Origin of the sequence: Pseudooctadecabacter sp. (assembly GCF_020627745.1) — a bacterium.
Taxonomy (GTDB): Bacteria; Pseudomonadota; Alphaproteobacteria; order Rhodobacterales; family Rhodobacteraceae; genus Octadecabacter.
Genome location: NZ_JAHDGE010000018.1, coordinates 1 through 51,324, shown reverse-complemented (window position 1 = coordinate 51,324; position 51,324 = coordinate 1). Strand labels below are relative to the sequence as shown.

At 60.6% G+C, this 51,324-nt stretch carries 49 protein-coding genes; 21 read left to right on the top strand and 28 right to left on the bottom strand.

The features are described 5' to 3' along the window. The coding region (gene proS, locus QZ653_RS09015; RefSeq protein ID WP_296419696.1) for a proline--tRNA ligase at window positions 1-1,241 on the bottom strand (1,241 nt) is incomplete at its 3' end. 199 nt (window positions 1,242-1,440) lie between these two features. On the opposite strand from proS, the gene QZ653_RS09010 reads away from it, so the two are divergent. The 5 genes from QZ653_RS09010 to QZ653_RS08990 all read left to right on the top strand — a co-directional run bounded on the left by QZ653_RS09010 (window position 1,441) and on the right by QZ653_RS08990 (window position 7,760). Continuing rightward, complete coding sequence (locus QZ653_RS09010; RefSeq protein WP_296419694.1) at window positions 1,441-1,953, top strand: fasciclin domain-containing protein; 513 nt, start codon at window positions 1,441-1,443, stop codon at window positions 1,951-1,953. 154 nt (window positions 1,954-2,107) lie between these two features. After that, window positions 2,108-3,232 carry an AI-2E family transporter gene (locus QZ653_RS09005; protein ID WP_296419691.1) on the top strand — a complete coding sequence of 375 codons (1,125 nt, stop codon included), beginning with the start codon at window positions 2,108-2,110 and terminating at the stop codon, window positions 3,230-3,232. Window position 3,233: 1 nt separating this feature from the next. Continuing rightward, window positions 3,234-3,902 carry an HdaA/DnaA family protein gene (locus QZ653_RS09000; protein WP_296419689.1) on the top strand — a complete coding sequence of 223 codons (669 nt, stop codon included), beginning with the start codon at window positions 3,234-3,236 and terminating at the stop codon, window positions 3,900-3,902. Between the two features lie 42 nt (window positions 3,903-3,944). Next, on the top strand, window positions 3,945-6,113 hold the full coding sequence (locus QZ653_RS08995) for an RNA degradosome polyphosphate kinase (protein ID WP_296419687.1): 2,169 nt from the start codon (window positions 3,945-3,947) through the stop codon (window positions 6,111-6,113). Window positions 6,114-6,191: 78 nt separating this feature from the next. Beyond that, entirely contained in the window at window positions 6,192-7,760 is a 1,569-nt protein-coding gene (locus tag QZ653_RS08990) for a Ppx/GppA family phosphatase (RefSeq protein WP_296419684.1), read from the top strand. Here the strand turns inward: QZ653_RS08990 and QZ653_RS08985 are convergent. The 7 genes from QZ653_RS08985 to QZ653_RS08955 are packed head-to-tail and all read right to left on the bottom strand — an operon-like array spanning window position 7,757 to window position 14,014. Next, a complete protein-coding gene (locus QZ653_RS08985; RefSeq protein ID WP_296419681.1) occupies window positions 7,757-8,119 on the bottom strand; it encodes a hypothetical protein in 363 nt (120 codons plus the stop codon). The two genes, QZ653_RS08990 and QZ653_RS08985, sit on opposite strands and share 4 nt — an antisense overlap. A gap of 36 nt (window positions 8,120-8,155) precedes the next feature. Then, window positions 8,156-9,157: an endonuclease/exonuclease/phosphatase family protein gene (locus QZ653_RS08980; RefSeq protein WP_296419680.1), complete on the bottom strand. Its 1,002-nt coding sequence runs from the start codon at window positions 9,155-9,157 to the stop codon at window positions 8,156-8,158. Next, entirely contained in the window at window positions 9,154-9,837 is a 684-nt protein-coding gene (locus tag QZ653_RS08975) for a molecular chaperone DjiA (protein WP_296419678.1), read from the bottom strand. The genes QZ653_RS08980 and QZ653_RS08975 overlap by 4 nt, the downstream gene beginning before the upstream one ends. 31 nt (window positions 9,838-9,868) lie before the next feature. Next, a complete protein-coding gene (locus QZ653_RS08970; protein WP_296419676.1) occupies window positions 9,869-10,342 on the bottom strand; it encodes a GNAT family N-acetyltransferase in 474 nt (157 codons plus the stop codon). Further along, window positions 10,342-10,938 (bottom strand): VOC family protein, encoded by a 597-nt coding sequence (locus QZ653_RS08965; RefSeq protein WP_296419674.1) that lies wholly within the window; start codon window positions 10,936-10,938, stop codon window positions 10,342-10,344. The genes QZ653_RS08970 and QZ653_RS08965 overlap by 1 nt, the downstream gene beginning before the upstream one ends. 3 nt (window positions 10,939-10,941) lie before the next feature. Then, window positions 10,942-13,068 (bottom strand): methylmalonyl-CoA mutase, encoded by a 2,127-nt coding sequence (scpA, locus tag QZ653_RS08960; protein WP_296419672.1) that lies wholly within the window; start codon window positions 13,066-13,068, stop codon window positions 10,942-10,944. Then, entirely contained in the window at window positions 13,028-14,014 is a 987-nt protein-coding gene (locus tag QZ653_RS08955; RefSeq protein ID WP_296419670.1) for a hypothetical protein, read from the bottom strand. Before QZ653_RS08955 ends, scpA begins: the two co-directional genes overlap by 41 nt. A gap of 178 nt (window positions 14,015-14,192) precedes the next feature. On the opposite strand from QZ653_RS08955, the gene QZ653_RS08950 reads away from it, so the two are divergent. Then, window positions 14,193-14,663 (top strand): DUF4174 domain-containing protein, encoded by a 471-nt coding sequence (locus QZ653_RS08950; RefSeq protein ID WP_296419668.1) that lies wholly within the window; start codon window positions 14,193-14,195, stop codon window positions 14,661-14,663. A 4-nt stretch (window positions 14,664-14,667) separates the two neighbouring features. On the opposite strand, the gene QZ653_RS08945 is transcribed toward QZ653_RS08950, so the two are convergent. The 8 genes from QZ653_RS08945 to QZ653_RS08910 all read right to left on the bottom strand — a co-directional run bounded on the left by QZ653_RS08945 (window position 14,668) and on the right by QZ653_RS08910 (window position 21,198). Then, on the bottom strand, window positions 14,668-15,480 hold the full coding sequence (locus QZ653_RS08945; protein ID WP_296419666.1) for a hypothetical protein: 813 nt from the start codon (window positions 15,478-15,480) through the stop codon (window positions 14,668-14,670). 6 nt (window positions 15,481-15,486) lie between these two features. Next, the gene (locus tag QZ653_RS08940; protein WP_296419664.1) at window positions 15,487-17,529 is read right to left on the bottom strand and encodes an acetyl/propionyl/methylcrotonyl-CoA carboxylase subunit alpha; all 2,043 of its coding nucleotides are present in this window, start codon (window positions 17,527-17,529) and stop codon (window positions 15,487-15,489) included. An 88-nt stretch (window positions 17,530-17,617) separates the two neighbouring features. Next, window positions 17,618-17,818, bottom strand: coding sequence for a hypothetical protein (locus QZ653_RS08935; RefSeq protein ID WP_296419662.1), 201 nt, complete (start codon window positions 17,816-17,818; stop codon window positions 17,618-17,620). Between the two features lie 105 nt (window positions 17,819-17,923). After that, window positions 17,924-18,127, bottom strand: a complete 204-nt coding sequence (locus QZ653_RS08930; RefSeq protein WP_296419660.1) for a hypothetical protein — start codon at window positions 18,125-18,127, stop codon at window positions 17,924-17,926. A gap of 333 nt (window positions 18,128-18,460) precedes the next feature. Beyond that, entirely contained in the window at window positions 18,461-18,835 is a 375-nt protein-coding gene (locus QZ653_RS08925) for a hypothetical protein (RefSeq protein WP_412766004.1), read from the bottom strand. A 78-nt stretch (window positions 18,836-18,913) separates the two neighbouring features. Further along, window positions 18,914-19,063 (bottom strand): hypothetical protein, encoded by a 150-nt coding sequence (locus tag QZ653_RS08920; protein WP_296419658.1) that lies wholly within the window; start codon window positions 19,061-19,063, stop codon window positions 18,914-18,916. Window positions 19,064-19,280: 217 nt separating this feature from the next. Next, entirely contained in the window at window positions 19,281-19,685 is a 405-nt protein-coding gene (locus tag QZ653_RS08915; protein WP_296419657.1) for a DUF6497 family protein, read from the bottom strand. Beyond that, window positions 19,666-21,198, bottom strand: a complete 1,533-nt coding sequence (locus QZ653_RS08910; protein WP_296419655.1) for an acyl-CoA carboxylase subunit beta — start codon at window positions 21,196-21,198, stop codon at window positions 19,666-19,668. Before QZ653_RS08910 ends, QZ653_RS08915 begins: the two co-directional genes overlap by 20 nt. 191 nt (window positions 21,199-21,389) lie before the next feature. Here QZ653_RS08910 and QZ653_RS08905 point away from each other — a divergent pair, with 191 nt between their 5' ends. From QZ653_RS08905 to QZ653_RS08895, 3 genes are read left to right on the top strand one after another with little or no spacing between them, the layout of a single operon-like run. Next, entirely contained in the window at window positions 21,390-22,616 is a 1,227-nt protein-coding gene (locus QZ653_RS08905) for a multidrug effflux MFS transporter (protein WP_296419653.1), read from the top strand. A gap of 48 nt (window positions 22,617-22,664) precedes the next feature. Next, window positions 22,665-24,059, top strand: a complete 1,395-nt coding sequence (locus QZ653_RS08900) for a helix-turn-helix domain-containing protein (protein ID WP_296419652.1) — start codon at window positions 22,665-22,667, stop codon at window positions 24,057-24,059. A gap of 15 nt (window positions 24,060-24,074) precedes the next feature. Beyond that, on the top strand, window positions 24,075-24,524 hold the full coding sequence (locus QZ653_RS08895; protein ID WP_296419650.1) for a CoxG family protein: 450 nt from the start codon (window positions 24,075-24,077) through the stop codon (window positions 24,522-24,524). On the opposite strand, the gene QZ653_RS08890 is transcribed toward QZ653_RS08895, so the two are convergent. Genes QZ653_RS08890 through betI form a run of 5 tightly spaced genes read right to left on the bottom strand, consistent with a single transcriptional unit; the run spans window position 24,521 to window position 30,396 of the window. Next, window positions 24,521-25,159, bottom strand: a complete 639-nt coding sequence (locus QZ653_RS08890; protein ID WP_296419648.1) for a thermonuclease family protein — start codon at window positions 25,157-25,159, stop codon at window positions 24,521-24,523. The genes QZ653_RS08895 and QZ653_RS08890 overlap by 4 nt on opposite strands. 54 nt (window positions 25,160-25,213) lie before the next feature. Continuing rightward, window positions 25,214-26,857 (bottom strand): choline dehydrogenase, encoded by a 1,644-nt coding sequence (betA, locus tag QZ653_RS08885; protein WP_296419646.1) that lies wholly within the window; start codon window positions 26,855-26,857, stop codon window positions 25,214-25,216. Then, a complete protein-coding gene (betB, locus tag QZ653_RS08880) occupies window positions 26,857-28,314 on the bottom strand; it encodes a betaine-aldehyde dehydrogenase (protein WP_296419643.1) in 1,458 nt (485 codons plus the stop codon). The genes betA and betB overlap by 1 nt, the downstream gene beginning before the upstream one ends. Before the next feature lies 1 nt (window position 28,315). Continuing rightward, window positions 28,316-29,824, bottom strand: a complete 1,509-nt coding sequence (gene betC / locus QZ653_RS08875; protein WP_296419640.1) for a choline-sulfatase — start codon at window positions 29,822-29,824, stop codon at window positions 28,316-28,318. Beyond that, window positions 29,821-30,396 carry a choline-responsive transcriptional repressor BetI gene (gene betI / locus QZ653_RS08870; protein WP_296419639.1) on the bottom strand — a complete coding sequence of 192 codons (576 nt, stop codon included), beginning with the start codon at window positions 30,394-30,396 and terminating at the stop codon, window positions 29,821-29,823. The genes betC and betI overlap by 4 nt, the downstream gene beginning before the upstream one ends. Before the next feature lie 86 nt (window positions 30,397-30,482). On the opposite strand from betI, the gene choX reads away from it, so the two are divergent. The 4 genes from choX to choV are packed head-to-tail and all read left to right on the top strand — an operon-like array spanning window position 30,483 to window position 33,822. Further along, window positions 30,483-31,418 carry a choline ABC transporter substrate-binding protein gene (choX, locus tag QZ653_RS08865; protein WP_296419637.1) on the top strand — a complete coding sequence of 312 codons (936 nt, stop codon included), beginning with the start codon at window positions 30,483-30,485 and terminating at the stop codon, window positions 31,416-31,418. 45 nt (window positions 31,419-31,463) lie between these two features. After that, window positions 31,464-31,925 carry a bleomycin resistance protein gene (locus tag QZ653_RS08860; RefSeq protein ID WP_296419635.1) on the top strand — a complete coding sequence of 154 codons (462 nt, stop codon included), beginning with the start codon at window positions 31,464-31,466 and terminating at the stop codon, window positions 31,923-31,925. Further along, window positions 31,925-32,761 carry a choline ABC transporter permease subunit gene (choW, locus tag QZ653_RS08855; RefSeq protein ID WP_296419633.1) on the top strand — a complete coding sequence of 279 codons (837 nt, stop codon included), beginning with the start codon at window positions 31,925-31,927 and terminating at the stop codon, window positions 32,759-32,761. The genes QZ653_RS08860 and choW overlap by 1 nt, the downstream gene beginning before the upstream one ends. Further along, complete coding sequence (gene choV, locus QZ653_RS08850; protein ID WP_296419631.1) at window positions 32,758-33,822, top strand: choline ABC transporter ATP-binding protein; 1,065 nt, start codon at window positions 32,758-32,760, stop codon at window positions 33,820-33,822. Before choW ends, choV begins: the two co-directional genes overlap by 4 nt. On the opposite strand, the gene QZ653_RS08845 is transcribed toward choV, so the two are convergent. From QZ653_RS08845 to QZ653_RS08825, 5 genes are all read right to left on the bottom strand, one after another. Next, on the bottom strand, window positions 33,819-34,376 hold the full coding sequence (locus QZ653_RS08845) for a sarcosine oxidase subunit gamma (protein WP_296419630.1): 558 nt from the start codon (window positions 34,374-34,376) through the stop codon (window positions 33,819-33,821). The genes choV and QZ653_RS08845 overlap by 4 nt on opposite strands. Next, on the bottom strand, window positions 34,369-37,281 hold the full coding sequence (locus QZ653_RS08840) for a sarcosine oxidase subunit alpha family protein (protein ID WP_296419628.1): 2,913 nt from the start codon (window positions 37,279-37,281) through the stop codon (window positions 34,369-34,371). The genes QZ653_RS08845 and QZ653_RS08840 overlap by 8 nt, the downstream gene beginning before the upstream one ends. Beyond that, complete coding sequence (locus tag QZ653_RS08835) at window positions 37,278-37,538, bottom strand: sarcosine oxidase subunit delta (RefSeq protein ID WP_296419626.1); 261 nt, start codon at window positions 37,536-37,538, stop codon at window positions 37,278-37,280. Before QZ653_RS08835 ends, QZ653_RS08840 begins: the two co-directional genes overlap by 4 nt. Window positions 37,539-37,546: 8 nt before the next feature. Next, complete coding sequence (locus tag QZ653_RS08830; RefSeq protein WP_296419624.1) at window positions 37,547-38,800, bottom strand: sarcosine oxidase subunit beta family protein; 1,254 nt, start codon at window positions 38,798-38,800, stop codon at window positions 37,547-37,549. A 137-nt stretch (window positions 38,801-38,937) separates the two neighbouring features. Continuing rightward, complete coding sequence (locus QZ653_RS08825; protein WP_296419622.1) at window positions 38,938-40,380, bottom strand: Glu/Leu/Phe/Val family dehydrogenase; 1,443 nt, start codon at window positions 40,378-40,380, stop codon at window positions 38,938-38,940. A gap of 346 nt (window positions 40,381-40,726) precedes the next feature. Between QZ653_RS08825 and QZ653_RS08820 the strand changes: the two genes are divergently transcribed. The 3 genes from QZ653_RS08820 to QZ653_RS08810 are packed head-to-tail and all read left to right on the top strand — an operon-like array spanning window position 40,727 to window position 43,743. After that, window positions 40,727-42,568 (top strand): TadE/TadG family type IV pilus assembly protein, encoded by a 1,842-nt coding sequence (locus QZ653_RS08820; protein WP_296419620.1) that lies wholly within the window; start codon window positions 40,727-40,729, stop codon window positions 42,566-42,568. 9 nt (window positions 42,569-42,577) lie between these two features. Further along, entirely contained in the window at window positions 42,578-43,144 is a 567-nt protein-coding gene (locus QZ653_RS08815) for a TadE/TadG family type IV pilus assembly protein (RefSeq protein WP_296419618.1), read from the top strand. After that, the gene (locus tag QZ653_RS08810) at window positions 43,141-43,743 is read left to right on the top strand and encodes a TadE/TadG family type IV pilus assembly protein (RefSeq protein WP_296419616.1); all 603 of its coding nucleotides are present in this window, start codon (window positions 43,141-43,143) and stop codon (window positions 43,741-43,743) included. The genes QZ653_RS08815 and QZ653_RS08810 overlap by 4 nt, the downstream gene beginning before the upstream one ends. Here QZ653_RS08810 and QZ653_RS08805 read toward each other — a convergent pair. Both QZ653_RS08805 and QZ653_RS08800 read right to left on the bottom strand, forming a co-directional pair. Further along, window positions 43,740-44,219 (bottom strand): hypothetical protein, encoded by a 480-nt coding sequence (locus QZ653_RS08805; protein WP_296419614.1) that lies wholly within the window; start codon window positions 44,217-44,219, stop codon window positions 43,740-43,742. The genes QZ653_RS08810 and QZ653_RS08805 overlap by 4 nt on opposite strands. 71 nt (window positions 44,220-44,290) lie before the next feature. Continuing rightward, on the bottom strand, window positions 44,291-45,235 hold the full coding sequence (locus QZ653_RS08800; RefSeq protein ID WP_296419613.1) for an NAD(P)-dependent oxidoreductase: 945 nt from the start codon (window positions 45,233-45,235) through the stop codon (window positions 44,291-44,293). 150 nt (window positions 45,236-45,385) lie between these two features. Between QZ653_RS08800 and QZ653_RS08795 the strand changes: the two genes are divergently transcribed. From QZ653_RS08795 to recJ, 5 genes are all read left to right on the top strand, one after another. Continuing rightward, complete coding sequence (locus tag QZ653_RS08795; RefSeq protein WP_296419610.1) at window positions 45,386-45,676, top strand: hypothetical protein; 291 nt, start codon at window positions 45,386-45,388, stop codon at window positions 45,674-45,676. A gap of 58 nt (window positions 45,677-45,734) precedes the next feature. Further along, a complete protein-coding gene (locus tag QZ653_RS08790) occupies window positions 45,735-47,021 on the top strand; it encodes a homoserine dehydrogenase (RefSeq protein WP_296419608.1) in 1,287 nt (428 codons plus the stop codon). A 63-nt stretch (window positions 47,022-47,084) separates the two neighbouring features. Next, window positions 47,085-48,314 carry an MFS transporter gene (locus tag QZ653_RS08785; RefSeq protein WP_296419606.1) on the top strand — a complete coding sequence of 410 codons (1,230 nt, stop codon included), beginning with the start codon at window positions 47,085-47,087 and terminating at the stop codon, window positions 48,312-48,314. Between the two features lie 68 nt (window positions 48,315-48,382). After that, window positions 48,383-49,342: a class II fructose-bisphosphatase gene (gene glpX, locus QZ653_RS08780; protein ID WP_296419604.1), complete on the top strand. Its 960-nt coding sequence runs from the start codon at window positions 48,383-48,385 to the stop codon at window positions 49,340-49,342. A gap of 88 nt (window positions 49,343-49,430) precedes the next feature. Further along, entirely contained in the window at window positions 49,431-51,197 is a 1,767-nt protein-coding gene (gene recJ, locus QZ653_RS08775) for a single-stranded-DNA-specific exonuclease RecJ (protein WP_296419600.1), read from the top strand. Window positions 51,198-51,324 lie beyond the last annotated feature (127 nt).

The following is a 51,324-nucleotide window of genomic DNA, read 5'->3' as shown; positions in this document are numbered from 1 at the left end:
CCATTTTTCAGCCCACGCGGCCCCACGGTGATCCGCCATGGCAGGCCGATCAGGTCCATCGTCGCGAATTTGGCCCCGGCCCGTTCGTCGCGGTCATCATAAAGTGGTTCAAGCCCTGCCGCGGTCAGAGCGTCATAAAGCGACTGACAGGCAGCATCCGCCTCATCATCGCCCTGTTTGAGGTTGACGATACCTGCGTGGAACGGCGTGACACCTTCGGGCCAGATGATGCCCTTGTCGTCATGGCTGGCCTCGATGATCGCGCCCAACAGACGGGACACGCCGATCCCGTGGGAGCCCATGTGCACCGGTGTGGGTTTGCCATCAGGCCCTTGCACGGTGGCCCCCATCGCGTCGGAATACTTGGTGCCGAAGTAGAAAATCTGCCCAACTTCGATCCCGCGCGCCACGCGGCGGCGGTCCTCGGGGACGTCGTTGAACAGCGCCTCATCGTGTGTCTCATCTGTGCGGGCGTACAGCTCGGTGAATTCCTGCATCACGCCTGCGCATTGTTCGACGTTGTCATAATCAATTTCACGGTCGCCAAAGGTCAGATCGGTGACGGCGCTGTCGTAAAACACCTCCGATTCACCGGTGTCGGCCAGCACCAGAAATTCATGCGTGTCGTCCCCGCCAATGGGGCCTGAATCAGCGCGCATGGGGATCGCCTGAAGGCCCATGCGTTCATAGGTGCGCAGGTAGCTGACCAGATGACGGTTGTAGGCATGCAGCGCGTCTTCCTTGGTCAGATCAAAGTTATAGCCGTCCTTCATATAGAATTCACGGCCCCGCATGACCCCGAACCGAGGACGCCGTTCATCGCGGAATTTCCACTGGATTTGATAGAGCGTCAGCGGCAACGACTTATAGCTGGCCACATGGGATCGGAAGATATCGGTCACCAGTTCTTCGGCCGTGGGTGTGAACAGCATCTCATGGTCGTGACGGTCGGTGATGCGCAGCAACTCATCCCCGTAGGCGTCATAACGCCCGCTTTCGCGCCACAGGTCCGCCGATTGGATCGTGGGCATCTGGATGGCGATGTGTCCGGCCTTGGCCTGTTCCTCATGCACGATCTGTTCGATCCGGCGCAGCACTTTGAACCCCAGCGGCAGCCACGAATAGATACCGGCGCTGGCCTGTTTGATCATCCCCGCCTGCAACATATAGCGGTGGCTGACGATCTGGGCGTCACGGGGGCTTTCTTTGAGGACGGGCAGGAAATAACGGCTGAGGCGCATGGCAGGTCTCTTTCAGATCAGATTACAGGTGGTGTAGCAGACCGCAAAGAATGGGCAAGCGGGCAGCGCAATCACACGCGATCAGGCGCGAATTGGATCAAACATTTCCCACGGTAACATGGACGTTATCGAAGTGACCCAAGGTTAATTTCGCCGCGTATCCCTGATCACAACCTGAAACAAACTTGGGATACTGACTATGAAAATGCTTTCCACCTTCGCGGCTGCGGCCACTTTTGCTATTGCCGGCTCTGCCGCCTCTGCGGCCTCCATCACCGAAATCGCTGCCGGTGATGAACGGTTCAGCACGCTGGTCGCTGCGGTCACCGCCGCCGGTCTGGCCGATACGCTGGCAGGCCCCGGTAACTTCACCGTCTATGCGCCCGTGAACGACGCCTTCGCTGCCCTGCCAGAGGGCACAGTCGACACGCTGCTGATGGAAGAAAACCGCGACCAGCTGACCGACGTGCTGCTGTATCACGTGGATGACCGTGTGCTGATGGCGGGCGATTTCCCCGCCGGGTCCAACTACTTCAAGCCGATCAACGAGGCAGAGCGTCTGTGCATCACCGCCTCTGCCGATGGCGTCTCCATCGCGGATGGCACAGGTGAGATGGCCAATGTCATCGTCGCCAACATCGAGGCGGACAACGGCGTCATCCACGTGATCGACAAGGTCCTTCTGCCCGGCACCCGCCCGGCCTGCCACTAAACGGTCCTTCGGCCGCCACTCAACCCCAGACTTCGACGGCCGAACCGGCCCTGCGCCCTCCTCGTGGCGCAGGGCCTTTTCATGTGCCTCGCTTGCAATGGCACGCGGCCTGCGCCAATTAGGGTCGTAACCGGACCCACAGGATACCCGCGCCATGGCCATCTCCCCCCAAAAGCAGCTTCAATATTGGGGCATTGCGGCCCTTGTGTTCGTCGTCCTTCTTTACTGGCTGGGCGACGTGCTGGTTCCCTATATTCTGGGCGGGGCTCTGGCCTATGTTCTTGATCCCGTGGCCGACAAGCTTGAGGCATGGGGTTTAAGCCGGATCATGGCCACCGTGGTCATCACCTTGTCGGGTATCCTCCTTTTTATCCTGCTGTTTTTGCTGGTTGTGCCGACGCTGATCGGCCAGCTTGGCGATTTGATCGCCCAGATCGGCCGGATTGTCGAAAACCTACCCGCTACGTGGGAAGGCATCAAAGCCTGGTTGAGTGAACGTATCCCCGGCGTCGACCTGCAAGGCGATTTCCTGCAAGAGCAAATCCAGACGCTGGGTGCCGCGATCCAGTCGCGGTCGGGCGAGGTGGTCAATGCGCTGCTGTCGTCCGCCCAGGGGATCATCAACGCGATCGTGCTGGTCGTTATTGTGCCGGTCGTCACCTTTTATCTGCTGATGGATTGGGACCGGATGGTCGCCCAGATCGACGACCTGCTGCCGCGCGAACATCAAGGCACCATTCGCGATCTCGCCCGTCAGATCGACCGGACGCTGGCGTCGTTCATTCGCGGGCAAGGGACGGTCTGCCTGATCTTGGGAACGTATTACGGCATCGCGCTGATGCTGGCGGGCCTGAATTTCGGCCTGATCGTCGGGCTGATCGCGGGCCTGATTTCGTTCATTCCATACGTGGGCGCGCTGGTCGGGGGGGCATTGGCCTTTGGTCTGGCCCTGTTCCAGTGGTGGGGCGGGTCCGAGGTGGTGGACGGTGAAACCGTGCAAACCGGCATCAACTGGCTGCGCATCGGCATTGTGGGTGGCATTTTCGCCTTTGGCCAATTTGTTGAAGGCAACTTTCTCACACCCAATCTGGTTGGGTCCTCCGTGGGGCTGCACCCCGTTTGGCTGATCCTTGCGCTGTCGGTTTTCGGGTCGATCTTTGGCTTTGTCGGCATGCTGATTGCGGTGCCCGTGGCGGCGATTATCGGCGTTCTGGCGCGCTTTGCGATACAGGAATACAAGAACGGACGCCTTTACAAAGGCACCGCCGGGGACGATTGACATGGCCCAGCAGCTGGCCTTTGACCTGCCTGCAAATGTGCGGCTGGGGCCTGAGGATTTCTTTGTCTCTCAGGCCAATGAACAGGCCTTCGCGCTGATCCGTGCGCCGAAGGTCTGGCCTGATGGCAAACTGGCGTTGGTGGGGCCAGCGGGCAGTGGCAAAACCCATCTGGCGCGGCTGTTCAAGGTGCAGACCGGTGCCGTTGCTTTCGATGCAGCACAAATTGACCCGAACGCCCCCCTGCCCGATGCGCCTTGTGTGATTGAGGACGGTGAGGCGCTTCCACCGGCGGCGCAGGAATGGCTGTTTCACACCCACAACCACTTGCGCGCCGCTGGCCTGCCCCTGCTGTTGACCGGTCGCACGGCCCCGGCCCGTTGGGACATCACCCTGCCCGATCTGCGCAGCCGCCTGTCTGCGGCCACCACTGCAACCATCGGATCGCCTGATGATCCGCTGTTGATGGCGGTGTTGCTGAAACACTTTCAGGACCGCCAACTGGCCCCCGCACCCGACGCGCTGAACTACCTGCAACGTCGCCTGCCCCGATCATTCGAGGCCGTGCGCCAGATCGTCGAAACCCTCGACCGTGAGGCGCTGGCCCAAGGCAAGGCGCTGACACGGCCCTTCGTGCGCGATGTGCTGGACTCTTTGCCCCCCCTTGGGTGATAGTGACACCTCTCCGTCACAATTTCATGCAACAAGGTGCTGATGACACAGGCAGATTTCCTCAAGGCCGATTTTCCAGACCCCGTGGACGCAGGCGGCGACCTGACGGGGCCCGCGCGCTATTTCAACCGCGAACTCAGCTGGCTGGGGTTCAACTGGCGCGTTCTGGAGGAGGCGGAAAACCCCCGTGTGCCCTTGCTGGAACGGCTGCGGTTCCTGTCCATTTCAGCCACCAATCTGGATGAATTTTACACCGTCCGCGTGGCGGGCCTGCGCGAATTGGCCCGTGAGGGGAACACGACACCGTCGATTGATGGCCTCACCCCTACAGAACAGCTCAAACTGATTGATCAGGACGCGCGCAGCCTGCTGGCGCGCCAGCAAAAGGTGTTCAGCGACCTGCGACAGGAGATGGAGCGCGAGAACATCCAGATCCTGACCCGCGATGACCTGACCGGGGATGACCGCGATTTTCTGCGTGATGTGTTCTTCAAACAGGTGTTTCCCGTCCTGTCGCCTTTGGCGATTGACCCCGCGCACCCCTTCCCGTTTTTGCCAAACGAAGGCTTTGCGCTGGCGCTGGAACTGGAACGCAAACAGGACAAACGCCCCCTGCGCGCCCTGTTGCCCGTTCCCCAACAGATCGACCGCTACATCGCTGTGCCCACGATAGGTGGTCACCGGTTCCTGCCCCTTGAAGACCTGTTGATGGATCAGCTGGACGGGCTGTTTCCAGGCTACAGCATCAAAGGGTCCTGCGCCTTTCGCGTGCTGCGCGACAGCGACCTTGAGGTCGAGGACGAGGCCGAAGACCTTGTGCGCGAATTCGAAGTCGCCCTGAAACGCCGCCGCCGGGGGGAGGTCGTGTCCATGCGCGTGTCCGCCGGTGCCCCCGCCGGTCTGCGCAAACTGATCATGGAAGAACTGCACGTCACCGAGGATGAAGTCGTCGATATGAACGGCATTATCGGTATGGCCGATCTGAAGGAACTGGTGCTGGACGACCGGCCCGATCTTCTTTGGCCCGCCTTCGCCCCTCGTGTGCCGGAACGGGTGTCCGACCACGACGGAGACATGTTCGCAGCGATCCGCAAAAAGGACATGCTGCTGCACCATCCCTATGAGACCTTCGATATGGTCGTGCGCTTTTTGCGACAGGCCGCCAACGACCCCAAGGTCGTGGCGATCAAGCAGACGCTTTACCGGACCTCCAAGAAATCCCCCATCGTCGAGGCCCTGTGCGAAGCCGCTGAGGATGGCAAATCCGTCACGGCGCTTGTCGAACTCAAAGCGCGTTTTGACGAGGCTGCGAACATTCGCCAGTCGCGCCGTCTGGAACGGGCGGGTGCCCATGTGGTCTACGGGTTTCTTGACCTCAAGACCCACGCCAAGATCAGCACCGTGGTGCGCCGTGAAGGTAAGGAACTGGTGACCTACACCCACTACGGCACCGGCAACTACCACCCGATCACGGCCAAGATTTACACGGATCTGTCGTTCTTTACCTGCGATGCGGCCCTTGGCCGCGATGCGACCAAGGTGTTCAACTACCTCAGCGGATACGTGCAGCCCGAAAACCTTGAAAACCTGTCGATTTCCCCCCTCACCCTGAAATCCGAATTGATCAAGATGATCGGGGCCGAGGCGACGCATGCCCAAAACGGCAAGCCTGCCGAAATCTGGGCCAAGATGAACAGCCTTGTGGAAGAAGACGTGATCGACGCGCTTTATGCGGCCAGCCAGGCGGGGGTGAAGATCAGCCTGATCGTGCGCGGCATCTGCGGGTTGCGTCCGGGCATCAAGGGCCTGTCTGAAAACATCCGCGTGAAATCCATCGTTGGGCGTTTTCTTGAGCATTCGCGCATTGTGTGTTTCGGCAACGGTAAAGGCCTGCCTAGCAAAAAAGCGCGGGTGTTTTTTTCGTCGGCTGACTGGATGGGCCGGAACCTCAACCGCCGTGTGGAAACCATGGTTGAAGCGACGAACAACACCGTCAAGGCGCAGATCGTCAGCCAGATCATGGCCGCGAACCTTGCTGATGTGGCGCAAAGCTGGACCATGGGGCCCGATGGCGCCTTTACCCGCGCGCAGGTCGAAGACGGCACCTTTGCCTTCAACTGCCACCGGTTCTTCATGGAAAATCCGTCCCTGTCCGGGCGCGGATCGGCAGGCGCGTCCGATGTGCCGCAGCTCACCCACACCGAGGACTGAACCGACACCCGCCGCCGCGCGTTGACAGCGCACAGGCGGCTGGGCATGGTCGCAGACAAGACGCCGGGGGGACCACACATGGACGGCACCAGCACCGAAGACACACCCGACTGGGGCCCCTTTGGCCGCCCGTTGTTCAACGACCCCAAGGCGCGCGCGCTCAGCCGCGTGGGCGTCATCGACGTGGGGTCCAACTCCGTCCGTTTGGTGATTTTCGACGGGGCCGCACGGTCCCCCGCCTATTTTTACAACGAAAAGATCATGGCGGGACTTGGCGCGGGCATGGCCGAAACGGGCCGTCTGAACCCCGAAGGCCGCCTGCGCGCCCTGTCCGCTATTCGCCGTTTTGTGGCCATTGCCGAAGGTCTGGGCATCGGCCCGCTGACCGCCGTGGCCACCGCCGCCGTGCGTGAGGCCGAGGACGGGCCGGATTTCCGCGCCGATGTGCTGCGCGAAACCGGCCTGAAAATCTGGGTGATCGACGGCCAGGAGGAGGCACGTCTGTCCGCCCAAGGCGTGCTGTTGGGCTGGCCCGGCAGCTACGGGTTGGTCTGTGACATCGGCGGATCCTCACTGGAACTGGCCGATCTGGCCGAAGGCCGCGTGGGCCGCCGTGTGACTTCTGCTTTGGGTCCTCTCAAACTGCGGGAGATCAAATCGAAGAAAGCCCGCCACGGCTATATCAAGGAAACGGTCAAAGACCTGTTTCGCCAGATGAACGAAGTCACCGGCCAGCGTCTGTTTCTGGTGGGCGGGTCATGGCGGGCCATCGCGCGGGTCGATATGGAACGGCGCGGCTATCCGATGACCGTGCTGCATGAATACCGCATGACGCCTGCGCGCATCATCAAGACGATGAAATACATCGAAGCATCCGACCTGCAGGAACTGCGCGCACGGTGTGGCATTTCCGACAGTCGCATGTCGCTGGTCCCCTACGCGGTGCGGGTCCTGCGTGAGGTCATTGGCCGGTTCAAACCCAAGGACATCACCATCTCAAGCTACGGCATCCGCGAAGGAATGCTGTACGAACAAATGCCGCAAGAGCTGCGCGAACGCGACCCCCTGATCGAAGCCTGCCGCTTTGCCGAGGCCAAGGACGCCCGCCTGCCGGGCTTTGGCCGCACGCTCTATCATTTCGTTATGCCCTTGTTTGGACGGGCAAATTTTCAACGCAAACGTCTGATCCGCGCGGCGTGCCTCCTCCATGACGTCAGCTGGCGCGCCCATCCCGATTACCGCCACGAGGTCGTTTTTGACAACGCTACACGTGCCAACCTTGGCGGGTTGAAACACTCCGAACGGGTGTTCCTCGGCATTGCACTGCTGCACCGCTATTCCAACAAACGCGAAGGATCGCGGTTTGAAGAACTCTTTAGCCTCATTGATGAGGCCGACCAACAACGCGCCGAAATTCTGGGGCGCGCCATGCGGCTGGGTGCGATGTTGTGGATGAAGGCCGACGAACAGGCGGCCACGTTGAAATATTCCGCCAAAGCAGGCACGCTCGAATTGGTCCTGCAAGAGGCCGCAGCCCCCCTGTTTGGTGAAGTCGCCCAATCGCGGTTTGACGCACTGGCCAGCGCCATCGGCGCGACAGGGTCCGTGCGCGTCAAAGGCAAGCGCCGCCCCAAGACCGAAGACTAAAGGTCGATCGGCGCGTTGTCCGGAGGAATGAATTCGGGCGCATCAGGGCTGCGGCGGATGATGATGTCGCCGTTGGGCAAGATTTCCGGCACCTCATAATAGCGCACGCTGTCCAACTGGCGCATCAATTCCATCAAGGCCGGTCCCATTTCGGTGGCCAACAGCTCCAACGCCGGTTCCAACTCCTGCGCCATTCCGGCGAAGTCGTCAATCGCGGGCTCCATCTCGGACATGAGACCCCGAAACAACAGCTTCGCACCCTCCTCCATCAGGGAAAACCCCTCATCAATATCGCCCTCCTCCTGCGCTGTGACAGGCAATGGAATGGCAAGGCAAAGGCTCAGAACAATGTGTTTCATGAGGCTAATATAGGGGCCCAAGGCCAAAATCCCAAATCAAGGGTCAATCGTCATGACGACCGGAAAATGATCAGAGGCCGTCAACAGCGCCTCCATCAGCGGTTTGTCGGCAAAACACGCGGGATGGTCAAAGGGATGCAGGATCGTCCACTCTGCCCCCATCCGCCGCACATTTTCCGACACCATGATATAATCCAACAGCGCCGACAAATACCGACCATGGGGCGGCAGTTTGAACCGTGCGGTCGCAGGCGCAGCCCCCAGCCTGCGGGACAGGGCCATCTGCGCATGGGGATCAAACAGCTGCGCGCCGGCACCTTCGCCTAAGACAATCTCAACCCCCGACCGGCCAAAAAGCTTTTCAAACTCGTCCAAGCCCGGCCCATCGTTGAAATCACCCATGACGATCATCCGGTCCCCGGCGTCCAGATGCGCCTCAATGCGGCGGCGCAGCCAGATGCATTGGGCCAGTTGTTTGCGCCGGTTGGCGATGGAAATGCGCAAGGCATCGGCATCGCTTTTGGCGCCATGGGGGGCTTTCGATTTGGCGTGAACCCCGATGAGGCGGAATGCAGCACCGTCTTTGTGGGTGACGGCCAGTTCAAGCGGCGGCTTGGACCAACGGATCACCTCCGCCTCCGCATCGGTGTCCAAATCCATCTCAAGCGTGCCATCGAATTGCGGCGCACCAAGGGTCTGCGGATCATGGGTCGCAGTTAGAACGTCCGGATCATAGAGGAACAAAATCTCCTGCTGGGTCTGGTTCACAAAGCCGATCACCGCCTTGCGCGCGCGCAGGCCAAACCGCGCGGCGAACCCTTCCAATGCGGCGGCCCCGTCACGGCGCGCATGGGCGTCGGGGCCTTCGATCACCATGATCCCGTCGGCATCCATCGCGGCAAACACATGGCCAAGGGCGGCGGTCTGCTGGGCGCGTGTCACATCGCGGCGGCCCGACCACCGGTCATCGTCGTACAACCGCCCGTCGTCATCAAAGAGGTTGGAAAACCATTCGACATTGTAGGTCGCGAGTTTCACGCGGCGCGCTCACTGATGTCTTCCCAAGCGCGGTTGATCGCGATCATGCGCTTTTGTGCCAGCTTCACGGCCTCTTCCGGCACACCGCGGGCAATCATCTGGTCAGGATGGGTTTCGCGCACCAACTGCCGCCACGCCTTGCGGATTTCCTCGCGGGACGCATCGGGAGAGACCCCTAAGACGTCATAAGGATCACGGGACGCGTCGGGGACAAATTGCGCCCGCAGACGTTTGAACCGCGCGTCCCCCAACCCCAGAATATCGGCCACCCGTTCCAGAAAAGCATCCTCATTGGGGTGATAGACCCCGTCTGCCAAGGCGATGTGAAACAGCCCTTCCATCAGATCGCACAGCGGAGCCTTGTCATCATCGCTGTACATCGCCTTGATTTTGCGGGCGTAGTCTTCAAACCCCGCCACGTCCTGACGGGCCAGATTGAACAACCGCCCCGCGTTCTTTTCCTCGCCCTCGGGGATCACGAACACTTCACGAAACGCCGCGACTTCGTCCTTGGTGACCTGCCCGTCGGCCTTGGCCATTTTTGCACCCAAAGCGATCACCGCGATGGCAAAGGCAACCGACCGTTCAGGCGGCGTGCGCAGCTTGGCAAAGACATCCGACAGGCTGTCGCCAGCGGCAAGGGACGACAAAGCGTCGGTGATGCGGGTCCAGATCGACATAGGCCAACCTTAGCCAATCCCGCACCGGATGTCAGAGCCGTTTTTGCAGCAAAACCAGATCAAGCCACCGCCCGTCCCTGCGCCCGACTTCGGGCATCCGCGCGACGGGGTCGAACCCCAGCCGTTGGTGAAACGCAATCGCGCGCGGGTTCTCGCCGCTGACGCCCGCCACAAGCACATGGATTTCCGCTGCGCGGGCATGATCCATCGCAGCATTCATCAACGCCTGACCCGCGCCTTGGCCCTGCATCGCAGGGCCCACAAGGACGGTATGTTCCGCCGTATGCACATATCCCGGCCCGCTACGGAACGGCCCATAGGTGACAAAACCCACGACCTGCCCCGCCTGTTCGGCCACCAAGAAACAGCTGCGCGCGGCAATCATGTCTGCGATCTCGTCCACGGTTTTCGGGACAGGGTTGAACGTCATCGGTGTATTCAGGACAGCCGGCGTCCAAAGCGCCTCAATCGCCGATGCGTCGGCAACGGCGGCGGGCCGGATCATCACAGCGTCACCGCCCCTAAGGGCGTTTGCATCATCGCGGACAGGGACACGGTTGCAGCGGGTTCAAACGCCACGCGTGGGTCGGACAATGCAGGCGCCAGTTCAGCCGCAAGGCCCTCTGCCTGCGGATGACGGATCGTCAGACGTTGTAAGGCACAGCCCGACGCGGGCAGGCTTTGGCCCGGCGGCGTGTCTGTGTGCCAACGCAAAACGGTGGGAAACCCTCCGCCCATGGGCAGGCTGCCGTCCTCCGGCGCGCCCATATCCCAACGCAAATCGCCCCGTGCCATAGGCACCGCGCGCATCCCGTGACGCAGCCACGCGTCGAAATCCGCAGGCTCGCAAATCCAGTTCGCCAGCCGGGGCGGGCCAGTGAAACTGTCCAGCCCGAACCAGCGTGGACCGTCGGATGTGGCATCCGGATCAACGGCGATCACTTCAAGATACAACCCGTCCTTGAGACCCAAGAGCCGATTGTGGGTGCCAAACCGCGCATGTTTGCCACCGGGCAAAAAGGTCACGCCCAACTTGTCCTCAGCCCAGGCCACCCCCTCTTCAAGGGTTTCTGCCGCAATCGCCAAGTGATCCAACCGCATGGATTACGTCCGCGTCTCGCGGATCAAACGCAGGATATCACGCGCAGCTTCGGGGATGTTTGTGCCCGGCCCAAAGATGGCCTTCACGCCGGATTTCTTTAGGAAATCATAGTCTTGCTGGGGGATGACCCCGCCGCAGATCACCAGAATATCCTCCGCATCCGCAGCCTTCAACGCCTCGATCAGCTTGGGCGCCAAGGTCTTGTGCCCCGCCGCTTGGGACGAAATGCCGATGACGTGCACGTCGTTGTCCACCGCATCTTGTGCGGCCTCCTCGGGCGTTTGAAAAAGCGGGCCCACGTCCACGTCAAAGCCGATGTCGGCAAAGGCTGTGGCGATGACTTTGGCGCCACGGTCGTGACCGTCCTGCCCCATTTTGACGACCAACATACGCGGACGGCGGCCTTCTTCTTCGGCGAACGCCTCCACATCTTTCTGGATGGCGGCGAAGCCCTCGTCGCCCTCATAGGCGGCACCGTAAACGCCTGCCAATGTCTTCACTTCGGCGCGGTGACGGCCGAAAACCTTTTCCATGGCCATGCTTATTTCTCCCACGGTTGCACGGGTACGGGCGGCCTCGACGGCGGCCTCTAACAGGTTGCCGCCCTCATGTGCGCGGCGTTCCACCTCGGCCAGGGCGGCGTCGCAGGCGGCTTGGTCGCGGCTGGCGCGGATACGTTCAAGCCGCGCCACCTGGGCATCGCGGACAGCCACGTTGTCCACATCCAGAATGTCGATGGGGTCTTCCTTGTCCAACCGGTACTTGTTGACGCCCACGATCACCTCATCACCGCGGTCGATCATCGCCTGCCGTTTCGCCGCCGATTCCTCGATCCGCAGTTTCGGCATGCCGGAGGCCACGGCCTTGGTCATGCCGCCCATCTCCTCGACCTCTTCGATGAGTGTCCACGCGGCCTCCGCCAGATCAGCGGTAAGTTTTTCGACATAGTATGACCCTGCCAGCGGATCGACCACATTGGTCACGCCGGTTTCTTCCTGCAAAATCAACTGGGTGTTGCGGGCAATTCGGGCTGCAAATTCCGTGGGCAGGGCAATCGCCTCATCCAGTGCGTTGGTGTGCAGCGATTGGGTGCCGCCCAAAACAGCGGCCAGTGCTTCGTAGGCGGTGCGCACGACGTTGTTGTAGGGGTCCTGTTCCTGCAAGGACACGCCGGAGGTCTGGCAATGGGTGCGCAACATGCTGGATTTTTCGGATTTTGGTTCGAATTCCGACATGATCCGCGACCACAGCAGACGGGCCGCGCGCAGTTTGGCGGCCTCCATGAAGAAATTCATGCCGATGGCGAAAAAGAACGACAAACGTGGCGCGAAACGGTCCACGTCCATGCCGCGCGCAATGGCCGTGCGCACGTATTCGCGCCCATCGGCCAAGGTAAAGGCCAGTTCCTGCACAAGGTTCGCACCCGCCTCCTGCATGTGGTAGCCCGAGATGGAGATCGAGTTGAATTTCGGCATCTCACCCGCGGTATATTCAATGATGTCAGCCACCAGTCGCATCGACGGCTCCGGCGGATAGACATAGGTGTTGCGCACCATGAATTCCTTGAGGATGTCGTTCTGGATCGTGCCGGACAACACGCTGCGGTCATGGCCCTGTTCTTCACCCGCCACGATAAAGCTGGCAAGGATCGGGATGACCGCGCCGTTCATGGTCATCGACACGCTCACCTTATCCAGCGGAATGCCATCAAAGAGGATTTTCATATCCTCGACGCTGTCGATGGCAACACCGGCCTTGCCCACATCGCCCACCACCCGTTCATGGTCGCTGTCATAGCCCCGGTGCGTTGCCAGATCAAAAGCCACGGACACCCCCTGTTGACCAGCGGCCAACGCCTTGCGGTAAAAGGCGTTTGAGGCTTCAGCGGTGGAGAATCCTGCGTACTGCCGGATGGTCCAGGGACGCCCCGCATACATGGTGGATTTCACGCCACGGGTGAAAGGGGCCTCACCCGGCATGGTCCCCAGATGATCCAGGCCAGCGATGTCATCGGCCCCGTAGACCGGCTGAACATCAATGCCTTCGATTGTGTTCCATGTCAGATCATCCAGAGGACGCCCGCGCAATTCAGCCTGTGCGCGGTCTTTCCAGTCGTTTTTCGATCCCATCCGTCTGTCCTTTCATAAGCGTCAGGGTCGGTGTCCCCACGCGTGTTTCTTCCTGTGCCCTGTCAGGCAGCGTCGCAGGCGTTTTTCGCCCTTCGACATAACGGGCAAGGCCTTCGGCCCCCGCTTTGAGCCACGCCAGATCGCGGCGATACTCTGCCCGCAAAACCGCGCGCTGATCCTCGTCAAACGGCATCCAGCGCCGGTGATCCGACCGCGCCCCCCCGTCGAGCCTGCGTTCTCCGCGCAGATCCAGCAAAGTGTTCAATTCACCCAGATTGGGGCTTTTGTTGTGATGGGTAAAACCTGCCGGCAACGGATCGGCAGCACCGTCGCAGAATGTGTCAAGAATTGCGTCCGGTTGATCGGCAAACCGTTCGAACGGAAAGACAAAAACATCGGCTTGCGGAAAAACTGCCCCGATATCGCGAATGACATCGCGCCAGCGGCGCGGCTGTGTGGTGAGGAAATCCAACTGGTCAACCGTGGGGCGCGCGCCGCCCGTTTGCAAAATATACGCCAGTGCAGACGCCCAGTAATCCTCATAACTGCGCACACCGATCCCGATCCGCAGGCGGTGGCCTTCGAACGCAGGGACAAACCGCAGCAGCCGTTCGGACACCAGCGGATAAAGCGACGTCATTCTGACATTCCGGCGGCTTGACCCGATGAGGTTTTCTTCACTGATCAGAAGCCTGTCCTGCCCCGCACGGCCCAAGCGGGAGATTTCCAACCGGATGCGCCCGACAGATCGCGCGGCGCGGTGTTCATCCTGCAAAGTGATACTTTCCGGGTGGCGGATCATCCCTGCCATCAGGCCATCGCGGGTCCGTTTCGGGGTCCAGCATGTCAGGCCACCCCGGGCCAGCGCCACGCGGTTGCGCCACAAATATCCCTGAAATGTCGATGAAGCGCAGCGATGCGCGCCCAAGTGCAAATTGATATCCATACGCAGGACCCTCCACCAATACCGGGAGATCACATCACACGATTGCCGCGATTCCCTTTTTGGTAAATGCCCGTATAAGCTGACCATAAGGTTAAACGTAAAATTGTACCGGTCGATGGCCTGACGGGCCTTCGCCTTGGGCCCATTCGTTCCTATATCGTGATCAAAGGGGAACAGAATGATCCGAATATGTCTTGCAGCTGCGTGTTTCGCATGCGCCGGTGCTGTAACCGCACAGACAGAAGATACACCCACAGGGCTGGCCGATGTCTGGAACGCCGACAGGTCCGTGCCCATTGCCGCGACCGATGTCGCCCTGTCCGATCTGGAATGGCTGGCGCGGCCCGTTGTCGTTTTTGCCGACAGCCCGAACGACCCTCGGTTTCGCCAGCAACTGGCCCTTCTTGCGGACCGGCCGGATGATCTGGCCGAACGTGATGTCATCATCCTTACCGACACCGATCCCGACGCGGCCAGCGATCTGCGCACGCAATTGCGCCCGCGCGGGTTCATGCTGGTCATCATGGGAAAGGACGGACAAGTCGAACTGCGCAAACCTGCCCCGTGGGACGTGCGCGAAATAACCCGCACTATCGACAAGATGCCCTTGCGGCAGCAGGAGATTGAAGACAACAGAGACAACGGCTGATCCGTCATTGCGCGACCTGATGGCTTGGTGCGGCCATTGTCGCATGAAGCGATGACAGATGCCGGTGATACCGCTGTGTCAGCAACGCGCGTTCATCGGGTGTGAACAGGGGGCTGCGATCCGTGGATGATTTCAGACGGTTCACCCGCTGGCTTGGCACCATGACCTTATCGTGCGGCAAATCAAGAAGACCGGCGCAGATCATCGCTGCGTGATCTTCCAAATCCTCCTGCTGCCAAACATACACTTCCGTATCGGGCCAGACGTCGTAAATGCTTTCGATCACGTCCGGCCAGCCTCGATCATGATCTAGCAGGGCCGTTCGGGCGGCCTGCCGCGATGGGGCTTCGTTTCCCGACTGCGGGATGTAATGGAACGCAGATGACCAGACAGCGCCATAGTCGCGCACGCCAAGGGCCACGCGCGCAGGCACCATCGGCAGGACAGAGGCGTAGGCCCGCAGGCGTGAGGCCACGTCCGGGTAAAAGGCGGACTGCGTCATATTGGTGCGCATGGTCCCCACAAGGTTCTCCTCGGAAATCACCAGATGGCGCACGCCCTGCGCATCCAGCGCGGCGGCATCTTCGGCAAGACGGTCCGAAAGGGTCGCAAGAACTCGTCCGGCGGCGCGCGATGCGGGCGCGCCGGTCGCTGTCACCGAACGGGGCACCGCCTGCCAGCCGCCAATGGACCGCAGGTAACGGGGGTGCCAAACGGCAACTCCGCAGGCGGGATCAGCCTCGACGCTGGCCGTAATCGCCTGCGCCACAAGGGTCGATCCGGTCCGGTGTGCCCCGATATGAACGGTCAGATCCATGGACGCCTATTCAAACTCCATGATGACATCATCCACAGACAGGCTGTCGCCCGCGCCTGCGTTGATCTTGGTGACCGTGGCCTTCTTTTCGGCCCGCAGGATGTTTTCCATCTTCATGGCCTCAACCGTGCACAGCGCTTGACCTTCCTGCACCTCGTCGCCCACTTCGACATCGACCTTCACGATCAGACCGGGCATGGGACACAGCAAAAGCTTGGATGTATCGGGGGGCAGTTTTTCCGGCATCAGCCGGGCCAGTTCCGCCTGACGCGGCGTGCGCACGTGGACCTTCACGTCCGCCCCGCGATAGCGGATGCGGAATCCGCCGGACACTTTGCCGACCTTCATGACCATCGGCGCGCCGTCCACCGTAATCCGCGCCAAGGGCTGGCCGGGCGTCCAATCGCTTTCAACCCGCAGAACAGCATCTCCCACGGCCACATTCGCCCCGTCGCGGTCGGCCTCAATCACCACCGGATGGCTCTCGCCCTGAAGGCTGACAACCCAATCCTTGCCCACATGCCGTTCGTGGTTGCCCATGCGGCCCGTGACCCGCGTACGACGGATTTCAGCGACGCGGTGCATGGCGGCACAAGCAGCCGAAATGCGCGGGATGTCCGCGTCTGCCAGAGACACGCCGTCGAAGCCGTCGGGGAATTCTTCTTCGATAAAGGCGGTGGTCATATTGCCGGACGTGAATTTCTCGTGGTCGTATACAGCCGACAGGAAGGGAATGTTGTGGCCAATCCCCTCCACCTCAAAACTGTCCAAGGCCACGCGCATTTCCTCAATCGCGTCGGCACGGGTTGGCGCCCATGTGCACAGCTTGGCGATCATCGGGTCATAATACATGGAGATTTCGCCCCCGTCATAAACGCCCGTGTCATTGCGCACCGCGTGGGTGCCCGCAGGTGCATCGCCCTGCCACTTGCCTGTGTCCAGCAAGGGCCCCGCTGCGACCTCCGCCGGCGGACGGTAGGTTGTCAAACGACCAATGGACGGCAGAAACCCGCGATAAGGATCCTCGGCATACAGACGACTTTCCATGGCCCAGCCGGTCAAGGTGACATCGTCTTGGGTCATCGCCAGTTTTTCGCCGTAGGCCACGCGGATCATCTGTTCGACCAGATCAACGCCGGTGATCAGTTCGGTCACGGGGTGTTCCACCTGCAAACGTGTGTTCATCTCAAGGAAATAGAAGTTCCGGTCGCCATCGACGATAAATTCCACCGTACCGGCGCTGGAATATCCCACGGCCTTGGCCAAAGCGACCGATTGGTCGCCCATGGCCTTGCGCGTCGCGTCATCCAGAAACGGGCTGGGCGCCTCTTCGATGACTTTCTGGTTGCGGCGCTGGATCGAACATTCCCGTTCGCCCAGATAAATGCCGTTGCCGTGGCTGTCACACAGCACCTGAATTTCGATGTGACGCGGCTGGGTCACGAATTTCTCGATGAACATGCGATCATCGCCAAAGCTGCTGGCCGCCTCGTTCTTGGACGCCTGAAACCCTTCGGCCACCTCATCCTCATTCCACGCGATGCGCATGCCCTTACCGCCGCCCCCGGCGGAGGCTTTGAGCATCACCGGATAGCCGATCTCACCGGAAATCTTGATGGCCTCAGCCGCGTCTTCAATCAGACCCATGTGGCCGGGCACCGTGCTGACACCGGCCTCCTGCGCGATTTTCTTTGACGTGATCTTGTCGCCCATCGCCTCGATCGCGCCTTTGGGCGGGCCGATAAAGGCCACGCCAGCGGCCTCAAGCGCCTCGGCGAATTTCGGGTTTTCCGACAGGAACCCGTAGCCGGGATGCACGGCCTCAGCGCCTGTGGCCTTGATCGCCTCCATGATCTTGTCGATCACGATGTAGGATTGATTGGCAGGCGGCGGGCCAATGTGCACTGCCTCATCCGCCATCTGCACATGCAGGGCATTGCGGTCTGCATCAGAATAGACCGCCACCGTCTTGATCCCCATTTTGCGGGCGGTCTTGATAACGCGACAGGCAATTTCACCGCGGTTGGCAATCAGGATTTTCTTGAACATTCTCTTCCCCTAGAAAGCAAAACCGCCGCGCTGGATGTCCCCAGCACGGCGGTTCAGATAAGTATCGGTTGCGCCGAAGCGCGTGGTGTCAGTTACAAACGCCGGCGTCGTCGCAGAACACGCCAGCAAGGGCGCCTGCGGCAGCAGATGTGCCAATGTCGTTGCCTGTCGCTTCGCCGATAACGGCACCGGCAGCAGCGCCACCCAAAGCGCGTTCAACGTCGTTGTCACAGGCCGCCACAAAGGCAACGGCAGCGAGAGCGGTGGTGAGTTTGAGGATTTTAACCATGGTAAGGTTCCTTTTCGAGAATGCGAAAAGGAAACGCCGGACCCGACGATAGGTTCCGGCGTTTGCAAACTTTTAATACACGGGCCCAGTGGACCCGTCGCGATCTTAGCGGCAGGCTGCGATGACTTCGTCGCACAAGGCCCCCGCCGCACCGCCTGCGATGGCACCGGTGAGAGGATCAACGCCAGTGGCTTCAGCGACAACGGCACCTGCCGCCGCACCCGCGAGGCCGCGTTCAAGATCATTGTCGAGACAGGCCGAAAGCGACGCGATCGCGGCGACGGCCAGAAGAATTCGGAAAGATTGCATAAGATACTGCCCTTGTTTTGATTTGTCTTATGGGCGGCAGAATCGGCTGTTTGCCGCTTTATTTCAAGACTTTTCTGGGCATCCGGACCGCGACGGCGCAATTCAACCGCTCGGGGCATTAACAAGGGTGTCGGTCCGGGCCTGAAAGGTCCGAACCGACGAGGGGAAGGGTAACGGTATTGACAATGTGAACGAAGGATTTTGCTGAAATCCCCAGCCACACCCAGACGGTTGCACACCGCATCCGACCTGTCATCTGCCGTGGCAAACCAACCGCCGAAATCGGCTAATTCCCGCCAGACGCGTGGTGTCATCGGCCAAATTTCGCCCACGTCACTGGCCCCCCGGTGCCCAGTCAGGGCGGAAAATGTCGGGAAAATTGCGGTGGATCAGGTCGATATCAAGCTTCAGGAGGGCATCGTAACTCTCCGGATCAAAAGGGTCTTCTGCGGGTACAACCTCGCGGCCGAACACCCAGTTGAGGCGGCCTGCGTCCAGATTGCCGCGCACGAATTCCTCTTCGCCGAAGTGGGTCATCAGCGCCCACAAGAACCCCTCGTCTGCGCGCCGGTCAGCGGGGCGACGGTCTGCGTATCTTTCGCGGGCATGCAATTTCGGCGGCAGACCCTTCTTTACGGGACGCCGGATCGTGAACTGAAAATCGGTGCTGGGCAGGCGACTTGGAAATCCGCGATGTTTTTCCATCATGCGCCCCGCATTGAAGGGGCAAGGCGCGGGGATGGGACAGGCGCGAACGCCTGTCCCGGCTGTTGATCGTCCGGTGTCTTAGAATTTGCCGGTGAACACGGGTTCAACGGTAACCGGAACCGGGTCAACGACCACGAATTCTTCGACGTCACCTGCGTCGCTGCTGCCGCATGCGGCCGTGATGGCCAGCAATGAAACGGCCACAAAGCTCTTGATGCTCTTGGACATGTTAGTCTCCTGTCTCTGTTTTCCACACGAAGGTCGTCGGACAAACGCCCGATTTCCCTCGCCTTTTGAGGGTCGGTCACTTGGGTGTAACCTTGTGGAAAACTACGCGAAGGTCGGGCTGAAAGATACGACAGGGTTTGCAACGCCCGCTGCTGTGACTCCCCTGCATCAACTCCCCCCTGAGATGAGGTTCGCGCCGCAAGATATTGTGGAGACATTAAAATTCCTCCCAGATGCAGGTGCCGTTTTCAGTACGAAAAATCTCGAAAAACTGCAAAACGTCGGGGTTATCTTCACCAAAGGGGATGTCTGCGGCAGACATGGACAGCACAATTTGCGCAGGCGACAGCCCGTTTTGGGTCAGAACCGGTACAACCTGTTCATCGCACAGGGCCTGAAAATCAGGGAAAACGGTCAGGTAATCATACCTGTCACCGATCTGTGGCGTCAAAAACCGAAACCGCACCAACAACCCGTCCTGTTCCGAGATAAACTCGAGGAATGACAACGGCTGTCCGGATGGGACGGGGATGTCCTGTGCACTGACGGCGCAGGTTGCAATCAGACAAGCAAAGCCGGTGACAACCGCTGTCTTGGCCTCTCTAAAGTGGGATATTGTCATGCTTTTTCCACGGCATCTGTTGCTGTTTTCCCCGCAGTCCCGCGAAGGCACGACACAGCCTTTTGCGGGTATTTCGCGGCATGATGACCTCATCCACAAAGCCGCGTTCTGCCGCCACAAACGGATTGGCGAAACGGTCTTCGTAGTCCTTCGTATGGGCTGCGGTTTTTTCAGGATCATCCAGATCCTTGCGGTGCAAAATCTCTGTCGCGCCCTTGGCGCCCATCACGGCAATTTCGGACGTCGGCCAGGCATAATTAATGTCACCGCGCATGTGCTTGGACGACATCACCACATAGGCTCCGCCATAGGCCTTGCGGGTGATCACCGTCACCTTGGGCACCGTCGCCTCTCCATACGCGAACAACAGTTTCGCCCCGTGCTTGATCACGCCGTTATATTCCTGCGTCGTGCCCGGCAGGAAACCCGGCACGTCCACAAGGCTCAGGATCGGAATTTCGAACGCATCACAAAACCGCACGAAGCGCGCGGCTTTGCGCGCGCTGTCAATATCAAGGACGCCGGCCAGAACCATCGGCTGGTTGGCCACGACCCCCACGGTCTGCCCCTCAAGACGGATAAAGCCGGTCAGGATATTGCCCGCAAAATCCTCCTGAATTTCATAAAAATCGCCCTCGTCCGCGATCTTATGGATCAATTCCTTCATATCGTAGGGCTGATTGGGATTGTCGGGGATCAAAGTATCCAGGCTGCTTTCCACCCGGTCGACGTCGTCAAAAAACGGTCGGACGGGCGGCTTTTGCCGGTTGTTCAGCGGCAGGAAATCAACCAGACGCCGACATTCGGCCAAAGCCTCGACATCGTTTTCAAAAGCGCCATCCGCGACCGAGGATTTGCGCGTATGTGTCGCAGCCCCGCCCAGCTCTTCGGCGGTGACCTGTTCGTTTGTCACCGTCTTGACCACATCCGGACCGGTCACAAACATGTAAGAGCTGTCTTTAACCATAAAGATGAAGTCTGTCATCGCAGGCGAATAGACAGCCCCGCCCGCACAGGGCCCCATGATCAGACTGATCTGCGGAACCACGCCCGAGGCCATGATGTTGCGTTGGAAAACCTCGCCGTAGCCCGCAAGGGAATCCACACCCTCCTGAATCCGCGCACCGCCGCTGTCATTGATCCCGATCACCGGTGCGCCATTTTGCATGGCCATATCCATAATCTTGCAGATTTTGGCCGCATGGGTCGCGGACACTGATCCCCCAAGAACGGTAAAGTCCTGAGAATATACATAAACCTGACGACCGTTGATCGTCCCCCACCCTGTGATGACCCCGTCGCCCGCAGGTTTGGATGCCTCCATCCCGAAGTCGGTACAACGATGGGTCACAAACGTATCAAATTCCTCGAAACTGCCCTCATCGACCAGCAATTCGACCCGTTCCCGCGCTGTCAGCTTGCCCTTACCATGCTGTGCGTCAATGCGCGCCTGCCCGCCGCCCAAACGTGCCGCCGCGCGGCGTTGTTCAAGTTCGTGAAGGATATCGGTCATCATCTTGTCCCCGTCTGGTTTGCATTAAACTAACGGACATGCACCCGTGATCCGAGTCCCAATCGCCTGCCCACCCAGTAAATTTGCAAATAATCGGCCGGAATAAAGCCTCCACCTGCAAACTTGCAAATCAGCCAGAAGGCCTAGAATTAGCGTTGGACGCCCGCGGGCCGCGGACCTACCTTGAGCAAATGACTGACACAAGCCCGGCCCGGGCCCCTTCTCGGTTCCTCGACAGGACAACCCCCCCGCATATCGCCACCCTTATTATGATGGCAGGTGTGGGCGCGCTGTCTTTGAATGTTTTTCTGCCGTCCCTGCCCTCCATGGCAGAGCATTTCGGCGTGGACTACAGCCTGATGCAACTGTCCGTGTCGCTGTATCTGGCCATGACGGCCGTTGTTCAAATTATCATCGGCCCGATCTCCGACAGATACGGACGGCGACCCATCGTGATTGTCTGCGTCGCCCTTTTTGTCCTGATGAGCATCGGCGCCATTTTCGCGCCCACGTTCGGCATTTTTCTGATGTGCCGGTTGCTGCAAACCTCGATCGCCACAGGATTTGCCATGAGCCGCGCCATCGTCCGCGACATGGTCCCGCAAGATCAGGCAGCGTCGATGATTGGCTACGTGACGATGGGCATGTCCATCGTGCCGATGCTGGGGCCGGTGGCCGGTGGTGCACTGGACCAGTGGTTCGGGTGGCAGGCATCGTTCTGGATGTTGGCAGGTGGCGGTATCTTATTGTTGTTTATGGTTATTCTGGATCAGGGAGAGACATTCACCCGCCGCGAGGGGGGCTTTCGTGCACAGGTTCGCGAATACCCTGCGTTGCTGACCTCGCAACGGTTCTGGGGCTATTGTCTGGCGGCCGCCTTTGCGTCGGGGGCCTTTTTTGCCTATCTGGGCGGTGCGCCTTTCGTCGGGTCAGATGTCTTCAATATGTCGCCGGCCGAACTGGGCCTGTACTTCGGCGCGCCGGCGATCGGATATCTTGTGGGGAACGGACTTTCGGGTCGGTATTCGGTCCGCATCGGTGTCAACGCCATGGTCCTCTACGGTGCTGCGATCACTGTGACGGGCATGGTCATGTTGCTGGCCTGCGATCTGATCGGCTGGCAGCATCCGGCGGTTTTCTTTGGTTTCATGATCTTTATCGGACTGGGCAACGGTATCCTTCTGCCCAACGCCAATGCCGGCATGTTGTCTGTCCGCCCCCACCTTGCTGGGTCTGCATCGGGTCTTGGCGGGGCCTTCATGATCGGCGGCGGCGCAGGCCTATCGGCCATTGCCAGCTTTATCCTCGGGCCCGGAACGGGGGCATTGCCTCTGATTGTTTTGATGCTGCTCACCACAATCGCGTCGGTTGCCTGCGCGATCTGGGTGATCGTGCGGTCACGGGCCGTGGCGGGGTAGACGGGCCGGTTTGCAAAGTCTATTCCCAACTTAGCAAGGGAACGGACGATGGCACCTCACAAACTTTATGCAGGCGCAAAATTACGCGAATTGCGCGGTCGCGTCGGCGCAACACAAAAGGCATTTGCCGAAAAGCTTGGTGTCTCGCTGCCCTATCTGAACCAGATGGAAAACAACAACCGGCCCGTGTCCACAACCGTGGTCCTGTCGCTGGCACAGGAGTTCGGGTTCGACGTCACCGAACTTCAATCCGGGGATGAGGCGCGTCTTGTGGGCGACATGCGCGAGGCGCTGGCCGACCCGATTTTCAGCGGCCCGGCCCCCGCCCTGTCCGATTTGCGGCTTGCCGCGTCCAACGCCCCGGCCCTTGCGCGGGCTTTCCTTGAATTGCACACCGCCTATCGCCAGACCCATGAACGTCTGTCGTCTCTGGATGAGGCTCTGGGCCGCGAAGACAGCCGCCTCCAACCCAGCCCGTGGGAAGAAGTGCGCGATTTCTTCCATTACTGCGACAATTACATTGATGCCGTCGACCGGACCGCCGAACGGTTTGCGGCGAAGGCCAACGGGGATATCGAAGGCGCGGCCCGCGCCGCACTGGCGGAGGAAGGTGTCCGGACCGCATTGAGCGACGACAGCACCATCCGCCTCTATGACCCCGATACAAAGACACTGCGGCTGTCACGGACCGCGGCCCCGTCGACCCAGCGGTTCCAGCTGTTACTGCAGGTGGCCCTGATCAGGCAGGATCCCTTGCTTGAAGCGACACTCGACCTCGCGCGGTTTCAATCCCCGCAGGCGCGCAGCATCGCAAAGGTGGGATTGGCGAACTATTTTGCCGGCGCGGCCCTCATGCCATATGTTGAATTTTTGCAAGCCGCCCAGACCTGCCGCCATGATCTGGAACGTCTGGCGGACCGGTTCGGCGCGTCTCTGGAACAGGTGGCCCACAGGTTATCGACTATGCAGCGCCCCGGCGCCAAAGGCATTCCGTTCTTTTTCGTCCGCGTTGATCCCGCAGGCACCATTACCAAACGCCATTCCGCCACAACCCTTCAATTTGCCCGATTTGGCGGGGCCTGCCCGCTTTGGAACGTGCACGGCGCGTTTGAAACGCCGGGTCGCTGGCTGCGCCAGTTGGCCGAAACCCCTGACGGTATCCGGTACTTCTGCCTTGCGCGCGATGTCAGCAAGCCAGGCGGCGCATGGGGCATTCCGACCCGCCGCTATGCCATCGGTCTGGGATGCGAAATCAAACATGCGCGGGCGCTGGTTTACGCAGACCACTTGTCTTTTGACGATGTCGCGGCGTTCGAACCTATCGGCATCTCGTGCCGGATATGCGAACGGCAAAGCTGCCCGCACAGGTCTGTCCCGCCATTGGAACGCCAACTTCGCGTGGACCCGAACGAACGCGGTATGCTACCCTATCAACTGGATTGATCGGGGGGCGAAGACATGGAACTTGACGGAACACGCATTATTGCGGCAGATCGCGCAACAGTCTGGGATCACTTAAATAATCCTGACACGCTGAGGGTCTGCATCCCCGGATGCGAGACCTTGACAGGATCCGCCGACGACGGGTTCGAGGCCGTCGTGAAACAAAAGGTCGGCCCCGTAAAGGCCACCTTCAAGGGGGCAGTGACGCTTGAAGACGTGACCCCGCCGGACAGCTACCGTCTGGTCGGCGAAGGCAAAGGCGGCGTTGCGGGTTTCGCCAAAGGGGCTGCGAATGTCTCCCTTGCCGACGTCGATGGCGGGACCGAATTGACCTATCACGTTGACGCCAAGGTCGGTGGGAAACTTGCCCAGCTTGGCAACCGGATTGTTGGCGGGTTTGCCAAGAAGATGGCCGATCAGTTTTTCGAGAATTTTCAGTCGGTGGTCGAAACCGGAAAGGCCTAGTTTCGCGCTGCGCGCCACCCTGCGGCCCGCGCCTCGGCTTCTGAACAAAACCAGCGTTCTCCGCGCGCTTCGTTGATGCGCGTCGCGGCATAATCGCGGTTGTGGGGCATATGATAGATCATACCTGACGCGGAGATGTTGCCCTTGATGATGCAACGCCCCGATGTGGTCTGACCACGCTGTTCCGCGCGAAATGCCGAAGGGGATTGCATGGTCCCTGACCAGATCCCCACACCACGCACCTGCGCGCCTTTTTCGGTCAGATCATAATCCATCGAATACCTGCGGTAGGCTTCGGCCCACCCCTCCGCGACGATATCATCGGCAATATCACGTTGGTCGACATAGCATTTTGCAACATTTCGTCCGTATTGATCCACGTCAACCACGTTACAAATTGCACGTTCTCCATCATAGCGCAGGCTTACACGTTCGCTGACGAATGCCCCGCAGGGCCACGTACGTCCTTGGCGATCTTCACAGGTCTGGTCCTGTTCGGGCGCATCAATGCCGTGCAACCTGACTGTCGCCGAGCCCACATGGATCGTATCGCCATCGACGACACTGATTGTCCCCCTTAAATCTGCAACAGCAGGAGAGGCAAGCAAAAGCAAAAGAGAACAAAACCGGATCATTCCCTTAATTAAGTGTTAATGTCCTCTCCGGACAAGGGGGAACTGAACAAATGCTTAACGCTGCTGTGTCCGCCATTCGGGATGTATCCAGGGGGCGTCGTTACTGGGCGGCAGTGGGGTCTTGCCCAACACGTGATCGGCCATCTTCTCACCCACCAGAATGGACGGTGCGTTCAGGTTTCCGTTTGTAATTCTCGGAAAGATCGAGCTGTCCGCGACCCGAAGTCCCTCGACACCAATGACCCGCCCCTCGGCATCGACAACCGCCATCGGGTCATCGGCCCGCCCCATTTTGCACGTCCCGCATGGATGATAGGCGCTTTCGACATGCTGGCGTATCACATCGTCCAACTCATCATCGCTTTGGGCCTGCGGTCCTGGGATCAGTTCCTCATCGCGGTAGGGGGCGAAAGCGTCCTGCGCAAACACCTCCCGCGTGAGCCGTATGCATTTGCGGAAATCAATCCAGTCACTTTCCTGAGACATGTAGTTGAAGAAAATGCGCGGATCGGCCTTTGGATCGGCGGAGGTCAACGTAATTTCACCGCGGGATTCGGACCGCATCGGCCCGACATGGGCCTGAAACCCCTCCGCTGCGCCAACACCGTCATATCGCACCGCAAGGGGCAGAAAATGGTATTGAATGTCCGGATATTCGATGCCGGCACGCGACCGGATAAATCCGCAAGCTTCAAACTGGTTCGACGCGCCTACCCCCGACTTGGCAAAAAGCCATTGGGCACCGACCCAGGCTTTTCCCAATAAAGACCAGTATTTATAAAGGGAATGTCGTCCCTTGCCAGCCATTTGGACATACAGTTCAAGATGATCCTGAAGGTTCTGCCCAACGCCCGGCCTGTCCGCAACCACATCAATGCCGTGCCCGGCCAGATGGGCAGCAGGCCCGATCCCCGACAACATCAGCAACTTGGGCGAATTGATTGCCGAGGCGGCCAGGATCACTTCGGCCCGCGCCTCGATGATGCGCCCGTCCGTCAGTTCAACGCCGGTCGCGCGACCGTCCGACAGGATGACGCGCGCTGCCAGACCTTTCACAATCTCGCACCGGCCTGTGGCCTGGGCGGGGCGCAGATAGGCAGACGCCGCCGACCAGCGTTTGCCTTTCCAGATTGTGGCGTCGAAGGGGCCAAACCCCTCTTGTTGCTGACCGTTGTAATCGCTTGTCAATTCGTATCCGGCCTGCCCGCCGGCCTTGATCCATGCCTGCGTCAGGGGATTTTGACCGGGGCCGCGTGTCACATGCAAAGGCCCGCCTTTGCCGCGCCAGTCCGGATCTCCGCCACGGCCACCGTCATGCCAGTCTTCAAGCCGTTTGTAGTAGGGCAAGACATCCGCATACGCCCAGCCGTCCGCGCCCGTTTCCGCCCAATGATCGAAATCCCGCGCATGTCCGCGCACGTAAATCATGCCGTTGATGGACGATGATCCGCCAATGACCTTTCCGCGCGGACACGCCAGCCTGCGCCCCCCAAGATGCGGTTCCGGTTCGGTCCGATACCCCCAATCGTAGAGGGACATGTTCATCGGATAGGACAGCGCGCCGGGCATGTTGATGAGGGGTCCCACATCGGTGCCACCGGTTTCGATCACCAGAACGGACCGCCCCGCTTCGGCCAGCCGGAACGCCATAGCGCATCCCGCACTTCCGGCCCCTACAATCACGTAATCGGCTTGCATCAGAACGGGGCTTCAACGGGGGTCATGGCCACGTAGACCGATTTCATCTCGCTGTAGTGATCTACCGCGTTTTTCGAATTTTCACGCCCCACACCGGACAGTTTCGACCCGCCGAAGGGCGCTTCGACGGGGGCCAGATTGTACGTATTGATGTAGCAGGTTCCGGCCTCGAACCCAGCGGCCATCCGGTGTGCCCGGCCGATGTCATTGGTAAACACGCCAGCGGCCAGACCGAATTCCGTATCATTGGCCCGCGCCAGCACTTCGGCCTCGTCCTCGAAATCGAGAACCGACAACACGGGACCGAAAATCTCTTCTCGGGCGATGGTCATGTCGTCGGTAACGTCTGCAAATACAGTGGGTTGCAGGAAGTAACCGGACATATCCTCACGTTGCCCCCCACACACAAGGCGGGCACCTTCGTCGATCCCCTTGGCAATAAACCCCTGCACGATCTCAAGCTGCCGGGCGTTCACCAAGGGTCCGAAATTCACGGTCTCATCCAAAGGATCGCCCATTTTAACATCTGCCAGACGTTCACTTAGCCGTTTCAGAAAGGCCTCTTTGATGCCTTTCTGGACAAACACACGCGTCCCGTTGGAACACACCTGCCCCGAGCTGTAAAAGTTGCCCAGAATGGCGCCGCCAACGGCGTCTTCAAGCGTGGCATCATCAAAGATCACCATGGGCGATTTGCCCCCAAGTTCCATGGTGACATGGCGGATGCCCTCGGCCGCAGCGGCATAAACCTTGCGACCGGTGGGCACCGACCCGGTCAATGACACCTTGGCCACTCTCGGGTCGGTGATCAGGGCGTGGCCCACTTCGCCCATGCCTTGCACCACATTGTAAATTCCTGCAGGCGCGCCTGCTTCGTGCAGAATTTCGGCGACTTTCAACGCACAAAGCGGCGTCGTCTCGGACGGTTTGAACACCATCGCGTTGCCACAGGCCAGCGCGGGCGCGCCCTTCCATGCGGCAATCTGGGTGGGGTAGTTCCATGCGCCGATGCCCACGCATACGCCCAACGCCTCACGCCGGGTGTAGACGAAATCCTCGCCCAACTGCACGTGTTCGCCGGTCAGACTGCCCGCTATTCCGCCAAAGTATTCAAGGGCATCGGCGGCAGACGTGGCGTCTGCAACCAGCGTTTCCTGAAGCGGTTTTCCCGTGTCGTTGGTTTCCAACACGCTGAGGTCGTAATTCCGTTCGCGGATCAGATCTGCCGCACGGCGCAACACCCGGCCACGCTCGGTGCCGGTCATGGCGGCCCAAGCCACCTGTGCCCTTTTGGCCGCCGCCAGCGCCTGTTCAATCACCGCAGGTGTCGCCGCGTAGACCCGCGCGATTTCCTGTTCGGACACGGGGCAGATCACAGGGATCGGGGTGCCGGCAGTATCCTCGACGTAGGCGCCGTCGATAAAGTGGCTGGCGGTCGGTTGAATGTCGTAACCCATCTTATTCTCCCCTCGGAAAGCGTTGATTTTCCTCAAGAACATTGAGGTCCATGTGATTGCGCATATAGCGTTCAGAGGCCATCTGAAGCGGCTGGAAATCCCACGGGAAATAGTCGCCGTTGCGCAAGGCCTCATATACGACCCAGCGCCGCGCCTGACTTTCGCGCACCTGCGCGTCAAAAGCGGCCAGATCCCACCGGTCCTCCGATTTCGCCCGTAATTGCGCCAGCGTCCCTTGATGTTTCTCAACATTCGCAAGGTTGTTCAACTCGTTCGGGTCGGCCTCGATATCAAATAACTGATCTGGATCGAGCAGACAGCGCGTGTATTTCCATTTGCCATAGCGCAAACAGACAAGCGGTGAAAACGACCCCTCGGCTGCGTATTCCATCGCAACAGGTGCCGTGCGTTCGACACCATTGGCCAAGGGCACCAAGGACATGCCTTCGGTCCACGGCATCACCTCGTCCATGGACACACCCGCCAGATCACACAGCGTCGGCGTGACATCAATATTGCTGACCGGCGTTTCGACAAGGCCAACCGGCATCGCGGGTGCGCAGATCATCACCGGCACACGGGCCGATCCTTCGAAGAACGACATCTTGAACCACAACCCGCGGTCCCCCAACATGTCCCCGTGGTCAGACACAAAGAGAATGATCGCCTCCTGCCGCGTGTCCTCAAGGGTTTGCAAAATCTCCCCGACCTTGTCGTCAAGATAGGAAATATTCGCAAAATACGCCTGCCGCGCGCGTTTGATCTGGTCTTCGGTGATGTCGAAATTCTCGTGGTCGTTGGCGTCGAGAATACGTTTCGAATGGGGGTCCTGTTCCTGATACGCAATGGGCCCGACATCGGGCAGCAAGTGGTCGCAATCGTTGTACAAATCCCAGTATTTCTTGCGCGCCACATAGGGGTCGTGGGGGTGGGTAAACGACACCGTCAGGCACCACGGCCGCGCATCATGCCCGCGGCTCAGATCATACAATTTCCGCGTCGCGTGATAGGCAACCTCGTCATCATATTCCATCTGATTGGTGATTTCGGCCACACCGGCGCCCGTGACGGACCCCATATTGTGATACCACCAGTCGATCCTCTCGCCAGGTTTGCGGTAATCCGGTGTCCAGCCGAAATCGGGCGGATAAATGTCGGTGGTCAGCCTCTCTTCAAAGCCGTGCAACTGGTCGGGCCCTACAAAATGCATCTTGCCGGACAAACAGGTCTGATACCCCGCACGCCGCAGATGGTGGGCGTAGGTGGGGATGGAGGACGCAAATTCCGCAGCGTTATCATAGACCTGCGTGCGACTTGGCAGCTGGCCGGACATAAACGATGCCCGCCCCGGCGCGCACAACGGCGAGGCGGTATAGCTGTTTTTGAACCGTGTCGACCGTGCCGCCAGCTTTTTGAGGTTCGGCGCATGAAGCCACTCCGCCGGTCCGTCGGGAAACAGTGTGCCGTTCAACTGATCGACCATCAGGATCAGGATGTTGGGTTTGGTCATGTGTCGGCTCCGGTCAGTTGGTCAAGGGCACGCAGGGCGATGGCATGGGCGGTGGGCGCATCGGTTTCCCCCGCCAGTGCGGCCCGAAGGTAAAGCCCGTCAATCAGCGCGCTCAACGTCTCCGCATCGGCCAGCGGATCGGCGGACAGGGGTCGCAACGCAAAGGCCAGGTTGGACCTCAGCCGATCTTGGTAAATTCGTAAAAGCCGGTGCATATCGGGCTGTGTCGTCGCCTGCGCATAGAGCGTCATCCATGCACTGACGGTCGCCGGATCAAAACACGACGGCGCAAAACAGGCCGCGATCAACGCCTCGGCGCGGGCGCGGGGGGTGCGCGCAGCTTTCAGTTCCGACACCACCTCCTCCCCGAAATCGCGCAGGATCTGGCGCATGGCGGCCAGAAAAATCTGGTCCTTGCCGCCGAAATAGTGATGGGCAAGGGCCGATGACATGCCCGCCTGTTTGGCGATCTGGCTGACCGTCACATCCAGCGACCCCTGCGCACCGATAACGTCGATCGTCGCTTTAACTAAAGCGGCGCGCCGGATAGGCTCCATTCCAAGCTTTGGCATCATGTCCTCAAAACTGTTGCCAAGTTTTGATAAGTTGTTCTTTATTGACTCGTCAATCAACAAAAACACCAACCGGGAGACCGACCATGAAAAATACTCTTTCAATCCTCGCAATCTGTGCGGCAGGTGCCGCCGCCGCTGACGGCCACGCCGAATGTGGCACTGTGACCTTTTCCGATGTGGGCTGGACCGATATCACAGCCACCACCGCAGCCACGACGGTTGTTCTTGAGGCGCTAGGCTACGAAACGGACGTCAAAGTTCTTTCCGTTCCAGTGACTTACACGTCGCTGGCCGAAGGCGACGTTGATGTGTTCCTGGGCAACTGGATGCCCACCATGGAAGGCGACATCGCATCCTACCGTGACGCAGGCACCGTCGACACCGTGCGGGCCAACCTTGAGGGCGCGAAATATACACTCGCCACGAACGCCGCCGGCGCGGCCCTTGGCATCACCACATTTGACGATATCGCTGCCAACGCCGACGCGCTCGAGGGCAAAATCTACGGGATCGAGGCCGGCAACGACGGCAACCGCCTGATCATGGACATGATCGCGGACGGCGCGTTCGGCCTGTCTGACGACGCCATCGAAGTGGTCGAATCCTCGGAAGCCGGCATGTTGGCGCAAGTGGGCCGCGCATCCGAACGCGACGAACCGGTTGTGTTCCTCGGCTGGGAACCCCACCCCATGAACGCCAACTACGACATGACCTACCTTGAGGGTGGCGACGACTGGTTCGGCCCCAACCTGGGCGGGGCCACCGTGTTCACCAACACCACCGCAGGCTACGTCGACAGCTGCCCCAACGTGGGCAAACTGCTGCAAAACCTCGCGTTTTCCCTCGAGATGGAGAACGAAATCATGGGTGCGATCCTCAACGACGGGACCGACCCTGATGAGGCCGCGACGGCATGGATGGCCGACAACACCGACTTTGTGATGGGCTGGCTTGACGGCGTGACAACCATCGACGGCGGAGATGCCGGTGAGGCTGTCAAAGCCGCATTGGGCATGTAAGCCATTGAAAGATTGGGCTGCCCCCGCGCGGGCAGCCCATTTTATATGACCGCTCTACTCTCCCCCGATCCCGACTTCTGGGCCGTATTGGTGCCGGAACTGTCCGTGCGTGACATTACAGCCTCGCGCGCATTCTACGTAGATGTGTTGGGGTTTGCGGTCAAATTCGAACGGCCCGAGGACAATTTCATCTACCTTGAAATGGGACAGGCACAAATCATGCTTGAGCAAATTGATGACACGCCCGGTGGCACGTGGAAAACCGCGCCACTTGACCCGCCTTTGGGGCGCGGCGTGAATTTCCAGATCGAGGTACAGGACGCGACAACCCTTTGTGACCGCGTGGTGGCCGCCGGTCACGCTCTGTTTCGTCCCCTCGCGACCGCATGGTATCGCGACGGCGACATCGAAAACGGGCAGACGGAATTTCTGGTGCAGGATCCCGATGGGTACCTTCTGCGCTTTATGCAACATCTGGGCACCCGGCCCGTACAAGGACACCCGTGATGAACTGGTTAACCGACAACAAAATCCCCGTCGGGGACGTGGCCGAAACGATATTCGAGGGGCTTGAACGCAATGGCCGCGTCATCTTTGACGCCATCGCCGAGGGGCTTGAGGCGATGATCGACGCTTTCCTCTGGTTGATGCAAACGCCCCATCCGTTCATTGTGATCGCCTTTTTCGTGGGCCTGACGTGGCTGTTGCAACGCAGCTGGAAAACCTGCGCGATGATTGCGCTGGGGTTTTTGTTCATCTTGAATCAGGACTACTGGGAAGAAACCACCGAAAGCCTGACCCTTGTTTTGTCGGCCTGCGTTGTTTGTATGGGTGTGGGCGTGCCCATCGGCATCGCCGCCGCCCACCGTCCGCGACTTTATGCATGGATGCGCCCTGTTTTGGACCTGATGCAGACCTTACCGACCTTTGTTTACTTGATCCCCGCGATTGTCTTTTTCGGCATCGGGATGGTGCCAGGCCTGATTGCGACTGTGATTTTCGTGCTGCCCGCGCCGATCCGTCTGACGCATCTGGGCGTGTCCTCGACCCCGACCGCGCTTTTGGAGGCCGCCGATGCCTTCGGTGCCACCGGTCGGCAGAAGTTGTGGAAGGTGGAACTGCCCTCCGCCCTGCCCCAGATCATGGCTGGGTTGAACCAGACCATCATGTTGTCGCTGTCTATGGTCGTCATCGCGGCCCTTGTGGGGGCTGACGGGCTGGGTGTGCCCGTCGTTCGCGCGCTGAACACGGTGGACACGGCCAAAGGGTTTGAATCCGGGCTGATCATCGTGGTGGTTGCCATCATGCTTGACCGGATGCTGCGCGTGGGAGATCGCAAATGAAGGCCGTAGAATTTGACAACGTCTCGATCGTGTTCGGCAACAAACCCGAAAGCGCGCTGAAATTTATGGATTACGGCAAAGACCGCCCTGAGGTGCAGGCGCGATCCGGTCAGGTTCTGGGCGTGCATAATTGTTCGCTGGACGTGGAACACGGCGAAATCCTCGTGTTGATGGGCCTGTCCGGGTCCGGCAAATCCACATTGCTGCGTGCGGTCAACGGGTTGAACCCCGTGGTGCGCGGAGAGGTGCGGGTGCACAACGGCGACTGGACCTGCGCCGTGGGGTCCGCGCCTGAGGGCGAGTTGCGCAAGCTGCGCCGGTCGGTGGTGTCCATGGTGTTCCAGCAATTCGGCCTGCTGCCGTGGCGCACCGTGCGCGACAATGTTGGGCTGGGGCTGGAACTGGACGGTATGGACAAGGCCGCGCGGCGAAAGAAGGTCGACGAACAGCTTAAGCTGGTGGGCCTGTTCGACCGCGCCACCGCACTGGTGGGGGAGCTGTCGGGCGGCATGCAACAGCGCGTGGGCCTGGCCCGTGCCTTTGTCACCGATGCGCCGATCCTGCTGATGGATGAACCGTTCTCAGCGCTTGATCCGCTGATCCGCGCGCGGCTTCAGGACGAATTGCTGGACCTGCAAAAGCGTCTCAACCGCACGATCATTTTTGTCAGCCACGATCTGGACGAGGCGTTCAAGATCGGCAATCGCATCGCCATCATGGAGGGTGGGCGCATCGTCCAATGCGGCACCCCGCGTGAGATTTTCAGCAACCCCGCCAATAGCTATGTGGCTGATTTCGTGGCCAATATGAACCCGCTGGGCGTGCTGCGGGCCCGTGACGTCATGGGGCCTGCACCCGACAATGCACCACGGGGCTGGATGTCCCGACTGACCGGTGCCGAGGACACGCCCCTGCCACAGATCGACGCGGAACTGCCCGTGGCTAAGGTCATCGACGCCCTCGCCGCTTCGCCCGTTCTTGTGGTGATGGAAAACGGCGAGGCCATTGGCCAGATCACCCAAAGGTCGGTCCTGGCAAAGGTCAGCCCGCCGCAGGCCTAGGCCAGTGCGGCACGGGCGGCCACGTTTTTGGCCGCCTGTTCCAGATCATGCACCAAGGTGCCCGCCATGGACCGCATGGCCATCACCTCATAGGTCTGCGCGCCCACGCGGGTCACGCTGACGGTCATATGGGCCACCAAGGTCCGCGCCGTGTGGCCGCGTTTGAACTGGCTGTCGCGCAGATCAATGGGCGTCAGCCGCGCCAGAACCGCCGCCGCATCCGCGCCGTCGATCCGCACGATGGCCCATGCGTCGGACTGATCCACGACAGCCGCTTGCGGCAAATCGGGGCAATCCGCCCCCATCAACACCGCCTGCCCCATGCCGCACCAGACGATGCGCGGCCGCTTGCCTTGCGTCTGGCCCAACGTCCGGTTCGGCGCGGGAAAGCCCACGCCCACCGCCGCCTTCAAGGCATCCGATGTGGCCTTTTGCGCCCCATCATATGGCGCGATGAGGGTCACCGGCCCCGCGTCCACTTCGGTCACTGTCACCGATCCAATGGCCAGCGGCAAAAGTCCGGCACAGGGTGTCGTTGCAATTAATCTAGCCACGGGTGCGTTCCCCCTCTGGGTCGAATTGAACAGGGTGGCAGACCTCAACTAACGTGCGCACCCCCCGCACGTGATCCACCGCCACGATGTGTTCGCCCATGCGGTTCGGCCCGTCTGCGACAAATCCCAACCCGATGTGGCTGCCCAAGGTGGGCGACCAGCACACGGACGACACATAGCCCTGATCGTTGGCCGACACAGGGTCTGCCCCCTCCACAAACAAATGCGCCCCTGCGGTGATTTTGTCTTTTGGATCAACAGCTTTCAGACCGACCAGCTGCGGGCGTTCAGCCTCCAACAACCCCGGCCTGCGGGACGCGGCATTGCCGACACAATCCTTTTTCTGGCTGACCATCCGATCAAATCCGATGTCGAATGCGGTCACCCGCCCGTGAATTTCCGCATGGGTGATAAAGCCCTTTTCGATGCGCAAGACGTTCAGCGCCTCCATCCCGTAGGCCCCGCCGCCCAGCGCCTCGGCCTGTGCGGTGAGCAGCCGGAAGAGCGACGCGCCGTAGCGCGACGGGACTGCCAGTTCATAGGCATGTTCGCCGGAGAATGAGATGCGGAACAGCCGCCCCTTGACCCCGCCAATGGACACCGGACCGCAAGACATGAAAGGCCAGGCGTCGCCATCAACCGCATCGTCCAACACGGAATTGAGCAACTCCCGCGCCTGTGGCCCCGCCACGGCAAATTGCGCCCATTGTTCGGTGACGCTGGCAAAGCGCACGTCCAGATCGGGCCGCAACGCTTGGCTCACCCAATCCAGATGGGTCATGACCTGCCCCGCTGCGGCCGTGGTCGTGGTCATGACGTAGTGATCCGCCCCCAGCCGTGCGGTCGTGCCGTCATCCATGACGTGCCCGTCTTCGCGCAACATCAATCCGTACCGGACGCGGTTTTCCTTCAACGTCGAAAACGTGTTGCAATAAACGAAATCCAGAAACGCCGCCGCATCCGGCCCCTGAATGTCGATCTTGCCCAGCGTGCTGACATCACAAACGCCCACGGCGTTGCGGACATAGCCGACCTCGCGATTGCAACTCTCAAGCCACGTGGCCTCACCTGGGTGCGGGAAGTAACTGGGCCTGTACCACAACCCCGCCTCAATCATCGGCGCGCCGCGTGCGACGCTGGCGTGGTGCGATGTGGTCAGCCGTTTGGGCGCAAACCCGTGGCCCTGCGACCCCGCCCCCATGGCCGCGATGGACACAGGCACATAAGGCGGGCGGAACGTTGTCGTCCCCGTTTCAGGAATACCGCGCCCCGTGGCATCGGCCAGCACCGCCAGCGCCACCACATTCGACGATTTGCCCTGATCCGTCGCCATGCCTTGGGTCGTGTAACGTTTCATATGTTCGACCGAGCGGAAGTTTTCCTGCGCGGACAGTTTGATGTCCTTCACATGCACATCGTTCTGAAAATCAATCCACTTGCGGCCCTTGCCGTCCACCTGCCAAAGGGGTTCGATCCGGTAGGGGTCATCCTCCGCACTGGGCACATCGGCCACGGGCGACAGGCCCAGTTCGGTCGCCACGGCACAGGCCGCCTGCGCGCCCGATTGTAAACAGGCCGCCGTGGACATCTGGCCATTGGCCGCCCCCGCCACGACCATACCGGGGATCGCGCCCTCAACGGGGACGAATGACTGGATCGCATCGTCCCACTGGGGCCGCCCGTTCATGTGGCACGTCAGATGCACCGTCGGGTTCCAGCCGCCGGACATGGCCAGACAATCGGTGCGCAGCTCGCGCGTGCCGCCCGCATGGGTGATCGTGATGCTGTCCAGCGCGTGCCGTCCTTTGGTGCCGATCACCGCGCCGCTGGTATAGAGCGGATAGTCGCCCAGCGCCGCCACATCGGCGCGGCTGTCGATGACACCGGCCACTTTGACGCCCGCGTCCATCAGATCGACCGCCGTGCGGTGGGCGTCGTCATTGTTGGCAAAGATCGTGACAGCCTTGCCCGGTGCAACACCCCACCGGTTAAGATAGGCGCGCACAGCGCTGGCCATCATGATGCCGGGGCGGTCGTTGTTGGGAAATGCAATGGGCCGTTCCAAGGCACCGGCGCACAGGATGCTGCGTTTGGCGGTGATGCGCCAGAAACATTCACGCGGGGCATCTGATCGCGGCACGTGGCGGCTGACCTCTTCCAGCGCGCCAAAGGTGCCTTGGTCGTAGGCCCCCGTGACGGTCGTGCGCGGCATCAGGCGCACGTTGGGCATCGCTGCCAGTTCGGCCACAGCGTCGGCGGCCCAATCAGCCCCGGCCTGTCCGTCCACATCAAAAGTCTCGGCCAGTAGGCGGCCACCCATCACGGCATCCTCATCGGCCACAATCACATCGGCACCCGCGCGCCCGGCGGTCAGTGCCGCCATCAAACCGGCAGGCCCCGCGCCGATGACCAGCACGTCACAATGTGCAAAGGCCTTTTCGTAGGTGTCGCTGTTGGCCTCACCCGACAACGCGCCCAGACCCGCCGCGCGGCGAATGATCGGCTCATACAGTTTTTCCCAGAACGCCTTGGGCCACATGAAGGTCTTGTAATAAAAACCAGCACTTAGGAACGGTGCGGCCAGATCATTGACCGCCATCGCATCGCGCTTCAACGATGGCCAAGCGTTTTGCGACCGCGCCTCCAGCCCGTTGAACAGCTGCACCGTTGTGGCGCGGACATTGGGCTCCTGCGACGGTCCGGTCCCGATCGTCACCAGCGCGTTGGGTTCCTCCGATCCGGCGGTCACGATGCCACGGGGGCGGTGATATTTGAACGACCGCCCGACAAGTTTCACCCCATTGGCCAACAATGCAGACGCCAGCGTATCGCCTTCAACGCCCCGATACTGCACCCCGTCAAAGGTAAAGGTCAGCGGCGTGCCGGTTGGTTTGATCACCCTCATCGCTTCGCCCCAACAAGTTTCGCGCCGCTCACCGCATGGGTCACCGTATCGCGCGTCACCACGATCCACGCGCCGCAGCCCGCCGCATGGTGCCACAGATCGCGGGTTTCACCGGCGGGGTTGTCGCGGTTGTGCAGGTAGTCGTCCCATGCCGCCCCGCCCGCATCCCGCGCGGGTCGGTCCAGCGCCACGGCGTCGCCTTGATAGTAGAATTCGCGGCGGTCCCGTTCACCGCAAATGGGGCATGGCAGGCGCATGATCTATCCTAATGCAAATTGTGCTGAGAGCCTGTGCCCTCTTCGTCCATCAGCCCCGCACCGGTGCGGAACCGGTCAAGGCGGTAGCGCGCAGCGGGTGCGTGGTGCTGGCCGGTGGCAATCAGATGGGCGTAGCTGAACCCGGACCCCGGCACGGCCTTGAATCCGCCGTAACACCAGCCACAGTTAAGGAACAAACCCTCCGTATCCGTCTTGTCGATGATGGGGGATCCGTCGGGCGACATGTCCATGATCCCGCCCCAAGACCGCAGCACCTTGGCCTTGCCGATGGACGGCATCAAGGTCATCGCGGCGTCCATGACATGTTCCTTCATGGGCAGGTTCCCACGCGCCGCATAGGAGGCGTAAAAATCCAGATCGCCGCCAAAGACCAAACCGCCCTTGTCGGACTGGCTGATATAAAAGTGCCCCATCCCGAAGGAGATAACGCCGGGCATGATCGGCTTCAGCCCTTCGGACACAAAAGCCTGCAACACGTGGCTTTCGATGGGCAGGCGCATCCCCGCCATGGCCGCCACTTGCGAGGACCGACCGGCCACAACAATCGCCACCTTCTTGGCGCGGATCGCCCCGCGCGTTGTCTGCACCCCGCGCACGACACCGCCCTCGATATCAATGCCGGTGACTTCGCAGTTCTGGATCAGATCGACGCCGCGTGTGTCCGCCCCGCGCGCGTAGCCCCACGCGACCGCATCGTGGCGTGCCGTGCCGCCACGCCTGTGCATCAAGCCGCCGTAGATCGGGAAACGCACGTTGTCGAAATCAATCATCGGGGCCTCGGCACGGACCTGTTCGGGGGTCAGCAGTTCGGCATCATCGCCTTGGTTGACCATTGAATTGCCGCGCCGTGCAAAGTAATCGCGCTGGCCGTCTGAATGGCACAACATCATCACGCCACGCTGGGACATCATGGTGTTGTAGTTCAGATCCTGTTCCATTCCTTCCCACAGTTTCAACGAATGGGAATAGAATTCCGAATTGCCGGGCAACATGTAATTGGCGCGCACGATGGTGGTGTTGCGCCCCACGTTGCCGCCCCCGATATAGCCCTTTTCCAGCACGGCCACATTGGTGATCCCGTGTTCCTTGGCCAGATAATAGGCCGTCGACAACCCGTGTCCGCCGCCACCGATGATCACCACATCATACTCGGCCTTCGGTGCAGGATCACGCCAGACCGGTTTCCAGCCCTTCTGGCCGAACAACCCTTCTTTGATGACCTTGAACCCTGAATATCCCATGGGCCGCCCTCCGCTTCCATAAAAGCCTACCCCAGCCGCATCCGGCTGCAAGTCCAACAGCCGACAAAAGACCCAAAGTTAGCGACACCCCGAAAGTTAACTTATATCGGGGGGCCAAGTGTCGTGGGTGCGGGGGGCTACAGCCCCTTGGCTTTATAGCTCTTGGCGACGCGGTCGATGGACACCAGATAGGCCGCCGTGCGCAGATCCTTTACATCGTCACGGCTGTGCCAGACGTCCCGCATCGACTGGAAGGCCGTGCGCATGGTGTCATCCAGACCGGACCGCACCAATTCCAACTCGTCCGCACCGCGCAGGTATTTCTGTTTGAAGTTCGGCGTCATCGACCATTGATCGCCCAGATGGGTGCTCAGGCGTTCCAACTCCCCCACGATCAACTGATGTCGCGCCTCTTCCTGACGGCGCTGCATCCGGCCAAACCGGATGTGGCTCAGGTTCTTGACCCATTCGAAATAGGACACGGTCACGCCGCCTGCGTTGGCATACATGTCCGGAATGATCACCGTCCCCTTCTCGCGCAGGATTTCATCCGCACCGGCTGTGATCGGGCCGTTGGCGGCCTCGATGATCAACGGGGCCTGCACCGCCTTCGCGTTGGACATGTTGATGACCCCCTCAAGCGCTGCGGGGATCAGAATGTCACACGGCTCCTCCAGAACCTTTGATCCGTCGGCGACGAACGTCCCGTGAGGGTACTCTTTGACGCCCCCGTTGTCCGCGATCCATGCCTGCAGGGCGTCCACATCAATCCCTCCGGTATCGACAATCGCCCCGTCACGTTCGATCACGCCGGTGATCTTTGCGCCGTCTTCCTCGGACAGGAATTTCGCCGCGTGATAGCCCACATTGCCAAGCCCCTGAACGATCACGCGTTTGCCATCGAGGGTGCCCTCCAGTCCCGCAGCAGTCACATCCTGCGAATCGCGGAAAAACTCGCGAAGCGCGAATTGTACGCCCCGTCCGGTTGCCTCGACCCGACCTGCGATCCCACCCGCATGGGGCGGTTTGCCGGTCACACAGGCCGCCGCATTGATGTCGGTGGTGTTCATGCGGCGGTACTGGTCCGCGATCCATGCCATTTCCCGTTCGCCCGTGCCCATGTCGGGGGCTGGTACGTTCTGGGACGGGTGGATCAGATCGCGTTTCGCCAGTTCATAGGCGAAGCGACGCGTGATCCGTTCCAGTTCATCCTCCTCCCAAGCACGCGGATCAATACACAGGCCGCCCTTTGATCCTCCGAACGGTGTCTCCACCAAGGCGCATTTATAGGTCATCAGCGCCGCCAGCGCCTCCACCTCATCCTGGTTCACCCCCATGGAAAACCGGATCCCCCCTTTGACGGGTTCCATATGTTCGGAATGGACCGACCGGTATCCTGTAAACGTCTCGATCTTGCCGCGCAGGCGCACGCCAAAGCGCACCGTATAGGTCGCGTTGCACACGCGGATTTTCTCCTCAAGACCGGGTGGCAAATCCATCAAAGCCACTGCGCGGTTAAACATGATATCCACACTTTCGCGGAAGGACGGCTCTTTGGGAGTATCGCTGGACGTGCTCATGACGGACCCTTTCTTGACATTATGCCCCCCGCATCGGGGCGACAGCTCATGCTAAACACGATTCGCAGCAAAGGGGATGATTTGATTAATTTTTCATCACAAAAAATGGGTCCTAGTTCCGATAGCGCGGCGGGCCGGTGATTGCATGAGGGCCATCTCAGATCCACAATTCAGGAAACAATCAGACCTGGTCCCCCATTCTGTTAATTTTTTCGAAACCAATTAACGAATTGGGGCCTGAATTTGCCCTAATTCTGCCATGCGCAACTGGTCTAAAGCATCGAGTTAAGGGGACAAGTGCGCCTGCCCACATGGTGCGGCGCATCCTCAAAAAGGTGAAAAGACCATGAAAGCGCACGCTTTTACATCAATGCGGCACGCGATTGCCCGACATATAACCCGGTTCCGCAAAGGCGACGACGGGGCGATGATCATTTTCTCGCTGTTCATGTTCGTCATGATCCTGTGGCTGGGCGGCATGTCCGTTGACCTGATGCGGTTTGAAACGACACGGGCAAAACTGCAGGGCACCCTTGACCGCGCAACGCTTGCCGCGGCGGACCTTGACCAGACGCTGGACCCCTCGGCAGTGGTCGTCGATTATTTCACCAAGGCAGGTATGATCGAATTTCTGGACGGCCCCCCGCAGGTCCAGCAGGGGATCAACTACCGCATCGTCAGCGCCAATGCGAAGGCTGAAATGCCCTTGATGTTCTACGACATTCCGCGTGTCTTCACACAGCCCTTCAGCCCGGGCCTGACCACGCTGACAGTCAGCGGAAATTCCACCGCCGAAGAACGCGTGACCGACGTCGAGGTGTCGCTTGTGCTCGACATCTCCAGTTCCATGAACCGCGACAACCGGATCGAGAATCTGCGGCCCGCCGCACAGGAATTTGTCTCAACCGTTCTGAGCAACAATGTAAACACGCCGCAGGGTCTGATCACGATTTCGATGATCCCCTACAGTTCGGTCGTGAATCCCGGCCCGCAAATCACCGACCGTATGAACATCGCACGGTCACACACCTATTCCACCTGCCCGCTGTTCGACACGGCGATCTTCGACAGCACGACGCTGGACCTTTCACAATCCTACGACCATGTCGGCCATTTCGACATTGACGAATTCGGTGATGCCGACAGCGCCATGGACAGCGGCTGGTGTTTCGAAGGCACCCTGAACGCTATTGTTCCACACACCGCGAACGAGTCAATCCTGACGACCGCGATCACCAATCTTGCCCCTTACGGCAACACCGCCATCGACATGGGGATGAAATGGGGCGTCGGCCTTCTGGATCCCAGCACCCGCCAGCTGATCACACAACTGGCCGCCCGGTCGGACAGCAGCGTTCCGGGAATTGCCGCAGGCCGTCCTTATGATCACGATCAGGAAGACGTGCTCAAGGTGATTGTCCTGATGACAGACGGCGAAAATACCCAGCAATGGGATCTTTACGACCGTTTCAAATTCGGAACGTCCTTTGTCTGGTTCCATATGGACGACACGACCGATCCCCTGATTGATGTGGACAATGACGACATCTCGGTCCAGCGCGTGGGCCTTGGAACGCCGGATTATTTCTGGGACGACAGGTTCTTCTGGAACGGCGCATCGGCCGTCTGGGATGATGAGAACCGCCCCTGGGAAGGCCGTTTCCGCAACTATCCGCGCGGGTTCAGCAACCAGAACGACTACGTCACGACGCGCACGGCTGCATTGGCCAGCGGCGGGACTGCCGCACCCGGTATTGGCCCGACCTACAAAGGCGACGTGCGCAACGCCTCTTGGCAGGAACTTTACGGTAATTGGGAAGTCTACCGTGTGAACAACGAACTTCTGTACGAAGCCTACTCCGCCGGCGCCATACCGTGGTCCACAGGGAACAGCGGCTGGCCGTATTACATCGACTACGATGACTACCTCGATTCCGAATATGCGGTGAACACAAGTCTGGTCGACGGGGTCGCGGCCAATGCCCGATTGTCCTCGATCTGTTCGGCGGCCCGTGACGAAGGCGTGATCATCTACACCGTTGCCTTTGAAGCACCCGAAAACGGACAGGCCGCCCTGCGCGACTGTGCAAGTTCGGACAGCCACTATTTCGACGTCGCCGGCACCGACATCAGCAAGGCATTCGCGGCAATCGCGTCCGACATCCGCGCACTGAAACTGGTTCAATAGGAGGGGTTCATGCTGCATTTCGTTCTCAGACAGATTGGCGCTGTCCTTCGCCGGTTCCGCCGCAATGAAAGCGGCGGGCCGACCGTCGAATTTGCCCTGCTGTTCACGCCTTTCATCGTCTTGCCGATGACCGGATTCGAAATGGGTCTGCTGATGACCCGCCACGCCATGCTGGAACGCGGCCTCGACATTGCCGTGCGCGAAGTGCGCCTGAACACCACCACCCAGTTCGACGAAGATGACGTCAAACGGATGATCTGCAACGCAGCCGGCATCCTGCCCGAGTGCATGACCAACGTCCGGATCGAGATGCGCCGCATCGACCTGCGGATCAGTTCGTGGGCCGAAGGAAACTCCCTGCCCCGTCACGCATCCTGCACCAACCTCAATGAGCCCTTCTTGCCCGCCCGGTCCTTCAACAATGGTGGATCGAACCAGCTTATGGTCTTGCGGGTTTGCGGTGTCTTCAAACCGATGCTGTTGCCCGGCGTCGGTGTCGCGTTCCAGCTTAACCAAGGACATCAGGGCCGTTACCGCCTTGTGTCCACCTCGGCATTTGTGATGGAGCCGACATGATGTTCAACCGTTTGAAGGCGCGCCTGCGCCAGTTCCGCCGCGACGAGGACGGCACGATTATTGCCGAAGCCGTCACAATGTTTCCGTCGCTTTTTGCCTGCGTCATTGCAATGATCGTGTTCTTTGACGCGTTCCGGAACCAGTCCGTCGCCGTCAAGGCCAACTATACCATTGCGGATGCAGTCAGCCGCGAAGACGGATTTATCACCAACATCTACATCAACAGCGTCTGGCGGATTCACCGGTTCCTGACCGATTCACCCAACCTGACCCGGTTCCGCATCAGTGTGGTCCAGTTCGACGCGACCGAAAATGAACATACTGTGGTCTGGGCGCGCGGCAAAGGCGGACTGGACAGCCACAACCGCAAGCCCCTCGTCAACATCGGCCTTGAAAGCAGCCAGATACCGGTCATGGTCGACAACGAATTCCTGATCGTGGTCCAGACCGAGGTGGATTATACCCCCGCCTATTCCATCGGACTTGGCGCTTTCACCTTCGAAAACGTCAGTTTCACCCGCCCCCGCTGGGCCCCGAACCTGTGCTTCAGCCCGGACGATACAGCCGACCGCGCAATCTGTCCGCGAAATTCGACCTAAGGTGTCACACGCATCGCGATTTGTTCGGCCATAAATTTGGCCGGACCCGATGGCGTCACGCCCCCGACGCCCACACGTTTGCCGAACCGCCACCACAGGCCCGGCGCCCAACTGCGTGGCGCTGCGGTATGAAGGTGCAGGACAAACCCGTTGGACGGCTTAAAGGCCAGCGCGCCGCGATCAATGGCCCGCACATCCGCCAGCCGCGCCAGTTCGCGCCCCGCCGTATCGCGCAGCGCGTCTTCGGTCAGCACCAGCCCCAGCAGCGTAGCGCGCCGCAACAACTCGGCCACGACAAGCGCGCCCGCACCCAGCGCGATCAGGAAGACCTGCCAGCCCAGCGCCGGCGGCTGGACAAAGGCCAGCAGGATCAGCATGGCCCCTAATACAAACACCGCCGCATAGGCGAATATCCGGCGGACCGGTGTGGCCTGCAGTGTCGCGATCACCGCGTCGTCGGTCGGGGCGTATGACATGGGGCTCGGCGTCCTTTTCTGGGTTGCCGACCTTTAGCCCCGCCTCCTCCGAAAGAAAAGCACCCGACGCCTCATCGGGGCGGCGTCACCTCATAGCCGCGCTCTTCGGGTTCGTCGTCGACCATTTCAGGCGGGAAACCGGGGGCTGTAATGTCCAGCCCTGTCGGCTCCTCCAGCCGCTTGATGATGTCGTCGGATTGCGCGTCAAACCCGTAACGCGCGATCCCGTCCTTGAAGATGTCCACCATCATCGGGCTGATTTCCAGCGGGACCCCGTGGTCCTCCGCGATCTGCTGGAACAACCCGATATCCTTTTGCACCAGCCCCATGGAAAACCCGATATCGCGGCTGCCGTTCAGGATGACCTGACTTTCGGTTTCATGCACAAACGACGTCCCGCTTGAGATTTTGATGGCCTCATAGGTTGTCGCCAGATCAAGGCCCGCGGCCTTCATCGTCACCAACGCCTCACACACGGTCAGCAGGTTCGCTGTCGCCAGATAATTCGTCATCACCTTTAGCGTGCTGGCTGTGCCGATGTCGCCGGTGTGCAAAACCCGCCGGCCCAGTGTGGTCAGGATCGGAAGGACCTTTTCAAACGTGGGCCGGTCGCAGCCTGCGAAAATTGAAATATTGCCCGTGGCCGCGCGGTGGCATCCGCCCGACACAGGGCAGTCAACAGCGAACCCGCCCCGGTCCCTGACAGCCGCGCCCAGACGCTGGACCTCGCTTGCGTCGGTGGTGGACATTTCCAGCCAGATCTTGCCCTCCGTGACCTCGGGCAACATCGCCTCGACCACCGCTGCACAGGCGGCAGGCGACGGAAGGCAGGTGATGACCACATCGCACGCGCGCATCAGGTCTGCCGGTGATCCCCCGTCCCGCGCCCCGCGTGCCACAAAACCCGTCACGGCGTCTGCATCCAGATCATGGACGGCCAGATCGAACCCGTTGCGCAAAACGGATCCCGCCAGCTTTCCGCCCACCGATCCCAAGCCCACAAACCCTATTTTCATTGCATCCTCCTGTCGTGCACCTGTGCCACCGTTCCTGTCCTTGTCCGACAGGTCTGTCCTTGTGGCGACATCGGGTGGCCCTTTCGCCCCGCTTGCCCACGGGCCGTGCCCCCCCTATGGTCGCGCAAAATTCCTATGGACGTGATGTCGATGCGCCGTGTTTCCGCCTTGCCTCTGGCCGCTTGTCTGATGCTGTCTTCGTGTGCCGAGTTTCCCGAGCTTGACCAGCGGATCAGCCCCGAACTCGCCGCCGCCCCGGTGCCCGAACTGGTGCCCCTTGCGCCTTTGGTTGCGCGCGCAAACGCGGCCCCGCGCATCACCGCCGCGACAACCGCTGGCCTATCGGGACGTGTGGCGGCCCTTGCGGTGCGCGCGGCGCGTCTGCGCGGCCCCGTGATCCCCGCCCCCGTCCGCACGCGGATGTTGCGCGGGGTGCGTTGAAACCCCGACCGTGACAGGCTAACAGGCGTCAAACGACGCGCTATAAGGATGCACACCCATGTCTGAACCCCTTCGTCTTGGCATCGCCGGTCTTGGCACCGTGGGCGTGGGCGTGGTGCGCATCATCCGCCAGCAAGCCGCCCTGCTTGAGGCCCGCACAGGCCGCAAAATCACCATCTCCGCAGTCTCGGCCCGGTCCAAGGACAAGGACCGCGGCGTGCCGCTGTCGGATTATGGCTGGGAAGACGATCCCGTGGCCCTGGCCAAGCGCGACGACGTGGATGTGTTTGTCGAACTGATGGGCGGCGATGACGGCCCCGCCAAGGACGCGACTGAGGCCGCGATTGCTGCAGGCAAGGACGTTGTGACCGCCAATAAGGCCATGCTCGCCATCCACGGACAGGCCTTGGCTGAGGCGGCGGAGGCCGCAGGCCGCGTTATCCGCTATGAGGCCGCTGTCGCCGGTGGCATTCCCGTGATGAAGGCCCTGACCGAAGGTCTGGCTGGCAACGACATCAGCCGCGTCATGGGGGTGATGAACGGCACCTGCAATTACATCCTCACCCAGATGCAAGCGACCCGACAGGGCTATAACGCGCTGTTCGCGGAAGCCGACAAACTGGGCTATCTTGAGGCTGATCCGAATTTGGATGTGGGCGGCATTGATGCAGGTCACAAACTGGCGCTTCTGGCCTCCGTGGCCTTCGGCACGCAGGTGAATTTCGACGGGGTCGAACTGGAAGGCATCCAGAAGATTACGCTGGAAGACATCGACGCTGCCGACGACATGGGCTACCGGATCAAGCTGCTTGGCGTGGCGCAGATGACGGGCCGTGGGTTGGAACAACGCATGTCGCCCTGCCTTGTGCCCTCAACCTCGCCCCTCGGGCAGCTTGAAGGCGGCACCAATATGGTCGTCATCGAAGGCGACGCGGTGGGCCAGATCGTGCTGCGCGGTGCCGGGGCCGGTGAAGGGCCTACGGCGTCAGCCGTGATGTCCGATGTGATTGATATTGCACGTGGATTGCGCCTGCCGACCTTTGGCCAACCAGCCACAACCCTCACCACTGCACGTGCGGCCCTCGCAGCTGTTCCAGCCCCCTATTACTTGCGGATGCAGCTGGTGGACAAACCCGGCGCTTTGGCGAAAGTGGCCGCCGTTCTGGGCGACGCCGGTGTGTCCATCGACCGGATGCGCCAGTATGGCCATCAGGACACCGCAGCCCCGGTGCTGATCGTGACCCACAAAACCACGCGCACCGCATTGGATGAGGCACTGGCGGGCATGGACAAATCCGTGGTCCAGGGCGAACCGGTGGCCATCCGCATCGAAGAGGTCGACTGACCGGCGCTCTAAAATTCCGGAATTTTAGAGCCTGCGCTTAAGAAGCCTGCTACGTCTGGGGCCATGACGACCCTTATGGCCCGCAACATCACGCTTTATCGCTGGTCGCGCTTTCTGCGCAGCCTGATCTTTTGGCAAGCGATCTGGTTTCTCTATTTTCAAGACGTACTGTCTGCCGCGCAGGCCATCTTGCTTTATGCGGTCTATGATGTGGCCGTCACGCTGCTTGAGGTCCCGTCGGGCTATATGTCCGACCGTCTGGGCCGCCGCCCGACCCTGATCCTGTCGGCCATCGCGGCGTTTCTGGGCGCCGCCTGTTTGTGGATCGGCGACAGCTTTGCCATGTTTGCAGCGGGGCAAATCCTGATTGGTGCAGGCGGGGCCTTTGCCTCCGGCACCGAAGAATCGCTGCTGTACGAAAGCCTTGCCGCCACCGACCGCGCGGATGAGATCGAGCCGCAAGAGGTGGTCGCGTGGCGCTATTCCTTTACCGCCCTCGCCCTGTCTGCGGTCACCGGCGGGGCCATGGCCCTGTTCGATGCACGCCTGCCCTTTCTGGCCGGGGCCATCGCCATGATTGCGCTGTTTGCGGTCACATGGCGCATGTCCGAACCCCCGCGCCGGTCCGATGCCCCTGATGGCGGCGAACTGTTGCGTCTGCGTCATCTGGCCGGTCACTTTCGTGATCCTGTGCTTTTGTGGATATTTGCCCTGTCGGTGTTGATGTACGGGTTCAGCCACCTGCCTTTTGTCTTCGGCCAGCCCTTTATTCTTGAAGCCCTGTCCGCCATGGGCCTTGCCCCCTCCGCCCCTGTGGTCAGCGGTGCGGTGACCGCCGTCATGATGGGCTTGTCGGTGACAGTCTCGCTCTTTGCGGTGGGCCTGCGCAATCGCATCGGGTTGTCGGGCATTCTTTTGGGGGCCTTTGCCCTGCAAATCGCCATATCGGGCGTCATGGCGTTGACGGACAGTGCCCTTGTGCTGGCGGTTTTGATGTTGCGGATGATCCCCGATGCCCTGTCGAGACCGTTCATTCTGGGGCGGATCCAGCCGCTGTTAAGTGACGACAGCCGCGCCACATGGCTGTCGCTCAAAAGCTTTGTGGGGCGGCTGGGTTTTGCTTCCGCGCTGGCGATCGGGGCTGTGTCGACCACCGATGTGGGGCAAATGCCCTATGCTGACATCCAGTCCATTCTGACAGTCGCGACCCTGATCGGGCTGGCCGCTTTGGCCTGTTTGGCCCTGACCGCGCGGCGTGCTGGGGTGTCTAAAAATTCTTCTGCGTCCCGTTAGCGCCACCAACCTTGCGGGTCCGCATTGGCTGAGGGTAAGGCACAAGAAGTGCAAAAGGATCCCTGATAATGACCAAAATTGATTTCAACGACCGTATGCTTTCGCTGGGCCTTGCCCGCGTGTCCGAAGCCGCCGCCATGGCCTCAGCCACTCTGATCGGGCGCGGCGATGAAAAGGCCGCCGATCAGGCCGCCGTCAACGCCATGCGGGACCAGTTGGGCAAGCTTGATATCGCCGGCGTCGTGGTCATCGGGGAAGGCGAGCGGGACGAGGCACCGATGCTGTATATCGGGGAAGAGGTCGGGTCGGGCAACGGGCCCGGCGTCGACATCGCCCTTGACCCGCTGGAGGGCACGACGCTGACGGCCAAGGACATGCCCAACGCGCTGACCGTCATTGCAATGGGGCCACGCGGGTCCATGTTGCACGCGCCGGACGTCTATATGGACAAACTGGCCATCGGTCCCGGTTTCAAGGAAGGCGTCGTGACGCTGTCCATGTCGCCCGCCGAACGGGTCAGCGCGCTGGCCGCAGCCAAGGGCTGTTCGACCGAAGACATCACCGTTTGTGTGCTGGAGCGTCCCCGCCACGAGGCGATGATCGCCGAGATACGCAGCACAGGCGCTGCGATCCGCCTGATCACCGACGGCGACGTCGCAGGTGTCATGCACTGCGCCGAGGCCGAGGTCACCGGCATCGACATGTACATGGGCGAAGGCGGCGCACCTGAGGGCGTGCTGGCCGCTGCCGCGCTCAAATGTATGGGCGGGCAGTTTTATGGCAAGCTGTTGTTCCGCAACGACGACGAACGGGGCCGCGCCAGCAAGGCGGGGATCACCAATTTCGACCGCGTCTACACCCGCGATGATCTGGTCACGGCGGATGTAATTTTCGCGGCCACCGGCGTGACGGACGGATCGCTTCTGGCGGGCATCAAACGCGAGCCGGGTTTTTTGACGGCTGAGACGATCCTGATGCGATCCAAAACGGGGTCCGTGCGCCGGATGACCTATCGCAACCCGATCTGATGGGCGGCTGACGTCGGATTTTGCATATTTGAGAACCAAAGAAACAGGGCGTGGCGAATCCCGCGCCCTGTCCATATAGTCGCCCCTGATGGATGACACACCACATATTGCGCGCGCTTTTTTGGACGTCGCGGCCTCTGCCACGGGCCGCCGCTGGGTTGGCCCTACAGGTGACGACGACCGGTTGAGCGAGGCGATGGCCCAGACCACCGGCCTTCCCGCCCCCGTGTGCCGCATTCTGGTGCGGCGCGGGGTGACAGCCGAAGGGGCGCAAGGGTTTCTGGCCCCGACTTTGCGTGACCTGATGCCGGACCCGCGGTCAATGCTGGATATGGAGCCCGCAGCGGCGCGGATCGTGGCCGCGGCCCTTGGCCGTCAGAAGATCGCGATTTTTGCGGACTATGATGTGGATGGCGGCACATCGGCGGCGCTTTTGATCACATGGCTGCGGGACTTCGGGATCGCGCCCACGCTCTACGTGCCTGACCGCATAGATGAAGGCTATGGCCCCAATGACGAGGCTATGGCGATGCTGGCCAAGGCGCATGATCTGATCATCTGTGTGGATTGCGGGACGCTGTCCCATGGCCCCTTGGCCGCCGCCCGTGGCGCGGATGTGGTGGTGCTTGATCACCATTTGGGTGGCGAAACCCTGCCCCCCGCCCATGCGGTTGTGAACCCCAACCGGCAGGATGAAAGCGGCGATCTGGCGCATCTATGTGCCGCCGGCGTCGTCTTTTTGTGTCTGGTTGAGGCGAACCGCCAACTGCGCGAGGCACAGGCAAAAACGCCCGATCTGATGTCCCTTCTTGATTTGGTGGCCTTGGGCACCGTCGCAGATGTAGCACCTTTGGTGGGCGTTAACCGCGCCTTTGTGCGACAAGGTCTGACCGTCATGGCGCGCCGTCAACGGCCCGGTATCGTTGCCCTGTCCGATGTGGCGCGGATGGACACCGCACCCTCGTCCTATCACCTTGGGTTTTTGCTGGGTCCACGGGTCAACGCCGGTGGGCGCATCGGCAAGGCCGACCTTGGCGCGCGGCTGTTAGCGACCACCGACCCGCGTGAAGCGCAATCGATAGCCGAGAGGTTGGATGAGCTGAACACCGAACGGCGCGACATTGAAAATCAGGTGCGCGATGCGGCGTTAGAACAGGCAGAAGCGCGCGGCTTTGACGCGCCGCTGGTCTGGGCTGCGGGCGAAGGATGGCATCCGGGTGTGGTGGGCATCGTGGCCGCGCGCCTGAAGGAAAAGACCAATCGGCCTGCGGTCGTGATCGGGATTGATGGCGACACCGGCAAAGGATCGGGGCGCAGCGTGTCGGGTATCGATCTGGGGGCTGCGATCCAGCGCTGTGCGGCGGAGGGTGTGTTGCTCAAAGGGGGCGGTCATAAAATGGCCGCTGGCCTGACGGTCGCGCGCGACCAGCTTGAGGACGCCATGGCGCGGCTGTCTGATCTGCTGGCCAAACAGGGCGCGGGCGATATCGGTCCTGCGGACCTGAAGGTGGACGGGTTGCTGATGCCCGGTGCCGCGACCGTTGAGTTGATCGAACAGATCGAACAGGCTGGCCCCTTTGGCGCGGGCGCCCCTGCCCCGCGGTTTGTCTTTCCCGATTGCACCATCACCTTTGCCAAACAAGTGGGCGCCAACCACCTGAAAATCACCTTCGGGGACGGGATCAGCGCGCGGATTGATGCGATTTCGTTTGGCGCGATGGACGGCCCGTTGGGGCCGATGTTGATGAACCACGGCGGTGCTCGCTTTCATCTGGCAGGCCGCCTTGAGGTCAATGAATGGCAAGGCCGCAGGTCGCCCCAACTGCGTCTGGAGGACGCGGCACCGGCTTCGTAATTTTTGCGAAAAATTCGTAAAGAATCTGCTTGCGCCTGCGGGGCGGTTTCCCTAAATACGCCCTCACCAAGAGATGCTCCCTTCGTCTATCGGTTAGGACGCCAGGTTTTCAACCTGGAAAGAGGGG

What these genes read in the sequence shown, in the direction of transcription:
- QZ653_RS08810 (WP_296419616.1), top strand. Translation starts at nt 43,141, where the DNA reads ATGATGTTCAACCGTTTGAAGGCGCGCCTGCGCCAGTTCCGCCGCGAC.
- QZ653_RS08915 (WP_296419657.1), bottom strand. Translation starts at nt 19,685, where the DNA reads ATGACAATATCCCACTTTAGAGAGGCCAAGACAGCGGTTGTCACCGGC.
- QZ653_RS08945 (WP_296419666.1), bottom strand. Translation starts at nt 15,480, where the DNA reads ATGGATCTGACCGTTCATATCGGGGCACACCGGACCGGATCGACCCTT.
- QZ653_RS08835 (WP_296419626.1), bottom strand. Translation starts at nt 37,538, where the DNA reads ATGCGCCTGCCATGCCCCATTTGCGGTGAACGGGACCGCCGCGAATTC.
- QZ653_RS08985 (WP_296419681.1), bottom strand. Translation starts at nt 8,119, where the DNA reads ATGAAACACATTGTTCTGAGCCTTTGCCTTGCCATTCCATTGCCTGTC.
- QZ653_RS08970 (WP_296419676.1), bottom strand. Translation starts at nt 10,342, where the DNA reads ATGATCCGGCCCGCCGCCGTTGCCGACGCATCGGCGATTGAGGCGCTT.
- QZ653_RS08905 (WP_296419653.1), top strand. Translation starts at nt 21,390, where the DNA reads ATGACTGACACAAGCCCGGCCCGGGCCCCTTCTCGGTTCCTCGACAGG.
- QZ653_RS08940 (WP_296419664.1), bottom strand. Translation starts at nt 17,529, where the DNA reads ATGTTCAAGAAAATCCTGATTGCCAACCGCGGTGAAATTGCCTGTCGC.
- choV (WP_296419631.1), top strand. Translation starts at nt 32,758, where the DNA reads ATGAAGGCCGTAGAATTTGACAACGTCTCGATCGTGTTCGGCAACAAA.
- QZ653_RS08785 (WP_296419606.1), top strand. Translation starts at nt 47,085, where the DNA reads ATGACGACCCTTATGGCCCGCAACATCACGCTTTATCGCTGGTCGCGC.
- QZ653_RS08805 (WP_296419614.1), bottom strand. Translation starts at nt 44,219, where the DNA reads ATGTCATACGCCCCGACCGACGACGCGGTGATCGCGACACTGCAGGCC.
- QZ653_RS09000 (WP_296419689.1), top strand. Translation starts at nt 3,234, where the DNA reads ATGGCCCAGCAGCTGGCCTTTGACCTGCCTGCAAATGTGCGGCTGGGG.
- recJ (WP_296419600.1), top strand. Translation starts at nt 49,431, where the DNA reads ATGGATGACACACCACATATTGCGCGCGCTTTTTTGGACGTCGCGGCC.
- QZ653_RS08925 (WP_412766004.1), bottom strand. Translation starts at nt 18,835, where the DNA reads ATGATGGAAAAACATCGCGGATTTCCAAGTCGCCTGCCCAGCACCGAT.
- QZ653_RS08955 (WP_296419670.1), bottom strand. Translation starts at nt 14,014, where the DNA reads ATGGATATCAATTTGCACTTGGGCGCGCATCGCTGCGCTTCATCGACA.
- QZ653_RS08995 (WP_296419687.1), top strand. Translation starts at nt 3,945, where the DNA reads ATGACACAGGCAGATTTCCTCAAGGCCGATTTTCCAGACCCCGTGGAC.
- QZ653_RS08825 (WP_296419622.1), bottom strand. Translation starts at nt 40,380, where the DNA reads ATGAGCACGTCCAGCGATACTCCCAAAGAGCCGTCCTTCCGCGAAAGT.
- QZ653_RS08840 (WP_296419628.1), bottom strand. Translation starts at nt 37,281, where the DNA reads ATGAGGGTGATCAAACCAACCGGCACGCCGCTGACCTTTACCTTTGAC.
- QZ653_RS08920 (WP_296419658.1), bottom strand. Translation starts at nt 19,063, where the DNA reads ATGTCCAAGAGCATCAAGAGCTTTGTGGCCGTTTCATTGCTGGCCATC.
- QZ653_RS08830 (WP_296419624.1), bottom strand. Translation starts at nt 38,800, where the DNA reads ATGGGATATTCAGGGTTCAAGGTCATCAAAGAAGGGTTGTTCGGCCAG.
- QZ653_RS08790 (WP_296419608.1), top strand. Translation starts at nt 45,735, where the DNA reads ATGTCTGAACCCCTTCGTCTTGGCATCGCCGGTCTTGGCACCGTGGGC.
- QZ653_RS09005 (WP_296419691.1), top strand. Translation starts at nt 2,108, where the DNA reads ATGGCCATCTCCCCCCAAAAGCAGCTTCAATATTGGGGCATTGCGGCC.
- QZ653_RS08860 (WP_296419635.1), top strand. Translation starts at nt 31,464, where the DNA reads ATGACCGCTCTACTCTCCCCCGATCCCGACTTCTGGGCCGTATTGGTG.
- QZ653_RS08800 (WP_296419613.1), bottom strand. Translation starts at nt 45,235, where the DNA reads ATGAAAATAGGGTTTGTGGGCTTGGGATCGGTGGGCGGAAAGCTGGCG.
- QZ653_RS08935 (WP_296419662.1), bottom strand. Translation starts at nt 17,818, where the DNA reads ATGGTTAAAATCCTCAAACTCACCACCGCTCTCGCTGCCGTTGCCTTT.
- QZ653_RS08895 (WP_296419650.1), top strand. Translation starts at nt 24,075, where the DNA reads ATGGAACTTGACGGAACACGCATTATTGCGGCAGATCGCGCAACAGTC.
- QZ653_RS08910 (WP_296419655.1), bottom strand. Translation starts at nt 21,198, where the DNA reads ATGACCGATATCCTTCACGAACTTGAACAACGCCGCGCGGCGGCACGT.
- QZ653_RS08950 (WP_296419668.1), top strand. Translation starts at nt 14,193, where the DNA reads ATGATCCGAATATGTCTTGCAGCTGCGTGTTTCGCATGCGCCGGTGCT.
- betA (WP_296419646.1), bottom strand. Translation starts at nt 26,857, where the DNA reads ATGCAAGCCGATTACGTGATTGTAGGGGCCGGAAGTGCGGGATGCGCT.
- QZ653_RS08930 (WP_296419660.1), bottom strand. Translation starts at nt 18,127, where the DNA reads ATGCAATCTTTCCGAATTCTTCTGGCCGTCGCCGCGATCGCGTCGCTT.
- QZ653_RS08820 (WP_296419620.1), top strand. Translation starts at nt 40,727, where the DNA reads ATGAAAGCGCACGCTTTTACATCAATGCGGCACGCGATTGCCCGACAT.
- glpX (WP_296419604.1), top strand. Translation starts at nt 48,383, where the DNA reads ATGACCAAAATTGATTTCAACGACCGTATGCTTTCGCTGGGCCTTGCC.
- QZ653_RS08990 (WP_296419684.1), top strand. Translation starts at nt 6,192, where the DNA reads ATGGACGGCACCAGCACCGAAGACACACCCGACTGGGGCCCCTTTGGC.
- QZ653_RS08890 (WP_296419648.1), bottom strand. Translation starts at nt 25,159, where the DNA reads ATGATCCGGTTTTGTTCTCTTTTGCTTTTGCTTGCCTCTCCTGCTGTT.
- choW (WP_296419633.1), top strand. Translation starts at nt 31,925, where the DNA reads ATGAACTGGTTAACCGACAACAAAATCCCCGTCGGGGACGTGGCCGAA.
- scpA (WP_296419672.1), bottom strand. Translation starts at nt 13,068, where the DNA reads ATGGGATCGAAAAACGACTGGAAAGACCGCGCACAGGCTGAATTGCGC.
- QZ653_RS08965 (WP_296419674.1), bottom strand. Translation starts at nt 10,938, where the DNA reads ATGCGGTTGGATCACTTGGCGATTGCGGCAGAAACCCTTGAAGAGGGG.
- QZ653_RS08975 (WP_296419678.1), bottom strand. Translation starts at nt 9,837, where the DNA reads ATGTCGATCTGGACCCGCATCACCGACGCTTTGTCGTCCCTTGCCGCT.
- betB (WP_296419643.1), bottom strand. Translation starts at nt 28,314, where the DNA reads ATGGGTTACGACATTCAACCGACCGCCAGCCACTTTATCGACGGCGCC.
- QZ653_RS08815 (WP_296419618.1), top strand. Translation starts at nt 42,578, where the DNA reads ATGCTGCATTTCGTTCTCAGACAGATTGGCGCTGTCCTTCGCCGGTTC.
- QZ653_RS08900 (WP_296419652.1), top strand. Translation starts at nt 22,665, where the DNA reads ATGGCACCTCACAAACTTTATGCAGGCGCAAAATTACGCGAATTGCGC.
- betI (WP_296419639.1), bottom strand. Translation starts at nt 30,396, where the DNA reads ATGCCAAAGCTTGGAATGGAGCCTATCCGGCGCGCCGCTTTAGTTAAA.
- choX (WP_296419637.1), top strand. Translation starts at nt 30,483, where the DNA reads ATGAAAAATACTCTTTCAATCCTCGCAATCTGTGCGGCAGGTGCCGCC.
- QZ653_RS08795 (WP_296419610.1), top strand. Translation starts at nt 45,386, where the DNA reads ATGCGCCGTGTTTCCGCCTTGCCTCTGGCCGCTTGTCTGATGCTGTCT.
- betC (WP_296419640.1), bottom strand. Translation starts at nt 29,824, where the DNA reads ATGACCAAACCCAACATCCTGATCCTGATGGTCGATCAGTTGAACGGC.
- QZ653_RS09010 (WP_296419694.1), top strand. Translation starts at nt 1,441, where the DNA reads ATGAAAATGCTTTCCACCTTCGCGGCTGCGGCCACTTTTGCTATTGCC.